51 protein-coding genes and 1 rRNA gene (1 of these 52 only partly in view) are annotated in these 56,778 nt (G+C 57.9%); 24 read left to right on the top strand and 28 right to left on the bottom strand.

Annotation, left to right across the window (positions count from 1 at the left end; genetic code table 11):
* On the top strand, window positions 1–949 hold the final stretch of the coding sequence (gene ppc, locus OKC31_RS08665; protein ID WP_005341594.1) for a phosphoenolpyruvate carboxylase. It extends 1,685 nt beyond the left edge of the window; only the last 949 of its 2,634 coding nucleotides appear in the window; its start codon lies beyond the left edge, outside the window; the stop codon is at window positions 947–949.
* Window positions 950–1,320: 371 nt separating this feature from the next.
* Here ppc and OKC31_RS08660 read toward each other — a convergent pair whose 3' ends face one another.
* Together OKC31_RS08660 and OKC31_RS08655 are read right to left on the bottom strand one after the other, a co-directional pair.
* Window positions 1,321–1,896: a hypothetical protein gene (locus OKC31_RS08660; RefSeq protein WP_113740576.1), complete on the bottom strand. Its 576-nt coding sequence runs from the start codon at window positions 1,894–1,896 to the stop codon at window positions 1,321–1,323.
* 223 nt (window positions 1,897–2,119) lie between these two features.
* Complete coding sequence (locus OKC31_RS08655) at window positions 2,120–2,437, bottom strand: DUF6968 family protein (RefSeq protein WP_201958524.1); 318 nt, start codon at window positions 2,435–2,437, stop codon at window positions 2,120–2,122.
* Between the two features lie 349 nt (window positions 2,438–2,786).
* Here OKC31_RS08655 and OKC31_RS08650 point away from each other — a divergent pair, with 349 nt between their 5' ends.
* On the top strand, window positions 2,787–3,677 hold the full coding sequence (locus OKC31_RS08650; protein WP_247823567.1) for a sensor domain-containing diguanylate cyclase: 891 nt from the start codon (window positions 2,787–2,789) through the stop codon (window positions 3,675–3,677).
* 471 nt (window positions 3,678–4,148) lie between these two features.
* Window positions 4,149–5,423, top strand: a complete 1,275-nt coding sequence (locus tag OKC31_RS08645; RefSeq protein WP_005340121.1) for an amino acid permease — start codon at window positions 4,149–4,151, stop codon at window positions 5,421–5,423.
* A gap of 66 nt (window positions 5,424–5,489) precedes the next feature.
* Here the strand turns inward: OKC31_RS08645 and OKC31_RS08640 are convergent, their stop codons facing one another.
* The gene (locus tag OKC31_RS08640; protein ID WP_247823566.1) at window positions 5,490–6,128 is read right to left on the bottom strand and encodes an exopolysaccharide biosynthesis protein; all 639 of its coding nucleotides are present in this window, start codon (window positions 6,126–6,128) and stop codon (window positions 5,490–5,492) included.
* A 250-nt stretch (window positions 6,129–6,378) separates the two neighbouring features.
* Here OKC31_RS08640 and OKC31_RS08635 point away from each other — a divergent pair, with 250 nt between their 5' ends.
* Entirely contained in the window at window positions 6,379–7,002 is a 624-nt protein-coding gene (locus tag OKC31_RS08635; RefSeq protein WP_247824147.1) for a porin family protein, read from the top strand.
* Between the two features lie 90 nt (window positions 7,003–7,092).
* Here OKC31_RS08635 and OKC31_RS08630 read toward each other — a convergent pair whose 3' ends face one another.
* Window positions 7,093–8,016 carry a GGDEF domain-containing protein gene (locus OKC31_RS08630; protein ID WP_151285743.1) on the bottom strand — a complete coding sequence of 308 codons (924 nt, stop codon included), beginning with the start codon at window positions 8,014–8,016 and terminating at the stop codon, window positions 7,093–7,095.
* A 505-nt stretch (window positions 8,017–8,521) separates the two neighbouring features.
* Between OKC31_RS08630 and amt the strand changes: the two genes are divergently transcribed.
* Window positions 8,522–9,949 (top strand): ammonium transporter, encoded by a 1,428-nt coding sequence (gene amt, locus OKC31_RS08625; protein ID WP_113740581.1) that lies wholly within the window; start codon window positions 8,522–8,524, stop codon window positions 9,947–9,949.
* 82 nt (window positions 9,950–10,031) lie between these two features.
* Here amt and OKC31_RS08620 read toward each other — a convergent pair whose 3' ends face one another.
* The 9 genes from OKC31_RS08620 to OKC31_RS08580 all read right to left on the bottom strand — a co-directional run bounded on the left by OKC31_RS08620 (window position 10,032) and on the right by OKC31_RS08580 (window position 18,165).
* Window positions 10,032–10,499 (bottom strand): glycine zipper 2TM domain-containing protein, encoded by a 468-nt coding sequence (locus OKC31_RS08620; protein WP_005340126.1) that lies wholly within the window; start codon window positions 10,497–10,499, stop codon window positions 10,032–10,034.
* Between the two features lie 97 nt (window positions 10,500–10,596).
* Complete coding sequence (locus OKC31_RS08615) at window positions 10,597–11,094, bottom strand: GNAT family N-acetyltransferase (protein WP_005340127.1); 498 nt, start codon at window positions 11,092–11,094, stop codon at window positions 10,597–10,599.
* A 112-nt stretch (window positions 11,095–11,206) separates the two neighbouring features.
* Complete coding sequence (locus OKC31_RS08610; protein WP_005356534.1) at window positions 11,207–11,611, bottom strand: nitrous oxide-stimulated promoter family protein; 405 nt, start codon at window positions 11,609–11,611, stop codon at window positions 11,207–11,209.
* 87 nt (window positions 11,612–11,698) lie between these two features.
* Window positions 11,699–13,501, bottom strand: coding sequence for an aminopeptidase P family protein (locus OKC31_RS08605; protein WP_247823565.1), 1,803 nt, complete (start codon window positions 13,499–13,501; stop codon window positions 11,699–11,701).
* A 33-nt stretch (window positions 13,502–13,534) separates the two neighbouring features.
* The gene (locus OKC31_RS08600; RefSeq protein ID WP_005340138.1) at window positions 13,535–14,200 is read right to left on the bottom strand and encodes a GntR family transcriptional regulator; all 666 of its coding nucleotides are present in this window, start codon (window positions 14,198–14,200) and stop codon (window positions 13,535–13,537) included.
* Window positions 14,201–14,393: 193 nt separating this feature from the next.
* Window positions 14,394–16,019, bottom strand: a complete 1,626-nt coding sequence (gene pckA, locus OKC31_RS08595) for a phosphoenolpyruvate carboxykinase (ATP) (protein WP_005340139.1) — start codon at window positions 16,017–16,019, stop codon at window positions 14,394–14,396.
* 149 nt (window positions 16,020–16,168) lie between these two features.
* A complete protein-coding gene (hslO, locus tag OKC31_RS08590; RefSeq protein WP_019445177.1) occupies window positions 16,169–17,053 on the bottom strand; it encodes an Hsp33 family molecular chaperone HslO in 885 nt (294 codons plus the stop codon).
* Window positions 17,054–17,130: 77 nt separating this feature from the next.
* A complete protein-coding gene (gene hslR / locus OKC31_RS08585; RefSeq protein ID WP_005340141.1) occupies window positions 17,131–17,529 on the bottom strand; it encodes a ribosome-associated heat shock protein Hsp15 in 399 nt (132 codons plus the stop codon).
* A 255-nt stretch (window positions 17,530–17,784) separates the two neighbouring features.
* Window positions 17,785–18,165, bottom strand: a complete 381-nt coding sequence (locus OKC31_RS08580; protein WP_247823564.1) for a hypothetical protein — start codon at window positions 18,163–18,165, stop codon at window positions 17,785–17,787.
* Window positions 18,166–18,350: 185 nt separating this feature from the next.
* Between OKC31_RS08580 and OKC31_RS08575 the strand changes: the two genes are divergently transcribed.
* Both OKC31_RS08575 and ydiK read left to right on the top strand, forming a co-directional pair.
* The gene (locus tag OKC31_RS08575; RefSeq protein WP_270656767.1) at window positions 18,351–19,739 is read left to right on the top strand and encodes a bifunctional NUDIX hydrolase/phosphatase PAP2 family protein; all 1,389 of its coding nucleotides are present in this window, start codon (window positions 18,351–18,353) and stop codon (window positions 19,737–19,739) included.
* Complete coding sequence (ydiK, locus tag OKC31_RS08570; RefSeq protein ID WP_247823562.1) at window positions 19,736–20,821, top strand: AI-2E family transporter YdiK; 1,086 nt, start codon at window positions 19,736–19,738, stop codon at window positions 20,819–20,821. The genes OKC31_RS08575 and ydiK overlap by 4 nt, the downstream gene beginning before the upstream one ends.
* A 305-nt stretch (window positions 20,822–21,126) precedes the next feature.
* Here the strand turns inward: ydiK and OKC31_RS08565 are convergent, their stop codons facing one another.
* Window positions 21,127–22,515 (bottom strand): hypothetical protein, encoded by a 1,389-nt coding sequence (locus tag OKC31_RS08565; protein WP_247823561.1) that lies wholly within the window; start codon window positions 22,513–22,515, stop codon window positions 21,127–21,129.
* A 584-nt stretch (window positions 22,516–23,099) separates the two neighbouring features.
* Between OKC31_RS08565 and dhaR the strand changes: the two genes are divergently transcribed.
* Complete coding sequence (dhaR, locus tag OKC31_RS08560) at window positions 23,100–25,001, top strand: dihydroxyacetone kinase operon transcriptional regulator DhaR (RefSeq protein ID WP_247823560.1); 1,902 nt, start codon at window positions 23,100–23,102, stop codon at window positions 24,999–25,001.
* Between the two features lie 94 nt (window positions 25,002–25,095).
* Here dhaR and OKC31_RS08555 read toward each other — a convergent pair whose 3' ends face one another.
* From OKC31_RS08555 to OKC31_RS08520, 8 genes are all read right to left on the bottom strand, one after another.
* The gene (locus OKC31_RS08555) at window positions 25,096–26,178 is read right to left on the bottom strand and encodes a glycerol dehydrogenase (RefSeq protein WP_247823559.1); all 1,083 of its coding nucleotides are present in this window, start codon (window positions 26,176–26,178) and stop codon (window positions 25,096–25,098) included.
* A gap of 131 nt (window positions 26,179–26,309) precedes the next feature.
* Complete coding sequence (dhaM, locus tag OKC31_RS08550) at window positions 26,310–27,026, bottom strand: dihydroxyacetone kinase phosphoryl donor subunit DhaM (protein ID WP_100652608.1); 717 nt, start codon at window positions 27,024–27,026, stop codon at window positions 26,310–26,312.
* 1 nt (window position 27,027) lies between these two features.
* Window positions 27,028–27,657: a dihydroxyacetone kinase subunit DhaL gene (gene dhaL / locus OKC31_RS08545; RefSeq protein ID WP_075116115.1), complete on the bottom strand. Its 630-nt coding sequence runs from the start codon at window positions 27,655–27,657 to the stop codon at window positions 27,028–27,030.
* Window positions 27,658–27,666: 9 nt separating this feature from the next.
* Window positions 27,667–28,737 carry a dihydroxyacetone kinase subunit DhaK gene (dhaK, locus tag OKC31_RS08540; protein WP_005340163.1) on the bottom strand — a complete coding sequence of 357 codons (1,071 nt, stop codon included), beginning with the start codon at window positions 28,735–28,737 and terminating at the stop codon, window positions 27,667–27,669.
* A 238-nt stretch (window positions 28,738–28,975) separates the two neighbouring features.
* On the bottom strand, window positions 28,976–30,334 hold the full coding sequence (locus tag OKC31_RS08535; RefSeq protein WP_069529272.1) for an NCS2 family permease: 1,359 nt from the start codon (window positions 30,332–30,334) through the stop codon (window positions 28,976–28,978).
* A 304-nt stretch (window positions 30,335–30,638) separates the two neighbouring features.
* On the bottom strand, window positions 30,639–30,851 hold the full coding sequence (gene cspE / locus OKC31_RS08530; protein WP_005316548.1) for a transcription antiterminator/RNA stability regulator CspE: 213 nt from the start codon (window positions 30,849–30,851) through the stop codon (window positions 30,639–30,641).
* A 594-nt stretch (window positions 30,852–31,445) separates the two neighbouring features.
* A complete protein-coding gene (yjbD, locus tag OKC31_RS08525) occupies window positions 31,446–31,730 on the bottom strand; it encodes a DUF3811 domain-containing protein (protein WP_005340165.1) in 285 nt (94 codons plus the stop codon).
* A 146-nt stretch (window positions 31,731–31,876) separates the two neighbouring features.
* Window positions 31,877–32,779: a cation diffusion facilitator family transporter gene (locus tag OKC31_RS08520; protein ID WP_247823558.1), complete on the bottom strand. Its 903-nt coding sequence runs from the start codon at window positions 32,777–32,779 to the stop codon at window positions 31,877–31,879.
* A 461-nt stretch (window positions 32,780–33,240) separates the two neighbouring features.
* Here OKC31_RS08520 and OKC31_RS08515 point away from each other — a divergent pair, with 461 nt between their 5' ends.
* Window positions 33,241–33,366, top strand: a complete 126-nt coding sequence (locus OKC31_RS08515) for a hypothetical protein (RefSeq protein WP_019445191.1) — start codon at window positions 33,241–33,243, stop codon at window positions 33,364–33,366.
* A 72-nt stretch (window positions 33,367–33,438) separates the two neighbouring features.
* On the opposite strand, the gene OKC31_RS08510 is transcribed toward OKC31_RS08515, so the two are convergent.
* On the bottom strand, window positions 33,439–34,182 hold the full coding sequence (locus OKC31_RS08510) for a substrate-binding periplasmic protein (protein ID WP_247824146.1): 744 nt from the start codon (window positions 34,180–34,182) through the stop codon (window positions 33,439–33,441).
* Window positions 34,183–34,331: 149 nt separating this feature from the next.
* A complete protein-coding gene (locus OKC31_RS08505) occupies window positions 34,332–34,919 on the bottom strand; it encodes a single-stranded DNA-binding protein (protein ID WP_005340181.1) in 588 nt (195 codons plus the stop codon).
* 426 nt (window positions 34,920–35,345) lie between these two features.
* Here OKC31_RS08505 and OKC31_RS08500 point away from each other — a divergent pair, with 426 nt between their 5' ends.
* From OKC31_RS08500 to OKC31_RS08445, 12 genes are all read left to right on the top strand, one after another.
* A complete protein-coding gene (locus OKC31_RS08500; RefSeq protein ID WP_042080923.1) occupies window positions 35,346–35,993 on the top strand; it encodes a LuxR C-terminal-related transcriptional regulator in 648 nt (215 codons plus the stop codon).
* On the top strand, window positions 35,993–36,436 hold the full coding sequence (locus tag OKC31_RS08495) for a curli production assembly/transport protein CsgE (RefSeq protein ID WP_247823557.1): 444 nt from the start codon (window positions 35,993–35,995) through the stop codon (window positions 36,434–36,436). Before OKC31_RS08500 ends, OKC31_RS08495 begins: the two co-directional genes overlap by 1 nt.
* 11 nt (window positions 36,437–36,447) lie before the next feature.
* Window positions 36,448–36,849 carry a curli assembly protein CsgF gene (locus OKC31_RS08490; protein ID WP_019445195.1) on the top strand — a complete coding sequence of 134 codons (402 nt, stop codon included), beginning with the start codon at window positions 36,448–36,450 and terminating at the stop codon, window positions 36,847–36,849.
* A gap of 7 nt (window positions 36,850–36,856) precedes the next feature.
* Complete coding sequence (locus tag OKC31_RS08485) at window positions 36,857–37,696, top strand: CsgG/HfaB family protein (protein WP_005355003.1); 840 nt, start codon at window positions 36,857–36,859, stop codon at window positions 37,694–37,696.
* Between the two features lie 187 nt (window positions 37,697–37,883).
* On the top strand, window positions 37,884–38,405 hold the full coding sequence (locus OKC31_RS08480) for a curlin (protein WP_111901629.1): 522 nt from the start codon (window positions 37,884–37,886) through the stop codon (window positions 38,403–38,405).
* 34 nt (window positions 38,406–38,439) lie between these two features.
* A complete protein-coding gene (locus OKC31_RS08475) occupies window positions 38,440–39,891 on the top strand; it encodes a curlin (RefSeq protein ID WP_043822571.1) in 1,452 nt (483 codons plus the stop codon).
* A 62-nt stretch (window positions 39,892–39,953) separates the two neighbouring features.
* Entirely contained in the window at window positions 39,954–40,316 is a 363-nt protein-coding gene (gene csgH, locus OKC31_RS08470) for a curli-like amyloid fiber formation chaperone CsgH (protein WP_231721466.1), read from the top strand.
* Window positions 40,317–40,405: 89 nt separating this feature from the next.
* On the top strand, window positions 40,406–43,234 hold the full coding sequence (gene uvrA, locus OKC31_RS08465; RefSeq protein ID WP_236367701.1) for an excinuclease ABC subunit UvrA: 2,829 nt from the start codon (window positions 40,406–40,408) through the stop codon (window positions 43,232–43,234).
* 121 nt (window positions 43,235–43,355) lie between these two features.
* A complete protein-coding gene (locus OKC31_RS08460) occupies window positions 43,356–45,029 on the top strand; it encodes a diguanylate cyclase (RefSeq protein WP_247823556.1) in 1,674 nt (557 codons plus the stop codon).
* Window positions 45,030–45,487: 458 nt separating this feature from the next.
* Window positions 45,488–46,102 (top strand): outer membrane protein OmpW, encoded by a 615-nt coding sequence (gene ompW, locus OKC31_RS08455; RefSeq protein ID WP_005354990.1) that lies wholly within the window; start codon window positions 45,488–45,490, stop codon window positions 46,100–46,102.
* A gap of 222 nt (window positions 46,103–46,324) precedes the next feature.
* On the top strand, window positions 46,325–48,304 hold the full coding sequence (locus tag OKC31_RS08450; protein ID WP_247823555.1) for a HAMP domain-containing methyl-accepting chemotaxis protein: 1,980 nt from the start codon (window positions 46,325–46,327) through the stop codon (window positions 48,302–48,304).
* 8 nt (window positions 48,305–48,312) lie between these two features.
* Complete coding sequence (locus tag OKC31_RS08445) at window positions 48,313–49,782, top strand: ABC transporter substrate-binding protein (protein ID WP_247823554.1); 1,470 nt, start codon at window positions 48,313–48,315, stop codon at window positions 49,780–49,782.
* 72 nt (window positions 49,783–49,854) lie between these two features.
* Here the strand turns inward: OKC31_RS08445 and OKC31_RS08440 are convergent, their stop codons facing one another.
* Entirely contained in the window at window positions 49,855–50,655 is an 801-nt protein-coding gene (locus OKC31_RS08440; RefSeq protein WP_247823553.1) for a GNAT family N-acetyltransferase, read from the bottom strand.
* 329 nt (window positions 50,656–50,984) lie between these two features.
* On the opposite strand from OKC31_RS08440, the gene metF reads away from it, so the two are divergent.
* Entirely contained in the window at window positions 50,985–51,875 is an 891-nt protein-coding gene (gene metF / locus OKC31_RS08435) for a methylenetetrahydrofolate reductase (RefSeq protein ID WP_005340191.1), read from the top strand.
* Between the two features lie 69 nt (window positions 51,876–51,944).
* On the opposite strand, the gene OKC31_RS08430 is transcribed toward metF, so the two are convergent.
* A complete protein-coding gene (locus tag OKC31_RS08430; RefSeq protein WP_247823552.1) occupies window positions 51,945–53,009 on the bottom strand; it encodes a DUF3103 family protein in 1,065 nt (354 codons plus the stop codon).
* Window positions 53,010–53,131: 122 nt separating this feature from the next.
* Entirely contained in the window at window positions 53,132–54,307 is a 1,176-nt protein-coding gene (locus OKC31_RS08425; protein WP_247823551.1) for a benzoate/H(+) symporter BenE family transporter, read from the bottom strand.
* A 119-nt stretch (window positions 54,308–54,426) separates the two neighbouring features.
* Between OKC31_RS08425 and OKC31_RS08420 the strand changes: the two genes are divergently transcribed.
* Window positions 54,427–54,996 carry a helix-turn-helix domain-containing protein gene (locus tag OKC31_RS08420; RefSeq protein WP_167570773.1) on the top strand — a complete coding sequence of 190 codons (570 nt, stop codon included), beginning with the start codon at window positions 54,427–54,429 and terminating at the stop codon, window positions 54,994–54,996.
* Between the two features lie 16 nt (window positions 54,997–55,012).
* Here the strand turns inward: OKC31_RS08420 and OKC31_RS08415 are convergent, their stop codons facing one another.
* The gene (locus OKC31_RS08415; RefSeq protein ID WP_247824145.1) at window positions 55,013–56,209 is read right to left on the bottom strand and encodes an NnrS family protein; all 1,197 of its coding nucleotides are present in this window, start codon (window positions 56,207–56,209) and stop codon (window positions 55,013–55,015) included.
* Window positions 56,210–56,713: 504 nt separating this feature from the next.
* On the opposite strand from OKC31_RS08415, the gene OKC31_RS08410 reads away from it, so the two are divergent.
* Window positions 56,714–56,778, top strand: a 16S ribosomal RNA gene (locus OKC31_RS08410); the annotation flags it as partial.

The following is a 56,778-nucleotide window of genomic DNA, read 5'->3' as shown; positions in this document are numbered from 1 at the left end:
GGGACTTGCCGAAGCCAACAACATCCGCCTCACCCTGTTCCATGGCCGTGGCGGTACCGTCGGTCGTGGTGGTGCGCCTGCCCATCAGGCGATCCTCTCCCAGCCGCCGGGATCCCTGCGCGGCGGTCTGCGTACCACCGAACAGGGGGAAATGATCCGCTTCAAGTTCGGTCTGCCGAAAGTGGCGATCAAGAGTCTGGAGCTCTACACCAGCGCCGTGCTGGAAGGGAACCTGCTGCCACCGCCCAAGCCGAAAGAGTGCTGGCGCGAGGTGATGGAACAGCTGGCCGCCGACTCCTGCGATCACTACCGCAGTATCGTGCGCGGTCATCCGGACTTCGTCCCTTACTTCCGTGCCGCCACCCCGGAGATGGAGCTCGGCAAGCTGCCGCTCGGCTCCCGTCCTTCCAAGCGCAAGCCCAACGGCGGCGTCGAGAGCCTGCGCGCAATTCCGTGGATCTTCGCCTGGACCCAGAACCGCCTGATGCTGCCGGCCTGGCTCGGTGCCCACAAGGCGCTGCAACAGGCTATCGACGGCGGCAAGCTGGCGGTGCTGGAAGAGATGAGCGCCCAGTGGCCCTTCTTCCGCACTCGCCTCGAAATGCTGGAGATGGTATTCCTCAAGGCGGACGTCTGGCTCGCCGAGTACTACGACACCCGTCTGGTGCCGCAGGAGCTGTGGGGCCTTGGCAAACAGCTGCGTCAGGAGCTCGCCGAATCCATCGAGGTGGTGCTGAAACTGAGCCCGCGCGGGGATCTGCTGGAGGACCAGCCCTGGATCAAGGAGTCCATCAAGCTGCGCAACCCCTACACAGACCCGCTCAACGTGCTGCAGGCCGAGCTGCTCAACCGCTCCCGCAACCACCCGGAGACCCTGCACCCCGAGCTGGACAAGGCGCTGATGGTCACCATCGCCGGTATTGCCGCAGGTATGCGTAATACGGGTTGATAAATATTACCAAACAGGTCTGAAATAAAAAGAGCGCATAATATGCGCTCTTTTTATGGCTAGTTTATTTTGTCAACTTCATTTAAATAGATAGTTTTAAATCATCATGAAAACTAATGGCTGGATGTAGAAAATTATATAGCAACCTAGTATTGCATCATCACAACGCACCAGAGTAGAACGATAGTTAGCCTTTAAAATAACTGTAAATACAATAAAGGTTAAACATATCCAGGCTGAGAAAGTGCCCGAGAGATAATTAAATAGTATTGAACCGCTTGAAATTAGTAGCAGTGCAATTCGATGGGCAAGGTTGTTGCTTAAAAGAAAGGGTGCTACAACGGCCGCTATCAATGTGACGATCATCATCACTAGTGACATGAGGCACAGCCACCGCTTGCTGCCAGGCCAGCACTGCCTGAAGCCATCATGCCTGCGACACCACTTCCCATGATGGGGCTTAACCTACCGGTAACGGCACCACCAAATGCACCTGCAGCAATCTCTCTCATGCTGGCATCAGGATTGTTGGCAATGACGCCCATCGCCCCCATAACGGCCCCGCCGCCTGCCCATACCAATGCGGGTGCCGCTCTCTTGTTACGCTTGCTTTCATTTATATCTCTTATAACGATAAAGCTATCGTGCTCTATGCTGATAACTACCTTGGTTGAATTTGCGATTGTTGATATGGTATCGACATCAACAAATTCACCAGGGTATATAACAGTTGGATTTGAATTTTTGTCTTCTATTTCAATGTATCGACTCGAAAGGTTTACCACTGTGATGTTTTCTTTGTTGAAATTGATGCAATACTTTCCATCGGCATTAATAGAGTAATGTTCACCAGCGTGTAGTGTGTTGCAGTTACTCAATGGGCAAGTATTGGCATTGGCACTTGAAATACTGCACAGCAACAATGCTGTGGCCAAACAGAGCTTCATCCATTATTTCTCGAATGCTTCATTTGGAAACCAAGCATTGATTAAATGAGAATTATTGTCAATTTTTTTTGGTTTATGCTATTGATTTTATTGCTAAATTATCTAAAGGCGCCCTTGGTATTGCGGGTTGTGGGGCTGCACTTGCCTATGATGAGCTCGTCGCCGATGAAAGGGAGATTGTGGGAGCTGGGCTGCACCCCATGCTCCCTAAGTTGACCTCGGGCTAGAGCGCCGGGAAGTAGCAGGCGCTCATGTCGATGGGGTGATCGGGGCTGCCGGGCAGATAGAACTGCCAGCCCGCATCGGAGAAAGCGCGCAGTTCGGTTTCGACAAACTTGATGGCGAGGCTCAGGGCCTGCAGGCTGTCGATGCCGTAGATGAAGGTCTTTTCGCTCAGCCCCGCCAGCTTCACCTTGCAGCGCCAGTCACCGCTGGCGGACTTGGGATCCGGCTCGGGGGCCTTGATGACGATCTTGAGGGTGAGCTGTTCCCCTTCGGTGCTGATGGCGTCGAAGCGGGCGGTAACGATAGCGTTTTTCATCTGGCGATTCCTTTTCCGTGGTACAGCCCCTGCGGTTGCGGGTGGCTGGCGTTCCTGATGGCTGATGAGGTGAAAACTGGACTCAGGACGGCCAGCGTAAATGAACTTGTGAGTTGAAACAATGGGATATGCGTGACCGGGTGAGGGGGCTTTCGCCGCCGTGAGCGAGCGCAGTGGCGGGAGTAGCAACGCGCAGGCCACAGGTGGTGGCCGAGAGGCTGGCAGGCTGCTAGATGTAAAGGATTGTTGGCTGTGGCCGCAGATTTTTCTGCGCTGACGATGAGGGTGAGTGAGTCCTCTTGAGGCAGAATATCTCCCCCCTGTTTGACGCTGAAGTACAGGAGTCTCCGTGGCGCTTTCGGTAACCCAGCTTTATGAAGTGATGGCCCAGCTGCCAGATCCCGTCTTTATCCTCAGTGAAGATGGCTATTACGTGGAATATATCGGCGGCATGGAGCAGCAATCCTATCACGATGGCAATCCGCTGGCGGGCAAGCAGCTGGCCGATGTGCTGCCACCCGAGATGGCCATGTGGGTCAAGGCGCAGGTAGCCGAGTCGCTGGCGAGCGGTCAGGTGCGGGTGGTGGAGTATGAGCTCTCCGCAGCCGAGGTGGGGGGGATCAATGCCGCCGCCGGGCCGCAAGGGATACAGCGTTTTGAGGGCAAGATTGCGCCGCTGCCCTCCCTCTATGACGGCAAGCGGGCGGTGGCCTGGGTGACCCGCAATATCACCCGCCAGTACGAGTTGCAGCAGCGACTGCTGCGCCAGAGTGAAACCGACCAGCTGACTGGCCTCTACAACCGCCGTTTCTTCTTCGAGCACTGCCAGCCGTTGCGGGCAGGGGAGGCGCCCTGTGGTCTTATCATGCTCGACATCGATCACTTCAAGCAGCTCAACGATCACTACGGCCATCAGCAGGGAGATCGGGCCTTGCAGCGCTTCAGTAGTTGTATCGATGCCCTGTTGCGGGCGGACGACCTCTTTGTGCGCAGCGGTGGCGAGGAGTTTCTGATCCTGCTGCCGCGGATCGATGAAGCCGGTTTGCAGCAGATGGCGGAGCAGATCCGCGCCGCCGTCGAAGCGCTGCCTGCCGATCCGGTCGCCATCACGGTCAGTCTGGGCACAACCCTGGTGCAGCCGGAGGAGGAGATCAATCAGGCGCTGGCTCGGGCCGACGAGTGGCTCTATCGGGCCAAGCGGGCAGGCCGCAACCGGGTGGCGCACTGCCCGGCAGGTTGAGAGTGCCACCCCGGTCGCTGTGGGAAATAGCCTGCGCTTTTACCCTGAATAAATTGGCTGACATCACTGTCAATTAGTAGAAAAGTTGGCCGTATTATTTAACTCATATTCCACAGCTTAAGGTGTTAATATTATCGGCCTGATCGCTGGTCTTATTTGTGTTGTTGGGCAACAGCATGAGGTTTTATCGGTATGTTATCAAACAGGCGTGAATCGGGTTTTGGGTGACGAATGTGATACATCCCGTTGTCTTTTGAAACATTCCGATTCAAACAGTCATGAATTATTAACCTTGACCCGGATTGCGATTTCAACGATGGTAGCGTGGCAGCTCCGTTTCTCTCCGGTGGCCCTGTTGGCCGCTGGCGGCGTTGTTTTTTCATGTGCATGGCGATATGCAACGACATATCTCCAGCCTGTTATTCGGGCCAATAAAAATAATGATGACAGATTAATAAGGTATATATTGCAATGAGTGTTTCTATTGCTGAAAAGAGTAACCCTGTTTCAAAATTGAAATGGGAGAAAAGCGATTCGGTATGGACCATGGGCCTATATGCCACTGCTGTCGGTGCCGGTACGTTATTTCTCCCTATTACTGTTGGCAGTAATTCTCCGGTTATTTTGCTATTTATTTTATTGCTGGCTTTTCCGCTTTCTTATTATTCCCACCGGGCATTGAGCCGCTTTGTGCTCTCCAGCTCCCACAAGGAGGGGGATATCACCCATGTGGTGGAGGAGCACTTCGGGGCCAAGGCGGGCAAGCTGCTGATGCTGGTCTATCTGATGGCCTTCTACCCCATCATTCTGGTCTACAGCATCTCCATCACCAACGCGATCCAGAGCTTCGTGGTTCACCAGCTGGGGGACGCCGAGCTGCCGCGCGGCTTGCTGGTGCTGGGGGTGATGCTGGGTCTGCATCTGGTGCTGCTGGCTGGCAAACAGATCGTGGTATCGGCCATCAGCGTGCTGGCGCTACCGATGGTCGCCTTTCTGATTGGCCTCTCCATCTATCTGCTGCCCCAGTGGAGCCTCTCCTATTTCAGCGAGAGCCAGGCGGTGGATTGGCGGGATCCGGCGTTCTGGAAATCCCTCTGGCTGATCGTGCCGGTGATGGTCTTCTCCTTCAGCCATGCGCCCATTATTTCCTCCTTCAGCGCGGCGCAGAAGAAGCGTTGTCAGGAGAGTGCCGATCTGCGCGCCAAGCGGATCATCAAGTGCAGCAGCATGCTGATTTGCGGCAGTGTGCTCTTTTTCGTGGTGAGCTGCGTGATGAGCCTGAGTCAGGCCGAGATGGCGCTGGCCCGCACCGACAATATCTCCGTGCTGTCGGCGCTGGCGAACAAGTTCTCCAACCCGCTGATCGCCTATGTGGGGCCACTCATCGCTATTCTGGCCATGTCCAAATCTTTCCTAGGCACCTCCATGGGGGTGAGCGAGGGGACGGTGAGCATGGTGAGCGGTGCCTGTCAGGGGCTGGGGCTCTCCCTCAAGGAGTCAACCATCGCCCGGGTGTCATCGGTGATCCTGTTTATGGTGACCGCCGTCATCACCTATCTGAACCCCAATGTGCTCGACATCATCGAGCGCGTCAGTGGCCCGCTGATTGCGGTGATCCTGTTTCTGCTGCCGGCCTGCTCTATCTATCGCTTGCCCGCACTCAAGCGTTATCGCGGGCCGAGTACCCTTTTTGTGTTGGTGATGGGGCTGCTTGCCATCTCGGCCCTTATCTACGATCTGCTTTGACCGGGCGGTATCCCGCACAAATCAAAAAGGGCGACCATCTGGTCGCCCTTTTTCTGTGCATCGGGGTTAGCCGAGCAGGCCGCTGGCGCTCTGGCCCGCCATCAGCAAGCCGATGGCCAGCACGCTGAACCAGACCAGGGTTGCGCTTACCAGCAGATAGCCGCTGGCGATGAACAGACCGTCCCGCTGCAACATGCCGGTGGCCAGCAGCAGGATGGCCCAGGCAGGCATGGCGTTGGTGAACGGGATGGCGCCCAGGGGCAGCATCAGCAGCAGGGCAGCCAGCATGATCAGCAGGCCGTTGCAGCGGTTGACCGTGTTGCTGCCGGTCAGCACCAGCAGGCGCGGGCGGATAACGCGATCGACCCGGGCCAGCAGATCCGCCCCCTTGTGAAGGGTCGGCTTGAGCTGGTCGGCAGCGAAGCGGCGCTCCATCAGCATGGCGGGCAGCCAGGGCACCCGATTGAGGGTGATGCCGATACCGATAAAGAGGATCAGCAGGCCAAACGGGGTGCTGACCCCGGGAATGGAGACCGGCAGCAGGAAGGGGACGGTGAGCAGCACGCAAAACAGCAGCATGCCCTGCTCGCCCACCAGCTCCAGCATCTGGCGCAGGCTGATGTGGCTCTCGTCGATGGCGTGGGCGGTAGCCCGCAGGGTATCCGCGAGGGTGGTTTGGGGGTCGTGAAGTTGCGCGGCAACCATTCCCTGATGTCCTTCTGAGTGGTGATAACGGGCCCCGATGACCCGATTTGGCGCCAGCATACGTGGCAGAGGTTAACCGTCGATGAATGGTGGCAGGGGGGCATAGCGGCGCCAGTGGAGCGGTGCGGCAGGGTTCAGGCGAGAGGGAAATCCCGCGATGAAAGTGATCCGGTACAGCCGCCGTTTAGGATGGGCCTAGGACGCCTCTGGTATGCTTTCTGCACAATCACACAGGGAGCAGGGGATGATGATGAAGAGAGCCGGGATAGTGATGATGGGGTTGTTGCTGCCACTGGGGCAGGCCTGGAGTAGCGAGGGCGCGACCACATCCGGTTGGCAGGTGACGCCGTTTTTTGGCTACAGCTCAGCCATCGACTTCGAGAAGAGCGATGAGGTGGTGCAGCCGGTGCCGGTCTCAGCCTCGCTCGATTCACTGCAGGGACAGGGCTCCGGTAGTTGGGGTCTTTTTATCAGCAAGGAGGTGGATGATCCCGGCATGATTGAGCTGCTCTACAGCCATCAGTCCACCACCCTCTCTCCCGACCTGCCGGATCGCCTGACGGTGGACATCCTGCACTTTGCCGGTGCGCTGACCCTCTCTGACAACCTGATGGCGCCCTACATCGGCGCCGGGATCGGGGTGACCCGATTTGCCGCCTACGACAGCGAGGTGACCCCTTCCATGTCGCTGGCGCTCGGGGTGCAACCGCGCCTCGCCGAGCATCTGGCGCTGCGGGCCGAGGTGCGCGGTTATGGTTCGCTGGTCAACGACAACAATCAGTTTCTCTGCAACCCGGAGCAGTGCGTGTTCAAGGTGCGCGGGGAGCTGGTAACCCAATGGCAGGCCAATATCGGTCTTACCTTCCGCTTTTAGGTGAGGGGATTTTCCCTATGAAACAGGGGCCTTTGGGCCCCTGTTTCAGCAGCAATGTTTCGCCGTTATCGGCAATCAACCTGCAGATCTTCATACCTCCTTGTTAGTCGGCATCGCCCATACCGCGCAGTTTCTGCCCGCCTCCTTGGCGCCATAAAGTGCCTGATCCACCCGTTTGAACAGCGAGACGGCCGGCTCCTTGGGCTCGCGGATCCCCACTCCCAGGCTGACCGTCATGGTATGGGCCGGGTCGGGGGCTATGGTGCGGGTCGCAGTGAGCAGGGTGTTGGCCAGTTGCAGCAGCTCGGCTTCGTGGGCGACGGGCAGCAGCAGGGCAAACTCTTCACCCCCGACACGGGCCGCCAGCGCACCGGGCGGGCAGTGCTGTTGCAACAGCTCGCCAAACTGCTGTAACACCCGATCCCCGATATCGTGGCCGTAGTTGTCATTGATCACCTTGAAGTGATCCAGATCCAGCAGGATGAGGGCGTGGCAAATCCCCTGTTCCAGAAACAGCTGCTGATGAAAGTAGCGCCGGTTTGGCAGCCGGGTGAGATCGTCGAACAGCGCCTGTTGTCTGAGCTGGGTATTGATGTGGAAGAGGTGGTGCATGGTGCTCAGGATGCCGATGCTGCTGAGCAGGATGCCGCTGGAGCGCAACAGATCCTCGGCATAGATGGCGAGCCAGAGTGGCTGCGCCACCAGCTCATCCATGATGTCGGCGGTGGCCCCCATGATCCACAACATCAGACCGCAGGAGAGCATGCGGTAGGTGTGGGTGGGCAGGTGGGCGCACTGCACCACCCAGAACAGGAACAGCATGGTGAGCCAGTTGATCACCTCGAAGCCAAAGCTGACGGCGTAAAAGCGTTCGTAGGGGAAGTGGGGCAGCAGCAACAGATGAAGGGCCATGATGGCCAGCATCACTATCCCCAGCAGCGCGATGTGGGCGCGATGCTCCCGGTCGAGATGACGGTAGTGGGAGAGGCTGATGTCGAGACGATCGAACTGCATGGTGTTCCTCGGATTGGGCCTGCCATCAGGTTGCAAACAAGGGGCTGTGTAATGGCATGCCGTGGTCGGATAACAGGAAACGGCTGGTCTGTCAGTGTAAACGAGCGGACCCGTAGCGCGCGATATCGATGACGTCAGCTTGTGGGCTGGCTCAGGGTTTGCGCACTTCTGGTGCACGACGTATCGCCTGCCCTGTGACAGGGCGACCCTGGGCAGGTTAGCGCAGCTCATGCGCCAAATTGGTGCGTTGATGATGCGCGTTCTTACTAATGCCATGATTTAAAAGGATTTATATTTGTGGCCCGCTTTATGCTTTTTACATGTCAGACGGTCTCTTGCGGTCATCGGCGGCAGACGCAGTGATGAGGAAGTGGCAAGAGACATCCCCGTGCCGGGCGCGGGTGTGATTCTGGCGGGTTGCAGCAACACCTTGCGGTTCGCCACAGATTCAATCAGGGAAACGGAGCCGGTCTTGTACCGGTACGACAGGGAAGGAGAGTGCTCTATGGTCAAAAAATGGATGATGGCGGGTCTGACGATGTTGCCTGCCTTGCTGGTTACCCCAAGTTGGGCCGAAGAGGTCGCTCAGGTACAGGCGGCGGTGGCTCCGGTTGCCGCCATGACAATCAACAAGGGTGACAACACCTGGATGCTGCTCTCGGCGGCGCTGGTGATCCTGATGTCGATCCCCGGTCTGGCCCTCTTCTACGGTGGTCTGGTACGGGCCAAAAACATGCTGAGCGTGCTGATGCAGGTCTTTACCCTGTTCTGCCTCATCTGCGTGCTCTGGGTGATCTACGGCTATTCGCTGGCCTTTACCGAGGGGGGCAATTTCTATGGCTCCTTCAGCAAGGTGCTGCTCAAGGGGGTGACCCCTGACTCCATCGCTGCCACCTTCAGCAAGGGGGTCGGGATCAGCGAGCTAATCTATGTGGTGTTCCAGGGAGCCTTTGCCGCCATTACCTGTGGCCTTATCGTGGGGGCGTTTGCCGAGCGCATCAAGTTCGCCGCCGTGCTGCTCTTCTCGGTGATCTGGTTCACCTTCGCCTATATCCCGCTGGCTCATATGGTGTGGTACTGGGCGGGTCCGGATGCCTATATCAGCGCCGAGGCTGCGGCCACGGCGACTGCAACTGCCGGTTATCTGTTCCAGCACGGTGCGCTGGACTTTGCTGGCGGCACAGTGGTGCACATCAACGCCGCCGTGGCGGGTCTGGTGGGGGCCTATCTGGTGGGCAAGCGTCTGGGCTACGGTCGTGATCCCATGACCCCCCACAGTCTGACCATGACCATGATCGGCGCCTCCCTGCTCTGGTTCGGCTGGTTCGGTTTCAACGCGGGCTCCGCGCTGGAAGCCAACGGTATCGCCGCACTCGCCTTTATCAACACCTGGGTGGCGCCGGCTGCGGCAGCTCTCTCATGGACGCTGGCCGAGTGGGTGATGAAGGGACGTCCCTCCCTGCTGGGGGCCGCCTCTGGTGCTGTGTCCGGTCTGGTGGTGATCACCCCGGCAGCCGGTTTCGTCGGTGTGGGCGGTGGTCTGGTGATGGGCCTTATCAGTGGCGTGGCGGGTCTGTGGGGTGTCCACGGTCTCAAGCGCCTGCTGGGTGCCGATGACAGTCTGGACGTGTTTGGCGTACACGGGGTGTGCGGTATTCTCGGCGCCCTGCTGACCGGCGTTTTTGCCAGCCCGGATCTGGGCGGTACCGGGGTATGGGACTATGTCACCAATCAGGTTGCCGAGGGCTACTCCATCCTGACTCAGGTGAAGATCCAGGCTATCGGGGTCGGTGTCACTCTGCTCTGGTCCGGTGCCGTGGCGGCGATTGCCTTCAAGGCGGTCGACATGCTGGTGGGTCTGCGGGTGAACGGCGATGCCGAGCGGGAAGGACTGGATGTGACCACGCACGGCGAGAAGGCCTACAGCATGTAATCCCGAATGCCAGACAACAAAAAACCGCCGGTTCCGGCGGTTTTTTTATGACTCTAAAGCTGCAAAGCCTGAGTTCACACGCTTAGTTCACGACGGCCACGTTGATGCTGCCATTGCCCTGGGTCATGCGCACACGGGCGCCCGGGGTGAAGGTGGGGCTGGCTTTCTGCACGACCACGATGGCTTCGCCGTTCTCTTTTTTGATCTCCAGCTCGACGCCGTCGACCTGATTCATCTTGTTGCCGATGGCGTTACCTGCCGCTGCACCGGCGATGGCGCCGCCTGCGGCTGCGATGTCGCGTCCGGTACCGCCACCGACTGTGCTGCCCAGCAGGCCACCGACTACTGCGCCGCCAATGGTGCCAATCAGGGAGTTCTCATCGGCCTGGATCTTCACCGGGCGGGTGGAGATGATGGTGCCGTAGCTGACGGTCTGCACCTGTTTGGCGCGGTCCTTGGTGTAGACATCGCCAGAGTAAACGTCACTGTTGGCGCATCCGGTGATGGTGGTTGCTGCCAGCAGGGCAATAAGGGTCATACGCTTCAACATGGTGGGCCTCCTGGGCTGCACGTAATTTGAACAATCCGGTTGATGAGTGAACTTTACTCCAACCCCGTCACACATGAAATCGGCAAAATGTAACCAATTATGCGTTCTGTAACCGGTTTTGTCCTTGAATCGCAGCTGTACCGGAGAGGGTTTTAACCAGCAGCAGACGGTCTTCTCCGGGGCCGAAATAGTCGGCTACTTCCGCCTGCAATGTGTAACCGAGCCGGTAGTAGAGGCGCTGGGCCGGATTGGCCGGATCGACCGTGAGCCGCAGTTCGCTGATCTGCAGCGCCTGCTGGTTGGCCTCCATCTGGCGCATCATTCGCTCGGCCAGACCAAAACCGCGTGCCTCGGGCAGTACCGCCAGCGAGAGCACCCAGCCTTGCGACCGCTCCTGACCAAATCCCCCCAGCACATAACCCACCAGCTGCCCCTCGTATTCGGCCACCAGCAACAACTCGGGCCACAAATCCATCGCCTGACGGAAGAAGAAGGCGGGATAGACATCTTCGCCAAACACCTTGGCATCGATCTGCCAGATGGCGTGCATGTCATTGTGGGTAGCGGTGCGTAGCAGGGGCGGGTTGTGGTGCATCAGGACTCCATTGGCAGCAAACGGATCGGCAACGCCGCTGACCTTGGGGTCAACGGCAGAAAAGGAGTCATAGGGTAGTGGTCATCCCCTGCCGGATGCAAGGGATTGGCGGTTATGGCGGCAGGGGGCGGCTCTGGGGCAGTTTGGGGGCCTTGCGCAAGCCGTCGAGCAGGTGGCGGAGGGTGAGCCAGGGGTGGCGCAGCAACATGCGCGGGCCGCTCCACTTCATCACCTGCTGGATCTGTTTGCGCATCGCCGGTGCGTAGCAGTGGATATTGCAGTTGGCACAGGTGGGTTTGTGGCCGTGGCCATAACGGCAGCGACGAAGGCGCTGATGGGCGAAATCCCGCAACTGGCGACAGTGGCGGCAATGGGGATCCTGATGATGGTGCTGGCAGTAGAGGCGGATCATGGCGCTGACCGTCTGCTGCTCGCGCATGAGTCTGGGATGGTCACTCGCCTTTTTGCTGGCTGCGGCGTGTGAGCCCCGGGCTGGGCTGGCATGATGACTTTTCATGGCCGCCATTCTCCTGACCTGCTCGCTTGGGGTGTTGATACAGGTCAAAAGGGGGGATAAAAAACAGGGCCCGCAGGCCCTGTGTCATCAGATGAGGCTGGTTGCCTGCTCCAGCCAGGCGAGATCCTCGCCTTCTAGCAGCGGGCTCAGGCGGCGGAACACCTCGACATGGTATTCGTTGATCCAGCGGAATTCGGCCGGGCTCAGCAGGCTGCGGTCGATCAGGCGGGTATCGAACGGCACGTAGGTCAGGCGCTCGAAGCCCAGCATCGGCAGCTCGCCAACCTGTTCCAGCTCGGTCACGACCACCAGGTTCTCGCAGCGGATACCGAAGCCATCTTCGCGGTAGTAGCCCGGCTCGTTGGAGAGCACCATGCCCGGTTGCAGGGCGACCATGCTCCCTTTCGGCGCGATGCGCTGGGGGCCTTCGTGGACACTCAGGAAGTGGCCGACGCCGTGGCCGGTGCCGTGGTCGTAGTTGTAACCGGCTTGCCACAGCGGCATGCGGGCCAGCACATCGAGCTGGATACCGGCGGTGCCACGGGGGAAGCGGGCCTGATCCAGCGCGATATGGCCCTGCAGTACCCGGGTAAACATCGCTTTCTGCTCGTCGCTCACCTCACCCACCTTGATGGTGCGGGTGATGTCGGTGGTGCCATCCATATACTGGGCGCCGGAGTCCAGCAGATAGAGGCTGTCCTGACCAAACGCACGGGGGGTGCCATTGGTGTGGTGGTAGTGGCACATGGCGGCGTTGGGGCCGAGCGCGGAGATGGTATCGAAGCTCGGCTCGACGTAGTGCTCCTGCTCGCGGCGGAACGCTTCCACCTGATCGGCCAGGGTGCCTTCATCCACCCCCTCGAACTCGCCGGAGGCGACCAGCCGATCCAGCCAGGCGAGGAAGCGGGTCATGGCCACGCCATCGCGCAGGTGAGCGGCACGCATACCGGTCAGCTCGATCTCGTTCTTGCACGCTTTCGGCAGCATGGTGGGGTCTTGCCCTGCCACCAGAATGGCGCCCGCCTCTTCCATGACGAGCTGGGTCCAGGCGTTGGCGCTGTCCGGATCGGCCAGCACCTTCTGCTGATCTTCACCGATGCGTTGCAGCACGTCGCCCAGCTTGTCGATGGGGTAGACGGAGACATCTTGGCCAACGTGTTGGGTGAAGGCGAAGCAGTCAATTTTGTCGGTATCGACGAAGAAATCCATGCTGGTGTTGGCGTAGAGCACAGCAAAGCCCAGCACCACCGGCAGCCGGTCGATATCGCGGCCGCGCAGGTTGAGCAGCCAGTTGATGGGCTCGGCCTGGGTCAGCAGCACGGCATCCAGCCCGCGCTTGCGCAGGTCGGCTGCCAGCTGTTCACGTTTGGACTGGCTGGACTGGCCTGCCAGCTCCTCGTTGTAGAGGATGACCGGGCTCTTGGTCGGCTCCGGGCGATCGCTCCAGTTCAGGTCGATGGGGTTCTGCTCGACACGGATCAGCTCGATACCGCGATCGGCCAGCACGGCCTTGGCATTCTTGTACCAGGTCAGGCTGTGCAGGCGGGCATCGAAGCCAACCCGGGAGCCTGACGGCAGCTGTTCGGCCAGCCACTGCACATGAGGATTTTCAATGAGGTGGAGGAATTCGAACAGTTCGGCGGGTGTTTGCATCCGCGCCTGCACCGTATAGCGACCATCGACAAAGAGGGCTGCCCGCTGGGCCATGATGATGGCGACCCCGGCAGAGCCGTTGAAACCGGTGAGCCAGTCAAGCCGCTCGGCATAGGCGGGGATGTACTCGCCGAGGTGCTCATCATCGTGGGGGACGATAAATGCGTCCAACTCCTGCATGGCCAGCTCGGCCCTGACTTGGGCGACGCGGGTTTCAATTATCTCGAAATTATTCATGTCGTTAGTGCCAGATGGTTGCTATATGAGTGTTCAGTTTTTATGGCCGCTGGCCAGGATCCGCTTGATCGACTGACCTGCCGCTTCGATATGCTGCCTGAGCAGCACCACCGCCTCGTGCTTGCGCCGGGCGCGGCACAGCTCCAGCAATTGGGCGTGTTCACGCTCCGCCTTGTCCACGCCGTCGCTGGCAAACAGCAGCTCGAAGCGGACATAGCGGTCACAGCTCAGATTGATCTGGGCGATCAGTTCAAGTGCCTGGGGGCGACCGGCTGCCTGATAGAGGGTGGCGTGAAAGCTGTGGTTCAACTCGGCCCAATGTTCGATCTGGGTGCCTGACTCCAGGGCGTGATCAAACTGGGCGAGGATCGCCTCCGCTTGTGCGAAGGTGGCTTCCGTCATCTTGTCGACGGCGTGAAACAGGGTATCGGCTTCCAGCAGCGCTCGCAAATAAAAGAGTTCTTCAATGGCCGAGGCGTCCAGCATGGTGACCACGGCGCCGCGATGGGCTTCGAACTTCACCAGCCCCTGCGCTTCCAGCTGCATCAGGGCTTCGCGCACCGGGATGCGGCTCACGGCCAGCTCTTTGGCAATGGCATCCTGACGCAAGGGGGCGCCAGCGGGGAACTCCCCACGGAGGATCCGGCCACGGAGGTTTTCCATTACCATCTGGGTTCGGGTCTTGTAGGGTGGGGTCATGGTCGGGTCACGATTGGGCGTTACAGAATTGTATATTGTATAAAGTTTGGCTGAATCTAACCTGTCACAACAGGCAAAGGCAAGGTTTTGGCCCCTTTAACGGGAGCGATGGCGGCGTTCGGGGCTCCACACAAACAAAAATGCCGGTCAGCGTGGCTGACCGGCATGATGTCACTGATACGAAGCGAGCCTGTTACAGCTGCGGGCCTGCCGCAACCAGACGTTTGCCTTCATCGTTATCGGTGAAGCGCTCGAAGTTCTTGATGAAACGCCCTGCCAGATCGACGGCTTTGGCATCCCACTCGGCCTTGTCGGCGTAAGTGTCGCGAGGGTCGAGGATCGCCGGGTTCACATCGTGCAGCGCGGTCGGGATCTCCAGATTGAAGATCGGCAGCACCTTGGTCTCGGCCTTCTCGATGGAGCCATCCAGGATGGCGTCGATGATGGCGCGGGTATCCTTGATGGAGATGCGCTTGCCGGTGCCGTTCCAGCCGGTGTTGACCAGATAGGCTTCTGCACCTGCCGCTTCCATCCGTTTCACCAGCTCCTGGCCGTACTTGGTCGGGTGCAGGGAGAGGAAGGCTGCGCCGAAGCAGGAAGAGAAGGTCGGAGTCGGCTCTGTGATGCCGCGCTCGGTACCGGCCAGTTTGGCGGTGAAGCCAGACAGGAAGTGGTACTTGGTCTGCTCCTTGGTCAGTTTGGAGACCGGAGGCAGCACGCCGAAAGCGTCGGCAGTCAGGAAGATCACCTTGGTGGCGTGACCTGCCTTGGAGACCGGCTTGACGATGTTGTCGATATGATAGATGGGGTAGGAGACGCGGGTGTTCTCGGTCTTGGAGCCATCATCGAAGTCGATGGTGCCATCGGCAGCAACGGTCACGTTCTCCAGCAGCGCATCGCGACGGATGGCGTGGTAGATGTCCGGCTCGGCCTCTTCGGAGAGCTTGATGGTCTTGGCGTAGCAGCCCCCTTCGAAGTTGAACACGCCGTGGTCATCCCAGCCGTGCTCGTCATCGCCGATCAGCTGACGCTTGGGATCGGTGGAGAGGGTGGTCTTGCCGGTGCCGGAGAGGCCGAAGAAGATGGCAACGTCGCCGTCCTGACCCACGTTGGCGGAGCAGTGCATGGAGGCAATGCCGCGCAGGGGCAGGAAGTAGTTCATCATGGAGAACATGCCCTTCTTCATCTCGCCACCGTACCAGGTGCCACCGATGAGCTGCATCTTCTCGGTCATGTTGAAGGCAACAAAGTTCTCGGAGTTGAGACCCTGCTCCTTCCAGTTCGGGTTGGTGCACTTGGCACCGTTCATCACCACGAAGTCAGGCTTGAAGGTTTTCAGCTCTTCATCGCTCGGGCGGATGAACATGTTTTTCACGAAGTGTGCCTGCCAGGCCACCTCGGTGATGATGCGCACGGCCAGGCGGGTATCCGGGTTGGCACCGCAGAAACCGTCGACCACAAACAGGCGCTTGCCGGAGAGCTGTTTGGTGACCAGCCCTTTCAGATGTGACCACACTTCCGGGGTAATGGCTTTGTTATCGTTTTTACCCTGGTCAGACCACCACACAGTATCCTGGGTAGTGGCATCTTTGACGATATATTTATCTTTCGGGGAGCGACCGGTGAAGATACCGGTGTTTACGTTGACGGCGCCCAGCTCGGTCACCACACCGCGCTCGAACCCTTCCAGGTCAGGGCGTGTCTCTTCCGCGAAAAGCTGCTCGTAAGAGGGGTTGCGAACGATTTCTTGGCTGTTTTTGATGCCGTACTGGTCCAGTCCTAATTGTTGGGCCAGGGTGGGTTCTGCCACGATTGTCATTGTATTCTCCTGGGTTCAGAGGTTGGTAGGGTTCTATCTGACGGTCATCCTATCACTTAGGTGGTAGAGTTTAGCGATCGCCATCAAACTTTATAAAATAGGGTATTTTTTTGTTATTAAAGTTAAAGGCGGGTTTTGCCCGCCTTTAATTAGTGTAACTGGTTTGCATCATTGCCGGGAGCCCTGCTGAACAGGGTTTCGACATCGATCCCATTAAATTGGTACTGGGCGCCGCAATAATCACAGTGCATGTCGATCTTGCCGAGCTCCTGCACCATCTCCATGACCTCTTCCTTTTCTATCTGCAGCAGAGCCCCTTCACAGCGCTCGCGGGAGCAAGTGCAGCGGAACTCGACCGCCTGCGGATCGAACACCCGCACCTTGTCCTGATGGTAGAGACGGTAGAGGATCTCTTCTGCCTGCAGGCCGAACAGCTCTTCATCCTTGATGGTGCTGGTGAGCTGGGTCAGGTGATCGAAGTCGTTGCTGTGATCCTCGCTCTGGGCGGGCAACTCTTGCAGCATGATGCCGGCAGCGCGCGGTTCGCCTTCATGGTAGCCGGTGCGGATCCACAGCTTGGTGGCCAGCTGTTCGGAGCGGGCGAAGTAGTGCTCCAGGCAGCCTGCCAGAGTATCGGCGTCCAGCGCGATGATGCCCTGATAGCGCTCGCCCTGCTCCGGGGTGATGGTGATGATCAGCTGGCCGTTGCCAATCAGGCTCTGCAGCTTGCCATCGCTCGGCAGCTCGCCTTCATAGCGGGCCACGCCGCGCAGCTGCTGGTTGTTGTCACCGTTGATCACGGCCAGACGCACCGGGCCATCGCCCTGCAGTTGCACTGTGATGGAGCCTTCAAACTTGAGGGTGGCGGTCAGCAGGCTGGTGGCGACCAGCAGCTCGCCCAGCAGTTTTTGCACCTGCACCGGGTAGTTCTGGGCTTCCACTACGTGGCGGTAGGTGTGATCCAGCTGGACCAGCTCGCCACGCACTTCGTACTCTTCAAACAGATAGCGATACAGCAGATCTTGGTTGCTCATCATGTATTCCTGGCTTTTCGGTGAGGTAAATCGGGCGGGCTGGGGTTGATGCCAGCCCGGTATCAAATCGGGGTCGGTCAGTACTGTTTGACCTTGAGCAACTGGCGTCGCTCCTGCTTGTCGGGGCGGCGCTCGGGGCTGGGGGCAAACTGGCTGTTGAAGCGGCGTGCCTCGCTGTTCTCGGCCCGTTTTTTCAGGCTCTCGGCGGTCTCTTCATAGAGCTGCTGGGCCAGCGGAGCCGATTTGCGCTGCTCGCTCAAGGCTAGCACCCGCACTTCGCGTTCGTCCTGCCCCTGCCAGAAGCGGATCAATGCACCCACTTCCACCTGTTTACCCGGTTTGCTGCGCTGACCATTGTAGTGCACCTTGCCCCCGTCTATCTGATCCCGCGCAATGGAGCGGGTCTTGTAGAAACGGGCCGCCCACAGCCACTTGTCGAGACGAACCTCGAGGGCACTTTCTGCATGATTGGGCATGAACAGGCTCCATAACGGGGAAAAGAGGTGGTCGATTATACCAGAGCACGGGGTCGGGATAGAAACCGGGCAGCCGCCGCGCGGGGCGCAAACCATGTCAAGGTGATGCAACATATGGGCAGTTTGCTGATTCACAAGGGAAAGCCACTGCTTTATCGGGTATTCATGGGGCAGGGAGGGGCCTTCATACCGCGCATATAACACTGCCGCCCCGGTTGGGGGCGGCAGCGTTCACATCCGTTGACCACTGCTTAGTCAGAAGTGATCGTGCTGATCCGGCTTCTTCTGGTCGTGGGGGCCTTCGCTGTGGGCGATGGCGGTGCGGATGAGATCAACCCCGGCGCGGATAATCAGCACCCCCATGTTGACCAGCTTGACGCAGACCCACATGAAGGTGGTGAGCAGGATCAGCTTGAGCACGGTCTGGAACGCTTCCAGGAAATTCTGCTCCAGCTGGGCGGTCAGGCCGTTGGCGCTGGTCATCAGCCAGGTGTAGACCTCGCGCACGAACGGGATGCGGCTTGGCATCTCCAGTACATCCAGTGCGGCAGGAAGCGCCTGGAAGATGACGATGCTGCCGAACAGGATCAAAATGACACCGATGGCGATGCCGAGGAAAAAGCCGAACTGTCTCATGGAGGGCTCCAGCGTTTGCTGCATGAAATTGAAGATAGCCGCCAATAGTAGGGAGTGCCCTGCTTCATCGCAATCTTCCGTGCACCGCCAGCGCGGCGGGAATGGCGGCGATCCGGCCGCTACCGTTGCCCAACTATCTGATTTCTGGGAGGCTTGTCGCCATTGTGCATAGGGAAAGCAAATTGATGTCGAGAACCCTCTTTTTACTCTTGCTGGCGCTGTTTGCCGCTCTGCCAGCCCTGAGTGCCGAACCGGCTGGCCCAACGGCAGCCGCCTGCGCCATCCGCCATCAGGATCAACTGTTGCTGGTGCAGGATCGCATCTCCTCCCGCTACAGCCTGAGCGGTGGCTATATAGATGGCGGCGAGAGCCCGCAGCAGGCGGCGCTGCGCGAACTCTATGAAGAGACCGGCTTGCGGGGGGAGGTGGTGCAGGAGTTGGGCCGCTGGCAGCGGGCGCTTATCTTCGCCTGCCGCACGCTGGAACCGATTGTCGCGCAGCAAAATTCCGATTTTGTCTCGCTGCTGAAGGCCCCCAATCTGGGGGGAGAGATCCTTAACGCCCGGCTGATCGCCATTGACCAGCTCCCCCGCGAGCAGCGCCGCTTCCCGGATCAGCTCGACTGGCTGCAATCCCGGCTTGATCAGGTGCCCGAGAGCGAGGTGCACTGGCAGGCCGATTTTGTGGCGCAGGGCAATGCGCTGCATCAGGCCGAGATCCCGCTGATGCTGCACCTGCAACAGTGGTTGGGGCCCGATGTCTGGTGGCTGTCGGTCAGCAATCTGTTTGGTTCAGGCGGCTTTCAGCTTGCCCTGATACCTTTGCTGCTTCCGCTGCTGGGGTGGTCGCGGCTGCGCCAGTTGCTGTTCGCCATGCTCTGGCTTGGCTTGCTGGTGCAGGCGAGCAAGGAGGGGATCGGCTGGCCGCGCCCCTTCCATCTGCAACCTGAACTGGCGGCCCAGAGCGCGCAAGGCTTTGGCATGCCGAGCGGCCATACCGCTTCGGCCCTGCTGTTCTGGGGGGCACTGCTTGGCTGGCTCTGGCCTGCCCGGCGCGGGCTGGCTTATTCGCTGGCCTTGCTGCTGGCGCTGACCACAGGTCTGGCGCGGGTCTGGCTCGGGGTGCACTTTATCTCCGATGTGGCGGTTGGCCTGCTGATAGGCACCTTGCTGCTGGCCGCCCGCCCCTGCTGGCGTGCCGACAGGCAGTCGGCAGCTTGGCTGCTGCTGATTGCATCTGCGCTGGCGCTCGGGGGGCTGACCCAATCGGCCCATCAGGCCGGGATCAGCATGGCAGCGCTCGGGCTCTGGGTTGGCGGTTTGCGCTCCCTGATCCGCGGCGGTTATCCCTCCATTGTGACCGGCGTGGTCACCCTGGCGGGGGGCGCGGTGATAGGGGCAGGACTCTGGGCGCTACCGCTGCTGACCAGCAGTTCGCTGGCCATCCTGCTCGGTCAGTTTGCGCTCTTTTTCGGGCTGGGGCTCTGGTTGAGCGCTGGTCTCTGGTGGATACTCTCTTTCTTGAAATGCGACACACGACCCAAGGGCAACGGCTCTGACAAGGGAACTCTATGAATGTGAAAAAAGTGGATTTGGCCAAGATAACCCTGGGGGTGCTGTTTCTCAGCATCCTGATTATCTCCTGTTTCTTGGTGTTGCAGCCCTTCCTGCCTGCGCTGGTGTGGGCCACCATGATCACCATCGCCACCTGGCCGCTGATGCTGATGGTGCAGCGCCTGTTGTGGGGCAAGCGCACCCTGGCGGCCCTCTTTATGACGCTGGTGCTGCTGCTGATGTTTGTCATCCCGCTCTTTATGACACTGGCCAATGTGGCGGAGAAGGCGCCCATGCTGATCGAGCTGGGCACCCATATCAGCCAGTCACCGCCGCCGGAGCTGCTCTGGCTGCAACAGATCCCGCTGGTGGGCGACAAGCTCTATGACTTCTGGCAGCAAATTCTGGCGAGCGGTGGTCAGGTGCTGTTTGCCAAGCTGGCCCCCTATTTCGGTCAGACCGCCCGCTGGCTCGCCTCTCAGGCCGGTAATCTTGGCTTGCTGTTCGTTCACTTCCTGCTGACGGTCGGTATCTGCGGTGTGCTCTATCACTCAGGTGAAGTGGTGGCGACCGGTATTCGCCGCTTTGCTCACCGGCTGGCGGGTCAGCGTGGTGACAATGCCACCGTGCTCGCTTCACAGGCGATCCGTGCCGTGGCGATGGGGGTGGTGGTGACCGCGCTGGTGCAATCCTCGGTGGCCGGTGTCGGCCTGCTGATTGCCGGTATCCCCTACGCCATGGTGCTGGTGGTGGTGATGTTCCTGCTGATCGTCGCCCAGATCGGCCCCTTCCCGGTGCTGCTGGCCTGTATCGGCTACCTCTACTGGAGCGGTGACACCACCTGGGGCACCTTCCTGCTGGTGTGGTCACTGATTGCGGGCACCATGGACAACTTCCTGCGCCCCTTCCTGATCAAGCGTGGCGCCGACCTGCCGCTCATCCTCATTCTGGTGGGGGTAATAGGTGGCTTGCTGACCATGGGGATCATTGGCCTCTTTATCGGCCCGGTGGTGCTGGCGGTGGGCTACACCCTGCTGGATGCCTGGATCAAGGAGGATGACCAACCGGCGACCGCTGTGGTTGAACCGCCCAAGGCCGAGTGACAACAAGACGATTCAGCCATTGATCGCTGATGCAAAGAGCCGCCCATAAGGGCGGCTCTTTTATTTGTGGTGATTGTGATTATGGCGATCGTGTTGGATTGGCAGATCCGCGCCAACCTGCACATCCCACATATTACCGTCTCATGTAGGTTCGATTAGCGAAGCGTAATCGGACGATCGAGATGCCGCTGTCCCGGTTGTATCCATGGGGCAGCGGCATCTGGCAGAGGGGAAATATTGATGGCTGTGATAGTGGGGGAATCAATTTACGCGAACGTCCGATTACGCCTTACGGCTAATCGAACCTACGGGCTCGATGTAAATTGTTGAATGCTTCCACAGTCTTTGCAATTTACTTCTAAAACATTATTAACCATTTGAATAGCCATATGTGTAGATTTACAGTGAGAACAGCATAACTCATTATCTTGGTCAATCTCACTTTCACTGAAGTATCTTGGATGAAGTTCTTGTTCCCAATGCTTTCCTGGTGATTTATGGAAACCTGCATCTTCATCTTGAAGAATAAAATCATAAAAAACATGGCTTATATATGATCTAGGTACTCTTTTGTCACGATTATATTTATAGGTATTCCATCCTTCATTTATTGCTCGCTCACCTAGTGACAATATTTTGTTAGGGATGGTGTTTGCTGCTTGCTTTTTATTGGTGGCAAATCCTTTTGAATAGTATATATGGGCATTCTCGACAGATTTTTTCACAAAATAATAAATCTCACTAACTGAAAATTCATGTAGTAGTTGATTGACAACTTCCCTTGTTTTATTTTCTGCGGAAAAGGCTATGTTTAGTTCGTCGGCTCTTACATATACATATTTAAGAACTTCTTCTCTTGCAATTTTGAATAATATTTTTAATGCTTCATTTTCCCATTGAGGTTGCATTCCATTTTTTAACTCTTTATAGATTTTATTGTAAACTTCATTCAGCCCCGCTCTATCAGTACCATCAATAGCTATATTTGGAATCCATCTGGATTTATTTACGTAGACAGATTTGAATCCTTCATCCTCAACAAATGCATCTATCCTTGATTCTGGATCAACAACTACTGCACCACAACTCAAGAGCTCTTTTAAACATTCAATATTCATCTGTACGGTAGGAGATAAAGCCTCAGTCCTAAATGGGTCATCAAGGGACAATATATATTCAAACTCTTCATCGGTTTGCATTCTGAAAAGTGTTAACAAGATTAACTTATGAAAAAAATTCAACTCGGAGTAATCTATTGGCTTTCTATGACTAAGGTCATATATTGCTCTAATTACCGTTCTTTTTTCCTTTTCTGCATCAAGCTTCTGCTGCTCCCTTATGCTTACGCAGTTTTTACAATCACATTTTTGTTGTCGGTGATATCCACGCTCCGCAGATAATACTTGGTGTCCGCAATCAAAACATTCAATAAGAGGGATATTCCAGCTGCTAGTACTTTTGCTCTTACGTTTGGTAAACATAGGTGCATTACAATATGGGCACAACGTATCATCTAGTTTTTTAGGTGGAAGTACCTTTATCAGTTTGTTAGGATTTATATTTATTTTATAGTCCTCAATCAACACAGAGTTTTTTTCACCATCTAAATACCTTTGGTAAAGCTCCTCTATTTCATCTAAGGATAGGTGTTTTATCGCGTTTGCAATATTAATTTTGAGGACTTCTTCACTCATGATTTAAATCTAATTTTTACTAGAACCCAATGGTGATTTGGTGACGGCTGTACTCATACACTAATAGCGCATTACATGTTGAGCTAGTCCATCATCATCACCACCTAGAAAGTTTACTTAAAACTAAACCGCTAGCCTACATCTGATATTTAACGCATTCACTTAACATCCTATTTAATATATCTCTTGCTATTGATAAAAATACACTTAAGGGGCTGCAATAGAAAGTGCCACTAAGCCTCAGCCTTGTAAACGGGCCAAGAGTGTGAACGAGGCCACGTCTTGAATGTTATTTATGGTCAATAAACCGGCAGTATATGATGTGGATTGAGGGGAATTGAGCTTAGAGAAATAACCCGGGGCGTGGCAACGCCCCGGGTTATCAGTGGGTAGATGAGGGTCAGGCTGGCTGGTGCAGGGTGATGCAGTGAATGCCACCGCCACAGGCGGCATTCTCGCCAAGCTCAGGGGTGAATCCGACCAAGAGCAGGACGGGCTTGCCACCCTCTGAGGCAGGTCACTGAATCGGGGGCGCTGGCGTGGTTAAATGGTCGGCTTACATCTTGCCGGATATTGCTGTGACCATGCCATCTGACCTTCAGCCGCTGCTCGCCTGGCCCGACTATTTGCAGGCATCTTGGCTGCGCTGCGCTCACCAGACCAGTGCCACCCTCTGGCATCCGCCCCACAGCGCCAAGGGGCAGACCTTGCAGAGCCTGCGCCAGCGCAAGCGCGACCTGCTCACCACCGGCGAGATGGCCCTCGAAGATCTCTACGAATTTATGGAGGGGCGCCCCTGCGCCCTGCTGCTCACCGACGAGAGCGGCTGCCTTCTGGCCCAAACCGGCCACCCCGACACCCAGCGTGAGCTGGCGGCGCTGGGGTTTGGCCCCGGTGCCTTCTTCAGCGAGGGACGCATCGGCACCAATGCCATCAATCTGTCGGCGCTGGAGGGAGTACCGCTCTGCGTCAGCGGTGCCCAGCACTTCAACCAGACCCTCCACCCATGGCACAGCTGCGCCAGCCCGGTCTACAACAGCAATGGCCGTCAGGTCGCCATCATCGCTCTGATCTGCAAGGTGGAGGAGGCGAGCGCGGGCGATCTGGCGCTCACTGTCAGCGCCGGGCGCGAGCTGGCCCATCTGCTGCAGATGGAGACCCTGATGCAGGAGTCCCAGCACCATCTGAGCGAGCTTTACGCCCTGCTCGATGGCATGGATGACGGTGTGCTGGCCTGGGACCCGCAGGGGCGGCTGCGCTACCTCAACGCGCTGGCGGCCAACCGGCTGCGGCTCGATCCGGCGCTCTGTCTCGGCCAGCCGCTGGAGCAGCACCTGTTGTTGCCGCAGCGGTTGCAGCTCGCCATCAGGGGGCAGACGCCGCTGAGTCATGTGGAGGTGACGCTGGAGCGGCTCGGCGCGCAGGAGGGGGAGTTTATCAATGCGCTGGTGAGCCTCAAGCCGCTGCCGGGGCCGGAGGGGGTCAGCTTTATCGCCCTGCTGCACCCGGTCGATCGGCTGCGGGCCATTCACCAGTTGCGCCAGACGGTGCCCGAGTTGTCGGCGCTGGTGGGGGAGTCGAGCGCCATGCGCAAGCTGCTGCGCTACGCCCGGCAGGCGGCCCAGAGTCAGGGGCCGATCCTGCTGCGCGGCGAGGAGGAGGTGGGCAAGGCCCAGCTGGCGGAGGCGATCCACTTTGGCAGTGAGCGGGCCGCCGGGCCGCTTATTACCCTCAACTGCAAGGCGCTGCCGAGCGAGCGGATGGCGCTGGAGCTGATGGGTTCCGACGAGGCGGGGCAGGAGCGGGCGGGCAAGTTCGAGCTGGCCCACGGCGGCACGCTCGTGCTGGAGCAGGTGGAGTGCCTCTCTGCCCCCATGCAGGCGGCGCTGCTGCAATTGCTCAAGACCGGCCGCATCCAGCGCTTCGATTCGGCCCGTATCCTGCCGCTCAAGGTGCGGATCATCGCCACCAGCAGCGCTCCGCTGGAGCAGCTGGTGCAGGAGGGGCTGTTTGGCCGCCAGCTGCTCTATGCCTTGCAGGCGTGCGAGCTCTGGCTGCCGGGGCTGCGGGAGCGCGCGGCGGATTTGCCGGGCCTGATCAGCCAGCAGCTGGCGGCGCAGGGGCGCGAACCGGTGCGCCAGTTCAGTCCGGCGGCCCTCGATTGTCTGCTTGCCTATCCCTGGCCCGGCAATCTGGGGGAGCTGCGCAGCGCGGTGGAGCATGCGCTGCTCCACGCCGGTCAGGGGTTGATTCCGCCCGAGGCGCTGCCCGCTGCCATTCGGCACGGCTATCAGCGGGTGGCCGACGAGGTGGTGGGGCAACCGCTGCTCACGCTGGCGGAGCTGGAGCGCCAAGCCATTTTGCGCTGCGCTCACGCCTGCAAGGGGCAGGTGAGCCAGATGGCTCAGCATCTTGGCATCAGCCGCACCACCCTGTGGCGGCGACTCAAGCTGCTCGAGATCGATCCCGCCGACTATCACGGCTGACGTTTATTGAGGTCGTTGCCAATCGGCCCGCAGAAAATGAAAAGGCCCCGCAGTTGCGGGGCCTTGTTATATGGCAGAGTCAGTCGTGGCGTGGTTACAGCCCCAGCTGGTGGGCGGTGACGATGGCCGCCAGCACATCCTCGGCAGTGACCTTGAACGGCATGTTGTGGATGGTTTCGCCCTCGGCAGTGGAGGCTTTGGCTACCTCCATCAGGCGCGCCATATCCAGCTCCTTGACCCCCATCATATGCAGGTTGGTCGGCAGGCCTACCGAGCGGCAGAAGGCCAGTACGGTTTCGATCTCCGCCATCGGCGCATTCTCCAGCACCAGCTGCACCAGGGTACCGAACGCCACTTTTTCACCGTGATAGAGGTGGTGGCACTCGGCCAGCTGGGTCAGACCGTTGTGGATGGCGTGGGCGGCGGCCAGCCCGCTGCTCTCGAAGCCGATACCGCTCAGGTAGGTGTTGGCCTCGATGATGTTCTCCACCGCCTTGGTGCAGAGCCCCTGTTCCACCGCCAGCTTGGCTTTGTAGCCATCGGCCAGCAGGGTCTTGTAGCAGAGCTCGGCGATGGCCTGCGCCGCCAGCGTAGAGGCGCCACCGGCCATGGTCTGGCAACCGGAAACCTTGTTGGCGCGCGCCTCGAAGTAGGTGGAGAGCGCATCCCCCATGCCGGAGACCAGCAGCCGTACCGGGGCGCGGGAGACCACGCCGGTATCCATGATGACCATGTTGGGGTTGGTCGGGATCATCAGGTATTCGCTGAACTGCCCTTCCGGGGTGTAGATGACCGCCAGCGCACTGGTGGGGGCATCGGTAGAGGCGATGGTGGGCACTATGACCACCGGCACCTTCTGGTAGAAGGCGACCGATTTGGCGGTATCCAGCGTCTTGCCGCCGCCGATACCGATGATGACGTCAAACGCGGTCTGCTTGCAGCGGGCCAGCAGGCGGTCGATCTCGGGGCGGGAGCACTCGCCGTTGAAGCAATCGAACTCGGGCTTGATACCGGCACCGTGGAAGCTGGTGGCCACGGTATCGCCGACCAGCTTGGTGACGAAGGCGTCGGCAAGGATCAGCGGCTTGCTGCCGAGTTCCTTGACGTAGTTGCCGATATTGGCGAGGGCCCCGTTGCCTTGCACGTATTTGCTGGGGCTGATGATAATGCGGTCCATATTTTATCCCTCTCTCTTTACTAATTAAGAATCGGGGCGAAGGGGCGGCTGTGCCGGGACTCCTTCGTCTTGAATGAAGCTGCACAGGCTCAGCGAGCGAGTGCAGCCCCTTGAAACAGTGGTGTGCGGCGTCAGTCGCCGAAGCGCTCGGAGGCCAGCTGCTGGAAGCAGGTCAGTGCGGCGGTGGCATCCTCGCCGCGCGCCAGCAGGGTGAGCTGGTCGCCCTGACGCACGTTGAGCATGGCGAGCCGGGTCAGGCTGCGGGGATTGGCCTCTTTGTCCCCCTTTTGCAACTTGAGTTCGGCGGCAAATGGCTTGAGGGCGGCCACCAGCCGAGCGGCGGGGCGTACATGCAGGCCGTGGGGGTTATCCACCACCACCTCACAGCGCAGCCAGCCGTCGTCGGCAACGGTGGCTGTCTCGGTGGTTGCCTGCGCCACGCTGGCTGGCAGCATCGCCTGTTTCGGGCCCAGCGCGCCGAGCGCCTCGGCGGCTACCTCATCCAGCGTCAGGCCGGAACCGGCCGCCACCACGGCGGCCAGAGTACCTTCGACCAGCGGGGCGGGGCAGAGCCGCACCCGTGCGCTCAGCTCCGGGGGCAGCAGTTCGAGGGCGGTTTCGGCGCTCAAGAGGGCGCTGCCCAAGTCCATCAGCACCAGCACGCCGCTGCCGTTGTCCGCTTCTTCAATCGCACTCATCACCGCGATGGCATCGGTGCCGATGGGGTGGTCGGGGTCATCGACCCCAGCAGCCAGCAGCAATCGGGCCGGGCTGCCGAGCTGGTCGGCCAGCGCTTTCAAGCCGGCCGCCAGCATGGCGCTGTGAGAGACAACTACGATTCCGATCATGTCACAACCTCGCTCTGTCACGCAGGGCAGTCAGCAGCAGCAGGGTCGAGGTGGCCCCGGCATCCTGATGGCCGATGCTGCGCTCGCCAAGATAGCTGGCGCGCCCCTTGCGAGCCTGCATCTGGATGGTGGCCTCGGTACCGGCTGCGGCGGCTGCCACCGCCTTGTCCAGCGCTTCGCTGATCGACAACTCTTGCTGCTGCGCCTGTTGCAGGGCGGCCAGTGCCGGCCACCAGGCGTCGCACATGGTCTTGTCGCCCGGCTCGGCGCGGCCGCGAGAGACGATCCCCTCGACCCCGTCGCTCAGCATTTTGCACAGCTGGCTGAGGCTCAGGCTCTGGCAGGCATCGGTGCTGGCCGCCGCCCGGATAAAGAAGGTGCCGTAGAGCGGGCCGCTGGCACCGCCTACCGAGGAGAGCAAGGTCATACCGGTGGTTTTCAGCACCTGACCGATATCCTTGTCCGCCACCGCAGGCAGTTTCTCGGCCACTTTGGCAAAGCCGCGTTGCATGTTGAGGCCGTGGTCGCCGTCGCCGATATCGGTATCCAGCGCTGTGAGGTAGTCGCGCTGCTCGGTGAAGATATGTTCGCAGTCGAGCAGCCAGTTGACGATGTGATGCTTGCTTAACATGGGTTCTCCTTAGCAGCCGCGACGCAGGGCGGGGGTGTGAACGGGGGCATCCCACAGGGTCATCAGCTCATCATCCACCTTGAGCAATGTGATGGAGATGCCGGTCATGTCGAGGGAGGTGCAGTAGGGGCCAATCAGGTTGCGCACCAGATGGATGCCCGCCTCCTCGCACAGGGTCGCGAGGCGACCATAGACGCCATAGAGCTCGGAGATGGGGGTGCCGCCGAGGCTGTTAACCAGCGCGATAACCCGATCGCCCTTGTTGAGCGGCTCGATAAAGGTGTGCTCTTCCTGCCAGCTGCCGCTGGTGCGATCCCAGTGGCGCAGGGTGCGGCCATAGGGGGTATTGTCCGCCAGCTCGCTGAACATGTCGTCCACCAGGGTATTGAGGTCGGTGAAGGGGCGACGCTCGATGCCCGGTTCGCCGTGAATGCCCACGCCGAACTCCAGCTCGTTGTCCGCCAGAGTGAAGGAGGGCTTGCCAGCGGCCGGCACGGTGCAGGCATGCATGGCCACGCCTATGGTGCGGCTCTGGTTGTTGATGCGGCGGGCCAGCGCCTCGCAGCGCGCCAGATCGTAGCCCGCTTCGGCGGCGGCACCCACCAGCTTCTCGCACAGCACGGTCGTAGCAACGCCACGGCGACCGGCGGTGTAGAGGCTGTCTTTGACCGCGACATCGTCATCGATGAGGGCGAAACCCACCTTGACGCCGTCGCCGTGCAGCAGCTCGACCGCGGTCTCGAAGTTGAGTACGTCGCCGGTGTAGTTCTTCACCAGAAACAGCACGCCCGCGCCGCCATCAACGGCCTGACCGCACTCGTACATCTGATCCGGGGTCGGGGAGGTAAAGATCTCGCCGGGGCAGGCGCCATCCAGCATCCCCTTGCCCACCAGACCGCCGTGCATCGGCTCGTGGCCGCTGCCACCGCCGGAGACCAGCGCCACCTTGCCCATCACGGGGGAGTCGGCGCGAGTGATGTAGTGGGGTTCGATACGTACCTTGAGCTCGGGGTGGGCGGCTGCCATCCCCATCAGTTGTTCACGGACCACGGCATCGACGGCATTGATCAGTTTCTTCATGGCTCACTCCTTGGCTTGCCACCGCTCGGGTGGGCAAATGGTTGATGGAGCCAGTCTAACGACAGAAAGAGGGATAAAAATGACGGGCGATTTGGTTCGGATTTGAAACAGCAGAAGGGGGATGGATGTTTCAATCTGAAACGGCGTAGGGCTAGCGGGCGGGAAACTGTTAGCGGCCTCACAGCTATGAAAAAGGGCCCCGCAGGGCCCTTCGCTATAACCGGAATATACGGGCAGGTTAGATGGCCCAGCCACCGGCATAGAAGATCACCAGTGCCAGGGCGATGATGACGGTACCGACGTTCAGCTTCTTCCACTCGGCAGCGAAGATGCGGCCAACGACCAGCGCCACGAAGCCCAGCATGATGCCGGTCACGATGTTGCAGGTGAGCACGATGAAGACGGCGCACAGCATGCCGGAGAGGGCATCGACCGAGTCGCTGAAGTCCAGCTTGGTGACGTTGCCCAGCATCAGCAGACCGACGTACATCAGGGCTGGTGCGGTGGCGTAAGCCGGTACCAGATAGCTCAGCGGGGAGAGGAATATCATCAGCAGGAACAGCACGCCGACCAGCGCAGCGGTCAGACCGGTCTTGCCACCTGCTGCGGTGCCTGCTGCAGATTCGATGTAGACGGCCGCCGGAGCACCACCTACGGCGCCTGCCACCATGCTGCTGACGGAGTCGGCAGTCAGGGCCTTGCCGCCGCTGATGATGTGGCCACGTTCGTTGATGAGGCCAGCCTGACCGGCCACGGCACGGATGGTACCGGTGGCGTCAAACACGGCGGTCATCACCAGCGCCAGTACGGTCGGAATGACTACCGGATTGAGGGCGCCCAGCAGATCCATGCTGCCTACCAGAGAGCCCTTCTCGCCAGTCAGGCTCGGCATGGCGAAGAAGCCCTGCCAGGTCACTTTCGGGTCGAAGATAAGGCCGAGGATGGAGATGGCGATAATCACCATCAGGATGCCGCCCGGCACCTTGCGACGCTCCAGACCGAAGATGGCGGCCAGACCCAGCACCGTCATGATGACCGGGAAGGAGGTCACTTCACCCAGCTGAACCGGCAGACCGGCCCCTTCGTTCTTGATCACCATGCCAACGCCGTTGGTGGCGATCAGCAGCAGGAACAGACCGATACCGATGCCGGTGCCGTGAGCGATGCCGGAGGGGAGGTTATCCAGGATCCACTGGCGCACGCCGGTGACGCTGATCAGGGTAAACAGCACACCCATCAGGAAGATGGCGCCCAGAGCGACCGGAATACTCAGCCCCTGACCCAGTACCAGACTGAAGGCGGTAAAGGCGGTGAGGGAAATCGCGCAACCGATAGCCATCGGCAGCTTGGCCCACAGACCCATCAGCAGGGAGCCGAAGGCGGCGATCAAACAGGTGGCCACAAACACCGGGCCCTGCTCAAAGCCAGCTGCGCCCAGCATGTTCGGCACCACTATGATGCTGTAGACCATCGCCAGGAAGGTGGTCAGCCCCGCGACCAGCTCCTGACGCACGCTGCTGCCGCGCGCAGAAATGGAAAAATAAGAGTCCAGAAAGCCGCCTGTCCCTGTTTGGGCGGCCATATCTTGCTTTGCCATAACTAATCCTGAAAGTGTGAAGGAAATCGTTTGCGTTGGTGGCGCGCAAAATAGCAAGAATTCGCGGCAAATACAGCGGATAACCTGACTTTTTCGTCACTATTTTACATTTTGAGTCCATTCGGAGCTCATTCTAAGACTCAAGCGGTGAGAGCGTGTAAGGGAGGGATCAAGCGGTCGGGCGAGGGGAGATCTGTGAGGAAAAAGCGGGAAAAACAAAAAACCCGCCGAAGCGGGTTTTTTTAAATTCTTGCAGAGCTGTCAGCGGTTGGCATGAGCCATCAGCAGTATGCTCCGGTTTGAATTACAGACCAACTACGTTGGCAGCAGCCGGGCCTTTCTGGCCTTGCTCGATGGTGAACTCAACGCGCTGACCTTCGTCCAGGGTTTTGAAGCTGGTGGACTGGATAGCGGAGAAGTGTACGAACACGTCTTTGCTGCCGTCAGCCGGGGAGATGAAACCAAAACCTTTCTCAGCGTTGAAGAACTTAACGGTACCAGTCATTTTGTTAGACATAATAATTTCCTTAAATAGTGTTGAATGCCACCTAAATGGCAATTTTTGATTTTTCGTCAGCAATACGTATGGGGAGCACTAAAGAAGGAGAATTATTTGATAAGAATTATCCGAGGATAACGCTTATGCTAATCACTGCTTTACTAAAATGACTGCCTAACATAATCAGGTCTGAACTGCCGAACCATCGAGAAAGATTAAAACACGCTCTCATTTTTAAAGCAAACTTTATCTCGATATTAATGTTTTGTAACAGCCAAAAATATCATTTTTTATAGTAAACATGATGCATTTCAACGGCATAGAAAAATCAGTGCAGACTCATACCACCCTGTAGCAAACCAGATTCGGCTTTTTTGTCCTGACTATGTAGCCAGTTCTGGCAAAAAATATGAGAAAAAATGAAAAGCTGGCGATCGTTGGGGATTGTCAGTTGGTGTTCTCTCTAACTCACAATGTAAATCACTTCTTTGCTGCTGCGATTAGCTTCTGGGCTGCAAATCAATGGCGGCGCCAAATTTGGCTCATCGAGCATTGCCCAGACATGCAAAGGCCCGCAGGCACAAGTGCCAGCGGGCGTTTTGCAATAAGGGATCAGCGCTTGCTGCGAAACTTGTTGCTGACCGAATCAATCCAGCTGAAGGTTTCCGGCAGTACCTGGTTCTTGGCGCGCTCTTTGGCTTTCTCGCGAGCCAGCTTGGAGGCTGCCTTGGCCGCTTCGGCGCGGTCGGCCACAATTTTCAGGCGACCCTCTTCGCGGATCTTGTTCCGCTCTCCGTTGGTCAGCTGGTGGTCTGCATTGGCTTGTGCCTTTTGCAATAACAAGGCTATCTCGGCTTTTTCGGCCTCGGTCAGATCTTTCATTTCCAGCTTTTTCACGGCGCGCTCCTGCGGCAGGGTGGTTAGACACCCTAACACAGTTGTGCCGATCACTTCTTATGCAATCGGCTTTCCGGCAGTAAAAATGCGGGTTTGTGCCAACTTTCTGTTATTTCGCTGCCACTTTCCCGCCTGTTTGCCACATTTCAGTTTATGGCGAGCGGTGAGGACATCTCTTGCTCCTCCGGCTCGACGTGGATCAGCACGATGGCGTGGGGCAACTGCGCCATGATGGCGTGTTCGATGCGATCACAGATATCGTGGGCTTCGCCGATGCTCATCTCAGGGGGCAGGGTGAGATGAAAGTCGATATGGCGGCGACGACCGGCACGACGGCTGCGCAGATCGTGGAAACCGCTGGCGGCAGGGCAGCATTCGGTGATGATGCGGCTGGTCATCGCCAGCTCTTCCGGGCTCATGCTCTGGTCGATCAGCGGCTGGAAGGCCTCGTTGAGCATGCTGATGGCCTCTCTGACAATAAAGATGGCGACCGCAATGGCGACCAGCGGGTCGAGGATGGCGAGTGAATGGTCGAACAGACCGGCCAGCCAGATCCCGCCAAGACCGACGGCGACCCCGGCTGAAGTGAGCACATCCGCCTTGAGATGAAGCGCATCGGCAGCCAGCGCGACCGACTCCTCCTCTCGGGCCACCTTATAGAGGTAGGCTGAGACGCCGCTGTTGACCAGCGCCGAGATCACCATCACCAGCACGCCCCAGCCAATGCTTTCAATCGGGCTGGGGGTGATCAGCTTGTCGACGGCTTCGAAGATGATCCAGCCCGCGGCCAGCAAGATAAGCAGTGCTTCGATGACGCCGGAGACATTTTCAATCTTGTCGTGACCATAGGGGTGGCGTTCATCGGGCGGGAGATCGGACTTTTTCACCGCGAACAGGGCGATCAGGGCCGCCACCAGATCCATGGCGGAGTGGATCGCCTCCGAGATGATACTGACCGAGCCGCTGGCGAAACCGGCCACCATTTTCATGATGATCAGACTGATATTGGAGCAGACCGACACCATGGCGGCTCTGGTTTTTCTGTTCATGTCACAGCTTCCTGAATAAAAACGGATATTTCGGTGCGGCGCGCATTATATCCGTCTGACCGGAAATAACCTATTCGGTGTTGTAACCTGATGTTTCCGGTGATATTGCGAATGCTTATTAAAATGGTGGCCTCTTGCGCGGCAATAAATAATGAGAGGGATTTATATTTATCCGTGAAAATATCTAGCCTACGATGGCTTAATATAAGCGTGACAACATTTAATAATGCGAATTACTCTTTTTTGGTCTTTCCTGTCGAGGTCGTTTGGCCTCCCCGCTCAGGGGGCGGAGCACAGCATTTTTTGGACGAGAATGAGGCTGGATCCGGATGCCGCTGGAGGGTATGCTGGGTCTGGTGATGGTCTTGCACCATCCTACCAAGCGTACTGAAGTTGATGATTCGGATGGCATGCTGGCTCCCATGAGGAACCAACTGTCTGGGTAACATTTTTGGAGTTTGATGATGAGTAACAAAGAACATCACAACGGCAAAGATGCCAAGAAAAAACCGCAGATGTCACTGAAAGAGAAACGCGAAGCCAAACGTCAGAAAGCAGAACTGAAAAACGGCAGCGCAATGAAGTAACGCTCCCCTACTGCTGTTCCTTCGGAGCCAGTACAAAGCCAGCCCTTACCGGCTGGCTTTTATGTTTGTGGCTCACGGCGTGGCGCCGTAAGCCGCGAAAATCTGGTGATAACGACCATCCTGACGCATCGCCTCAAGGCGCTTATCAAACAGATTGCGGGCATCGGCCGTTCGGAAGGCAAAGTGATAGACGGTGGGCGGGAAGAGGTCTGCTTGCCTGACCTGATTGCGCTCGTAGTGCTCACCTGCCTGGGCGGTGGCAATCAGCTGGTCGAGGTAGTAGTAGAACACCCGCTCCTCCAGTACGACTGCATCGACCCTGCCGCGCATCAGCTGATGTACCTGCACCTGCTGCTTGGCTACCTCCTCATAGTGGGGATTCTGGTTGGCCATGGTGGCGAACGCGCCCCCCAGAATGATCCTTGCCCGTTGAAAGGCGGTGACCCGTTTTGAATGCAGGTCGTCCAGAGTGCTGATGTGGGTGCTGCGCAGGGTGAAGATCCGGTTATGGAAGGTGATAACGGGCTGGGTCAGAACGTGAGGATCAACCATACCGGGTCTGACGTTGATGATGGCATCCAGCTTTCCTGACTCGAACAGGCGGAAGGTGCGCTCCAGCGGCAGAAATTCAAAGCTGGGCTCATAGCCGCTGCCAGCAAACGCCTCTTTCAGCAGATCCAGCTCGATGCCACGCTGATTACTTTCGATGACATAAGGGGGGATGGCAAAGCTGACCCCGACCTTGAGTGGCGTTGCCAGCAACTGGCCGGAGATCAAGCTGGTCAGCATTAGCAATAAAGGGGTGAGCAGTTTCATTGCACTTTTCACAAAGCGCTCCTGTGGAGGATATCCATCACTGTAGGGGAGGCAACCATAAAGCGTTATATCCCTTTCGGGCTGAGAGGTTCAGCCTGAGTGCATAAAAAAAGACCCTGAGTTATCAGGGCCTTTTCAATATTCTGTTCTTAGAACGGGATATCGTCGTCGAAATCCATCGGCGGCTCGTTATATACCGGCGGCGCAGATTGCGGCTGCTGGGCAGGACGGCCATAACCGCCTTGCGGCTGCATGTTCTGCTGCGGAGCCGGTGCCGGGCGCTGCTGATTCATCGGCTGCTGGGCAGGCATGCTCTGCTGCGGCTGACCCCAGTTACCCTGGGATTGGCCACCCATGTTCTGGCCCATGCCCTGACCGCCTTGCGGACGGCCACCCAGCATCTGCATCACACCAGTGAAGCTGTCGACCAGCACTTCAGTGGTGTAGCGCTCCTGGCCGCTCTGATCCTGCCATTTGCGGGTCTGCAGTTTGCCTTCCACATAGACCTGGGAGCCCTTCTTCAGGTACTCGCCAGCCACTTCGGCCAGCTTGCCCATGAAGACAACGCGGTGCCATTCGGTACGCTCTTTCTGCTCACCGGTCTGCTTGTCGCGCCAGGTTTCAGAGGTAGCCAGAGTAATGTTGGTCACAGCACCGCCACTCGGCATGTAGCGTACTTCCGGGTCTTGCCCGAGGTTACCGATCAGAATGACTTTATTGATGCCTCGACTGGCCATAATCTCTCTTCCACCTTATTTACCGGCCAGGTCGAAACCTGGTCCAACACGACTAGATACCTGATTAGTTGCTGTGTGCGGGGCGCAATGTCCCGCAGACGCATGTGACGGTCATAGTAACAGTTGCGAAGCGGATTGGCAGCATCCTTAACCGGCTTGATGCGCCAAAGGCAACTGTTGGCTCCTGCTGTAGTGATGGTCGGGTTACAGCTGTTTCCGGCGCGTCCGGCATCACATTTCTGCCATATATTCCTGTTATGCTGGCCGATTGGCGAATTGGAATAGGTTTTTAAATCGACTAAAAACATATGGTTACGATATTTATGAGATCCATTCTCATACTTTTTTAATATTGTGCTCCCATACCTCCTTGGTAGACTCAGTCGGCCAGATTAGGTGGTTTACAGGTTCAAGGAAGAGCACACAATGAAAGCCGCATGCCCGATCGCACTGGTCACTGAAAATAATGTGCAGGCCAGCACATTTGCTGCATACCTCATCTCTCATTTGAGCCGCCCCGTCCAGCTAATCCACGAGATTAATCAGCTAGATAACCAGTGTGACGGCACGCTGTTTCTCATCGATCTCGACTATATCCGCTCTGGCCAGTCACTGGGCTGGAACCGGGCGATCTCCGAACGCTTTGGCATGGCGACCACTGTGCTGCTCAATGCTCCCACTGCGACGGATCGCGACCTGCTGCTGATGTGGCCGCAGATCTGCGGTCTGTTTTTCCGTCAGGATCCGCTCGACAGACTGGTTGCCGGGTTGCAGAAAATCCTGTTGGGCGAGTACTGGATGCCGCGTCACCTGCTGTGCGAGCTGGTCGAATACTATCGCCAGGGCAATAGCTACCTGCTGCGTAACGACACTCTGCTGACAGCCAGAGAGCAGGAGATCATCCGTTATCTGATGACGGGCGCCTCCAATGTCGAGATCGCCGACAGCCTGTTTGTCAGCGAGCATACCGTCAAATCCCACCTCTATAACGTCTTTAAAAAGCTGAATGTGAAGAACCGGATCCAGGCGGTGAGCTGGGCCAAAGAGTATCTCGATGCTCCGGACTCTCACTGATGAAAGCGCTCTCTGTGGCGTGTTGCCTCGCGCTGCTCTGGGGCTGCACGACTGTTGTGGCTGCCGAGGCTGATACACCGCTGGAGTCGGTGCAGCCGGAGCAGGAGAGTGATCGGCTGGATTTGGATGGTCTGGTGCTGGATCGCACTTTTACCCGTTTCGGTCAGGGCTTTTATAACGAATTTACCCGGTTGCGCAGCGATGAAGACCCGGATGCCAGAGAAAATCTGACGATTCATGAGCGCCCGACAGCCCGCTGGGGCAGCCTGATCTGGATCACTCATAACCGGAAGGTGATTTTTAAAACCGCGCTCTCTCCCGGCCGCAATCAGCAGGAGCAGAGCGCCAAACTGGCTTGGTCACAGGTCAGGCAGACCCTCGAACAGCAGAAGATCGCGACCCTGTTCATGGATACCTTCGATTTGGAACATGATGAACTATAAGGATATTTCTCATGCGTGCCCGGTTATGGCTAGTTGCTGCACTGATAGCGCCAACGCTCCATGCGTCGGAGCTTGTCTATCGCCCCGTCAACCCCAGCTTTGGGGGTAACCCTCTCAACAGCAGTCATCTGCTTGGCACCGCCAATGCGCAGAATGATTACAAGGATCCCGCCAGTGGCAGCGGTAGCAGCGGCACCTCGGCGCTGGATCGCTTGACCTCCAACCTGCAATCCCGCCTGATCAGCCAGCTGCTGGCCGATATCGGCAAGGATGGCAGCCAGAGCGGCAGTCTGGTGACCGATGATTTTGCCATCAATGTGGTGGATGAAGATGGCACTCTGGTGGTTTCAATCACCGACCGGGTGACCAACCAGACCACCATGATCGAAGTGAATGGTCTGATTGCTGACTGAGGGCGCGATGAAACGACAACTGTTATTGATAGTGCCCCTGCTTGCGCTGGCTGGCTGTGCGACCCATATCGGCTCACCCGTTGCCGATGAGAAGGCAACCCTGATGCCGCGATCCGTCTCTTACAAGGAGCTGATCAGTCTGCCCAAGCCAAAAGGGAAAATTGTCGCGGCCGTCTACGATTTTCGCGATCAGACCGGTCAGTACCTGCCTGCACCGGCGTCCAACTTCTCCACGGCGGTCACCCAGGGTGGGGTGGCCATGCTGAGCACGGCCTTGTGGGATTCCCAATGGTTTGTGCCACTGGAGCGAGAGGGGCTGCAGAACCTGCTGACCGAACGCAAGATTGTACGGGCGGCCCAGAACAAGCCCAATGTTCCCGGCAACAATGCCAATCAATTGCCCTCGCTGGTCGCCGCCAACATCCTGATCGAGGGGGGGATAGTCGCCTATGACAGCAATGTGCGAACCGGCGGGGCGGGGGCCAAGTATTTTGGCATCGGCGCCAGCGGGGAGTATCGGGTCGATCAGGTGACGGTCAATCTGCGAGCCGTCGATATCCGTTCAGGCCGGATCCTGAACAGTGTCACCACTTCCAAGACCGTATTGTCGCAACAGGTGCAGGCAGGGGTATTCCGTTTCGTCGAGTACAAGCGCCTGCTGGAGGCCGAGGCCGGTTTCAGCACCAATGAACCGGTACAGATGTGTGTCATGTCGGCTATCGAGTCCGGGGTGATCCGGTTGATTGCCAATGGTGTGCGGGACAATCTGTGGCAACTGGCCGACCAGCGGGATATCGACAATCCGATCCTGCAGGAGTACCTGCAAGACAATGCCCCGCTGCTTTGAGTTTTCCCGCTCGTGCAATGCCCTCCCTGGTGGAGGGCATTTTTTTTGGCCTCCATCGAATACGAATTAAGACTTTCTGCTCAGCGACAGGGCGGCGCTTTTCATCCTCGAATCAGCGGAGTGCCTGATAGGCCGCCTCTGGTCTGACAGGGATACTGTGGGCGTTTTCCAACAAGGCGATGGCGCGATGAAACACCTGTTGAGTGCTCTCTTTTTTCTGCTGATATCGGGCGCCCCGCAACTCGCCGCAGAGCCTGCCGTCTTCGACGAGCTGGCGATGGCAAGCGAGCTGGATTCCGGTCTGCAGAACGATGGGAATCAGGCGCTGTTGTGGCAACTCGGTAGCGAGCAGCAACTGCATCTCACCCAGCAAGGGGAGCTGAATCAGGCGCGTCTGCTGCAACAGGGTTGGGCCAATGAGTTGGCGCTCTCCCAGGTGGGAGATGAGAACTGGGTCAATGGTGCGCAACTGGGCGAGGGCAATAGCGCCGAGCTCTATCAGGCGGGCATCAATAACCGGATTTGGCTGCTGCAACAAGGCAGCGGCAATGAAGCCTGGATCAGTCAGCAAGGGGCAGATAATCAGGCCCGGGCGATCCAGCTGGGTGATGGCAATCAGGCCAGCATCGAGCAAAACGGGTATGGATTGGCGGCAACCGTTATTCAGACGGGAGCCAATCAGCAAGTAAATGTCGTTCAAACCAACTGAGCCTAGGCTCAACCATTAGCACGAGAGGGAAATCATGTTTAAACGTACCATCATTGCCTCGGCAGTTCTTCTGGCGACCAGCACCGCTTGGGCGGCATCTACTGGCAACCAGGCTACGGTGAACCAGGCCCAGAGCGGCAATACCGCCACCATTAACCAGGTGGTGGGAAGCGTCGATAACAAGGCTAACATCGATCAAGCTGGTAACGACAACACAGCTGTTACCACTCAAAAGAATACCGGCCAGTCAGATGCCGATACTCGGCAGGTAGGTGACCGCAACCGTGGTTACATCTTGCAACAAGGTGACACTAACCTCTCCAAAGCCTCCATCGATACAAAGGGGAACGACAACTTTGCTGATGTGATTCAGCAATTTGAGAATGGCGGTGCGGTTGCCGGGGTTGTGCAGGATGGGGAGAGCAACGACGCCAAGATCAAGCAAGATAATGGTGACGGAGCTGACTCCATGATCACTCAAATCTCGGATGGTAATCAGGCTGTCATTAATAACCAGATATCCGATTTCGCTCGGGCGAGTGTACAGCAGCTAGAAGGGGGGGCTCACAAGGCTGACGTGACCCAGACAGCGGCTGATGGAGCCAACGCCGAAGTGGTACAACGTGGAGAGAGCAATATCACCAAGGTGCTGCAGGCAACCGGTAACTATGACTATGCACCGGCGGAAGGAACATCTGCAGTGGTGACTCAGAGTGGTTCTTTGAACAATGCAGACGTCACTCAATACGATAGTGCCAACGTAGCGACTGTTGAGCAAAGTGGAACCGGCGGTAAGGTGGTGACCCTGCAACAAGGATCTGATGCTGGGGAGGGCAACCACCTGCTGGCAAAACAGAGTGGTAGCAGCGAGTTTGCTGAGTTGAAACAAGATGGTAATCGCAACCGTATTGAGACCGACCAGCAAGGTACTGGCAATGATGCCTTGATCAACCAGACAGGTGATGACAACAAGGCCGTGGTCAATCAGTTAGCCAGCAGTACCGATGGTGCGGTCACCATTGATCAGGTAGGCAATGACAACTATGCCAATGCAGTGCAACAAGCAGGCAGCGGCAATACCATCGATATCGACCAGAACGGAACTGGCAACCAGGTTGCATCTGCTCGTGATGGTGAAGGCAAAGGCGCATGGACCTGGGGCTCGGACAACGAGCTGGTCGTTGCTCAGAAAGGTACTGACAACTGGGCTTATGCCGATGCGTCTCACTCTGAGTCTGTGGTCAAAGTGAGCCAGGATGGTGAGCTGAACAATGCCAAGGTTGAGTCCTACTTGGGTAGCGAGAACAAACTCACCGTGACCCAGAACGGCGCTGAGCACGAGGCTAATGTCTACGTCAATGCTGGGGTTGGTGGGGGGCGCAACACCGTTGATGTGGTGCAAAACGAAAGCTTCAATACTGCCAATGTGACCGTATTGGGCAGCGATAACCGTGCCTATGTCTATCAGGGTTCTGGTAGCAACTGATGGTTATCTCCGGATTAAGGGGCCTGCGGGCCCCTCTTTTATTGGTGCTGCTCTGTGGGTTGATGCTGGTTTATCGCGTTCCTTCACCAGTAACTGCAAGGGAAACCGAGATAGAACCCGATCCGTCGATCCGCTTGTCCCTCAATATGGTGCAGAGCGAGCAGGGGCTGTCACTTGCACCGACGCTGTTCAGCAAGCGCGACGTGACGGTGAGTGTCAGGTTGCTGGTGCGCAGCGAAGGGGCAGCCGGGAGCACGACTCAGCGCCAGAGCCGTAATCTGTCGCTGCAGGCTGGAGTGGTCATGGCGGTTGGCAAAATAGGGCTGGGTTTGCGTTGCCCCTATCGGGTCGAGGTCACCGCCCGGATATGGCAAAACGAGCGGCTGCTGGTGGAGAAAAAAGAGCAGATGGCGTGCGCCGGATGATGCGCATTTCCTCTCATGACTGTCTATTCATCCAGTAGTCTCTATGCCATACTGACTCGCTCAGGTTTCTGTATCGAGCGTGCAACAAGATGGAAAAGATCGTGGTCCGGGGTGCTCGCACCCACAACCTCAAGAACATCAATCTGACCCTGCCCCGCGACAAGCTGATCGTGGTCACCGGCCTCTCCGGTTCGGGCAAATCTTCTCTGGCGTTCGATACCCTCTATGCCGAGGGGCAGCGCCGCTATGTGGAGTCCCTCTCCGCCTATGCTCGCCAATTCCTCTCCCTGATGGAGAAGCCGGACGTCGACCATATCGAGGGGCTCTCGCCCGCCATCTCCATCGAGCAGAAGTCCACTTCCCACAACCCGCGCTCGACCGTCGGTACCATCACCGAGATCTACGACTACCTGCGTCTGCTGTTTGCCCGGGTCGGTGAGCCCCGCTGTCCGACCCACGCCATTCCGCTCGCCGCCCAGACCATCAGCCAGATGGTGGATCAGGTGCTGGCTCAACCGGAGGGGAGCAAGCTGATGCTGCTGGCCCCGGTGGTGCGCGATCGCAAGGGGGAGCACACCAAGCTGCTGGAGAATCTGGCGGCCCAGGGCTACATCCGTGCCCGTATCGACGGCGAGGTGTGCGATCTCTCCGATCCTCCTACGCTGGAGCTGCACAAGAAGCACACCATCGAGGTGGTGGTGGATCGCTTCAAGGTGCGCGAGGACCTTGCCTTGCGTTTGGCCGAGTCGTTCGAGACGGCGCTGACCCTCTCCGGCGGCATAGTGCTGGTAGTGCCGATGGACGGGGAGGAGGGGGTTGCCCCCATGACCTTCTCCGCCAACTTCGCCTGTCCGGAGTGTGGCTACTCCATGTCGGAGCTGGAGCCGCGCATCTTCTCTTTCAACAACCCGGCCGGAGCCTGCCCGACTTGTGACGGTCTCGGGGTGCAGCAGTACTTCGACCCGGGCAAGGTGATCGGCGATCCGGCCATCAGTCTGGCCAACGGCGCCATCCGTGGCTGGGACAAGCGCAGCTTCTACTACTTCCAGATGCTCAAATCCCTCTCCGAGCACTACAAGTTCGATCTGGAGACGCCGTGGGAAGATCTGCCGGTCAAGACCCAGGAGGTGATCCTGCGCGGCTCCGGTCGTACCGATATCGAGTTCCGCTACATGAACGACCGCGGCGACGTGGTAGTGCGCAAGCACCCGTTCGAGGGGATCCTGCACAACATGGAGCGGCGCTACCGGGAGACCGAGTCCAACTCGGTGCGTGAAGAGCTCTCCAAATATATCGCCAACAAGTCTTGTACCAGCTGCGGTGGCAGCCGGCTGCGGGAGGAGGCGCGTCACGTCTTCGTCGACAACCGCAACCTGCCGGCCATCGCCGAGCAGTCCATCGGCGATGCGCTCGCCTTCTTTGAGGGACTGAACCTCACCGGCCAGCGTGCCCAGATTGCCGAGAAGATCTTGAAAGAGATCGTCGAGCGACTCGGCTTCCTGGTGAATGTGGGTCTCAACTATCTGAGCCTGTCCCGCAGCGCAGAGACCCTCTCCGGTGGTGAAGCGCAGCGGATCCGGCTGGCCAGCCAGATTGGTGCCGGTCTGGTGGGGGTGATGTACGTACTGGACGAGCCCTCCATCGGTCTGCATCAGCGCGACAACGAGCGGTTGCTCAAGACCCTTACTCACCTGCGCGATCTCGGCAACACGGTGATCGTGGTGGAGCACGATGAGGATGCCATCCGCCTCGCCGACCATGTGCTGGATATCGGCCCGGGCGCTGGCGTGCACGGTGGCGAGATTGTTGCGCAGGGCACCCCCCAGCAGATCATCGACAATCCGGAATCGCTGACCGGTGACTACCTCTCCGGCCGCAAGCAGATCGCCATTCCGGCCGAGCGCACGCCGCTCACCGGCAAGTGGCTGAAACTCAAGGGGGCAAGCGGCAACAACCTGCGCAACGTCAACCTGGATCTGCCCATCGGGGTGATGACCTGCGTCACCGGCGTCTCCGGCTCCGGCAAGTCGACCCTGATCAACGACACCCTGTTCCGCATCGCTCATCGCGAGCTCAACAAGGCGACCGAGTCCACCCCGGCACCCTATCGCAGCGTCGAGGGGCTGGAGCATCTGGACAAGGTGGTGGATATCGACCAGAGCCCCATCGGTCGTACCCCGCGCTCCAACCCGGCCACCTATACCGGTTTGTTCACTCCGATCCGCGAGCTGCTCTCCGGCACTCAGGAGGCGCGTTCCCGCGGCTACCAGCCGGGCCGTTTCTCTTTCAACGTGAAAGGGGGGCGCTGCGAGGCATGTCAGGGGGATGGCGTCATCAAGGTAGAGATGCACTTCCTGCCGGACGTCTACGTGCCGTGCGATGTCTGCAAGGGCAAGCGCTACAACCGCGAGACCCTGGAGGTGAAGTACAAGGGCAAGAACATCCACGAAATCCTCGAGATGACAGTGGAAGATGCCCGCGAGTTCTTCGATCCGGTGCCGGCGGTGGCGCGCAAGCTGCAGACCCTGATGGACGTGGGCCTCTCCTATATCCGTCTCGGCCAGTCTGCTACTACCTTGTCGGGCGGCGAGGCGCAGCGGGTCAAGCTGGCGCGTGAGCTCTCCAAGCGGGATACCGGTCAGACTCTCTACATTCTGGATGAGCCGACCACCGGGCTGCATTTCCACGATATCCAGCAACTGCTCAAGGTGCTGCACCAGCTGCGGGATCGCGGCAATACCATCGTCATCATCGAGCACAATCTGGATGTGGTAAAAACTGCCGACTGGATTGTCGATTTGGGACCGGAGGGCGGTGCCGGTGGTGGCCGCATTCTGGTGACGGGGACGCCGGAAGAGATTTGCACCAATAAAGAGTCTCATACAGCTCGTTTTTTACGACCGCTATTGGCGCGATAAGCCGTTATAATCGAGGGGCCTTTGGCCCCTTTTTGTTATAAAAATCGGGAGCATAGGGGGAAGCTCGTCAAGTGTGGGCAGGCTTGGCATCTCAGCATCATGGTAATGGATATATCGGGTTATGGCTCAAGCTCCGCGCACGATTGATCATCAGTTGGCTTACTCCATGTTCCCCATCTGGCTGGGGGCGATCCTGCTATTGCTGGTTCTGTTGGCATGGGCCCAGATCCCGGCCGCCAGCCGGATTGAGGAGCAACGAATGAAGGAGCATCTACTGCGCGTGACCAAGGCGGTGCAGGCGGATGTGGCTGCTCTGGATGCATTCAGTCGGGATTGGGGCATCTGGGATGACAGCCATCGTTTTATGGACAACAAAAGCAGGGCGTACATCGAATCCAACTTGTTCAGTGATATGCCGATGCGGGATTTTAGTCTCAACCTGATGAGCTTCATGGATCTCACCGGCTACGAAATCTGGACGCGCACCCTGCTACCCGATGCGCCGGGGATCAATCCGGATCAGTTTCCCTACTTCCTTGATGAACTGAAAAAGCAGTTAAGGGCGCGCTCGGTGGCGCAAGGGGGCATCAATCTGCATGGGATCCGTGCTTCCCAGTGGGGGCCGCTGATGTACTCGTGGCAGCCGATCAGAAACAGTGACGAGTCGGCTCCGTTCAACGGTTTCTTGCTGGTTGTACGTTGGCTCGACAAGGCCTATCTCGAGCAGGTATCTGAGCGTACCGCGCTGCCTCTGGCGATTTCCCACGCCAATCTGGATGTCACCGCTACCTTCAAACCACTGAAACCGCAAATAACGTATCGCCTGATCGACCTTGGGCTCACCCGGCTTAGGGGAGAGGTACGACTGCTCAACAGCGATAGCCAGCCGGTGCTGACTCTGGTGATTGAGGAGGAGAGAAAGATCTTGAGTGGCGTCATGGAGGGGGCGCTCTGGACCTTTATCGGCATGCTGTTTATCAGTTTTATCTGCGTCATGATCGCCATGTATCGGCTCAACAGCATTGTGCTTACCCCGTTGCAGCAGCTGGTGTCGGCGCTGCAACGCTTTGGCGATCGGCCAGATGCCACCTTGATCCCCTATATCGACAGCAGCGCCGAGATGGCGACCCTGAGCGGCAAATTCAAGGAGATGGCCAGCAAGGTCAGTCAGCAACACGATGATTTGTTGGAAAAATCCAGCCAGATGGAGATGGCTGCATTCACCGACCCCTTGACCCGTTGTTTCAATCGTCGCTATCTCGATGGCTGGTTGCAGGCCAACCGGGCCAAACCTTGTCTGTTATTGCTGCTGGATCTGGATCATTTCAAGCGGATCAATGACCGCCTTGGCCATGACATCGGGGATCTGGTGCTGAAACAGTTGGCGGATCTGCTGCGCAAGGTGGTGACAGGAGAGCGCGAGCCTATCATCCGGCTGGGCGGGGAGGAGTTCTTGTTGTTGCTACAAGTGGATGACGAGCAAGAGTTGGCGCTGCGGGTCGAATATCTGCGCCAGCGTGTCGCTCAGCACCGCTTTGGCAGAGAGGATGCGCCACTCTGGTTGACGGTGTCGCTGGGGTTCTGCCGCTATCCGTTGCACCCGGAGTACCCGGATTCATTCTGGAGTCATAGCTTCAAACTGGCGGACATGGCGCTGTATCAGGCCAAAGTCGGCGGGCGAAATCGGTGGTGTGGCTACGCTGGTAGCCTCTCTGCTGAGGGAATGGGTCAGACTCCGGAACAGCTTGCCGAAGGGGGGCATATCACCCTGCTGCACTCTGTCAATCCGGATTAACCCTGCCGTATCAATACCAGATAGGCCAGGGCGACAATAAAACCGAGCAGGATAAAGAGAAAGGATCCGATTCCCCACACGGCCGCGAGAAAGGCCCCCACCTTTTGCCATTTCGACTCATTTTTCATAAATAAACCATTACTTCCCAGTAACTTGCATGGCGCAAAAAATACGCTGATTTGCCCATATTAACAACAATTAATAGCCGCGCTGCCGCGCAATAAGATGTGGTTTGTTTGCCCCTTTTGGCGCTGGATGCGGGTAGTTACAACCTGTCGAAACAGGCATTTCAGCTTGTTGTCTGGGGGCTCAACGAGATTGGGATGGCGCGCAAAGATGTCACACCAATCGATTTATTTCTGTGCAACCTTTGCTCCAAGTCAATAACTTTGCATTTACAAGAGCATATAGTCAGCGGGCTTACAGCATCAAATGAAAACAAAAAAAGGGATTACGTGATGAAAAAATTACTTCCTCTGATGATTGCCGCTGCAGTGACCTCTCCTTTCGCCATGGCCCATCAGGCTGGTGATATTCTGGTTCGTGGTGGTTTGGCCATCGTTTCTCCTCAGGAGAGCAGTGACAACGTATTGGGTACCGGTGAATTTGAGATTAACAGTAATCAACAGCTTGGCCTGACCCTCGGTTATATGATCACCGACAACTGGGGTGTTGAGTTGCTGGCTGCAACCCCATTCTCCCATAGAGTGAGTACTCGCGATCTTGGTGAGATTGCCAAGGTTAAACATCTGCCTCCAACATTGATGGCCCAGTACTATTTTGGCGATGCCCAGAGCAAGGTTCGCCCGTATGTTGGTGTGGGTGTGAACTACACCACCTTCTTTGATGAGAAGGGGGTGGGAGCACTTGATGGTGCCAATATCAGCCTTGACGACTCTTGGGGTCTGGCAGGTCAGGTCGGTATCGATATGGCGGTTACAGATCGCTGGTTTGTAAACGGTTCAGCCTGGATCATGGATATCGATACAGATGTTAAAGTTGATGGTGTTGGCACCTTCAAAACGCATATCGACCCGATGGCCTTTATGGTGGGTGTTGGCTACCGCTTCTAATGATTCTGACTGCGGTTCTGAACGGATCGCGGAAGATAGCAAAGTACGTCTCTTTCAGCCCGGCTTGTGCCGGGCTTTTTTCGTATGGCTGATTTTGTCTGTACTGTGATCCAACCCGATACAAATCAATTAAATACCTGCCGCTTTATTTCAGTTATTCGCCACCCCTGCCGATAGTGACTATGTTCACTTTACCTTCCCCCAATGAGTGAGGATGTCTCCATGGGTTTATCTATCGTGCAGCGGATCATCGCCGGATTCGTGTTGATGCTGCTGTTGCTGATCCTGCTTGGTGTGATCAGTACCTTTAAAATCAAGGGTATAAATGACGGCCTCTCTGCCGTATCTGACCGGGCAACCCCGCTGGTAGTTGCTGTCGCAGGTCTCAAGGGGGCACTGCAGGATAGTAACCGCTGGGTGCTGGTCTACCGCACCAGTGAAGATGCCGCCCAGTTGCCGCAGCTGGCCAATCAGTTCAAGGAGCAGCAGAACCGCTTCGCCCAGCTGAGTCAGGAGATGGGTAAATTTACCGACGTAGCGGATGCTCGTGCCCGCTTCCAGCAGGTCGAGAGTGCTACCACCCAATTTTATGGCTTGGCGGATCAGGTGTTGGCACAGCATCGACAGTGGGTCAGTGCGCTGGATCAGCGCCACAAGCTGGAGATGGAATTTATCCGCCTTGAGGATACCTACCAGTGGGCGGCGGATTTGCTGCTGCAACAGACCGCCAGTAAGCGCTCCATGCGCAACAAGGCGGAGCTTATTACCTCGGGTATCGCCCGCGATCTGAAGAATATCCGCCGTGCCGATGCCAGAACCGACCTGAACGAGCTGGAAAAGGTGTTGAGCAAGGACATCGAGATGGCCCGCAAGCGGTTGGAGCGGGTGCTGGTGCCCGATGATGTGAAAGCGCGCTTTGTCTCCAATCTGGATCGGATGCAGGAGCTGGCACTTGGCGCTCAGGGCTTGCTGGCAACCATGCGTCAGGCTCAGCAGCTGGCGCTGTCGCTGGCCACGCAAAATCAGCAGCTGGATGCCAGTCTGGTCAACAGCCTCAATTTGCTCGATGAGATGGGCAAGTCTGCCGGAGCCATCGCCAGCGATAGCCGGATCAACGCCGATGCGGCGGTCAGCAGTGCCAGCTTCTGGATCCTGGTGGTTGCTGCGATGTCGGCCGCTGCCGCGCTGGTGATCGGCTATACCACGGCGCGCAGCATTCAGCGCCCGTTGCAGATGATCAACAAGGAGCTCGATTACATGGCGGCCGGCGACATGACCCGCCGCATCAACTACCGCAGCAGTTGCGAATTTGGCAGCCTCTCTCGCTCCATCGATACGCTGGCGGGCAAGACCGGCGAGCTGCTCTCTCAAATCAATGCGGGCTCCCGCCATCTGGTGGATGAGGCGAGCCGCGCCGCCGAGATCAGCGAACGGGCCATGTCCCGGGTACAGGAGCAGAAGAGCCAGACCGATCAGGTGGCCGCCGCCATTACCGAGCTGGAAGTGAGCGCCACCGAGGTGGCCCGCTCTACCGATGGCACCAAGCGGGAAGTGGATCTGGCCGATGAAGAGGCGCGCAATGGTCGCCAGAAAGTGGCCACCACTCGCCGAATCACCGAGCAGCTGGCTGGCGCCATGGAGGAGGCTGTCGGGATCACCTATAAGCTTGGGGAATTCAGCAACAACATCGGCAGCATTCTCGATGTGATCCGCAGCATTGCCGAGCAGACCAACCTGCTGGCGTTGAACGCCGCCATCGAAGCGGCTCGTGCTGGCGATGCCGGTCGCGGTTTTGCGGTGGTGGCCGATGAGGTGCGGGCACTGGCCAATCGCACCCAGACTTCGACCGAAGAGATCCAGGGGATGATTGAGAATCTGCAAAGCTCCAGCAAGCATGTGGTTGAAGTGATGGGGCGTAGCCAGGAGCAGACCCAGAGCTGTGTCGAGCAGACTCGCGAGATGGATGTGGCGCTGCAATCCATTGCCGATCGGATGGGTGCCATCAAGTCGATGGCGGATCAGGTGGCCCATGCCGCTCAGGAGCAGATCTCCGTCAGTCAGGGGGTCGCTCGTCATATCGCCGGTATTGCCGATGTGGCATACGAGACCGAGCGGGAGGCGCGGGAATCCGCCAGCAGCAGCGAAGTGCTGGCCGACCTGGTCGCCAAACAGCAGCAATTGATCGCACATTTCAAGGTCTAGGAGGGCTTATGTCTAAAAAGTGGATTGGAGCCCTGAGTCTCCTGTTGTGTGGCCAGCTGATGGCCAGCGAGCTGGTGATTGAAAGCTGGCGAACCGATGACAAGGCGTTGTGGGAGCAGAAGATTATCCCTGCGTTTGAAGCGGCGCATCCCGGCATCAAGGTGAGTTTTCATCCGGTGCAGAACGTCAACTACATGCCCACTTTGTGGGAGAGCCTGAAAGGGGGCAAGGCGGGGGATCTTATTACCTGTCGTCCGTTTGATGACTCGCTCGCCCTGTTCAAGGCTGGCCATCTGGCCGAGCTGACCGAAATGGCGGGGATGGAGAACTTCCCGAGTTTTGCCCAGTCACCGTGGCAGACCGATTCCGGTGCCCAGACTTTCTGCGTGCCGATGGCCTCGGTGATCCATGGCTTCTTCTATAACAAGAAGATCTTCAGTGAGTTGGGGCTCACCTTGCCGCAAACCCGCGACCAGTTCTTCGCCGTGCTGGACAAGATCAAGGCCGACGGGCGTTATGTGCCGCTGGCCATGAGCGGTTCCGAGAGCTGGGTTGCCTCCGAACTGGGGTTCCAGAACATTGGTCCGAATTACTGGAAGGGAGAGGACGGCCGTCTGGCACTGATCGGCGGGCAGGAGCGGTTGGACAACCCGCAATATGTGAAGGTATTCGACGAGCTGGCCCGCTGGCGTTCCTACCTCGGTGAAGGTGGCGAGAGCCGCGATTATGCGACCAGTAACGAGCTGTTCACTTCGGGCAAGGCCGCCTTCTACGTGGCGGGGTCCTGGGAAATTGCCCCCTTCACCGGCAAGGTCGATTTTGGCGTCATGCGTCCGCCGGTGGCCAAACAGGGTGATGGCTGTTTCTTTACCGACCACACCGATATCGGTATGGGGATGAATCCGGCCAGTAAGAATAAAGAGGGAGCAATGGCTTTCCTGCAGTGGCTGACGACGCCGCAATTTGCCGAGCTCTATACCAACTCGCTGCCGGGATTCTTCTCCCTCTCCAACCACTTCTTCGATGTCATCAATCCGGCGGCCAAAGAGATGATGGAGTGGCGCGATCAGTGTGACTCGACCATTCGGGTGGCGACCCAGATCCTCTCCCGTGGTATGCCCAAGTTGGGGGATGAGCTGGCCGAGGTGAGTCAGGCTGTGCTGCTTGGCAAGATGGAGCCCAAGGCTGCCGCGGATCGACTGGAAGGTGGCTTGAAGGGTTGGTATGCCCCTCATCAGGGCAATAAGGCCAAGAGCGCGGATTGTCAGTGTGATGCGGTTGCCCCTGCTCCTGTTTCGGCGCCGACGACTGAGGTGTCCGCAGCTCCCGCGACCAGTGAAACATCGGCCGTGGTGTCACCTGCTGTGACTCCCGCAGAACCCGCATCAGCGGCCGCTGCCCCATTACCGGCGCCGTCGGATGAGGTGGAGCAGGCGCTCTCCAACGAGCTGGAGGCGCCACAGCAGCCACAGCAATAGGTCATCGGCATCAATAAAAACGGGAGGCATCAGCCTCCCGTTTTTTATGGCTCGCGGCCAGCATGTATCGCTTTATTGTACTTCGTGGGGCCAGCGGCAGAGGCTGCCGATGCGGGCAACCGGGGCAAACCCCAGAGAGCGGTAAATGCGCTGGGCATGGTAGTGTTCGTCGGCCACTATGATTAGCTGTTTGGCACGGGATAATCCTGCGCGAGCCACTTGACTCAGCAACTGGCGGCATAACCCCTGGTTGCGCCACGCATGGTGCGTGCGTACCAATTGGAAGCGCCCAAGTGTGCCGCAGAAGAAGAGGCCGCAGCTGGCGACCAGTTGTCCCTCTCGCCAGATCCCCCACCAGTCCCCGAGACCATCGGCAATCATGGCCTGATAGAGCGCCTGGCGGGATCGCAGATAGGGAAGATAGCTCTGTTCCGAGTGCCCCTCATCCCGTTCATTGAGTTCGAAGTCGAGCCACTCAGGCCAATCAGCAGTGGTGAAGGTACGTGCCTCAACCTTGTTCATGTCGTCGTGAGGGGGTGGGCAGCTCTGCTCATCCAGCGCCAGCACCACGCACTCCATATATTGGTATCCCGTTGCGACAAAACCGGCGATCCGGCTGTTTTGCCCGGCTGCCAGTGGCCATTGGAAGGTGCGGTGGCGCACTCGAGGATCCTGGCCGATCAGCTGATCAAATGTGGCTTCCAGCCAGCCTTTGTCACGGTCGCTGGGTGGGTTGGGGAGTAGCAGGTAGTTGCCGAAGTAGTAATCGGGAGCATCCGGCGTGCGAACCGCCCAGAACTGATCGTGCTGAACAACCTCGCCCTGATAGCGATCGAACAGCAAGTCGGTGGCAAAGCCGGGGTGGGTATCCATGATGGTGCTCCTGCAAAGACTCATTCTGTTATCGGCAGGAGTGGGAAATAGATGAAAAGGGGCCGGAGAAACCTCCGGCCAAACAATCACACGCAGATTCAGAACGTCCAGGACGATCTGCCCCCATCATAACTCGACTGGGGCAATTTTGGGATGGGCACTTTTCGGTTACGTACCGTTAATTTTGTAAATATGAAGTTCGTCAGATCGGATGTGAGGTAAAACCCTGTTGACTTTGTGTCGTTTTGCTCATAAATATAAAGACGTTTAGACGTCCAAACATCCGTTTTGACGTAGGCAGATGGATTGCAGGACAGGGAGAAGAGCAGATGGGTTTTCACAGTGCACGTCAGGTTGAAGCGCTCAACCAGAGCTTGGCAGATTTGAATGGCGATATTTCGGTCAGTTTCGAGTTTTTTCCGCCCAATAGTGAAGGGATGGAGAATACCCTCTGGCAGTCCATCGAACGGCTGAAAGTGCTGGAACCCAAGTTCGTCTCTGTCACCTATGGCGCCAACTCCGGTACCCGTGATCGCACCCACAAGGTGATCAAGGACATCAAGGAGCGGACCGGCCTGATTGCGGCGCCTCACCTGACCTGTATCGATGCCAGCCGCGACGAATTGCGCACCATCGCCCGCGATTACTGGAACAGCGGTATTCGCCATATCGTAGCTCTGCGCGGTGATTTGCCGCAGGGGTTGGAGAAGCCGGATATGTATGCCACCGATCTGGTTGCCCTGCTCAAGTCAGAGGCGGACTTCGATATCTCGGTTGCCGCCTATCCTGAAGGGCACCCGGAGGCCAAGAGTGCACAATCCGACCTGCTCAACCTCAAGCGCAAGATCGATGCCGGTGCCAACCGTGCTATCACCCAGTTTTTCTTCGATGTGGAAACTTACTTGCGCTTTCGGGATCGCTGCGCCGCCATCGGCATCGATGCCGAAATCGTGCCGGGGATCCTGCCGGTCTCCAACTACCAGACACTGGCCAAGTTTGCCGGTTTTACCAACGTGAAGATCCCGCGCTGGATGCATCAGCGTTTCGAGGGGTTGGATAACGATCAGATGACCCGCAATCTGGTGGGGGCTAGCATCGCCATCGATCAGGTGCGCGTGCTGAGTCAGGAAGGGGTGAAGGATTTCCACTTCTATACCCTGAACCGCTCCGAGCTGACTTATGCCATCTGCCATACTCTGGGGGTTCGTCCCAAGGGTTGACCTGTGGTCACCGCGATAAAAGCAAAAAGCCAATGAGTTGCTCATTGGCTTTTTCGTTATGGCTGATTATCAAGGTCTGGTCGGGGCGATCTCTTTTGGCTCAAGATCGATAACCGCATTACCGGCAGCCCCCGGATACTGGCGATAGACCTGATCCTGCTCCAGTGTGTAGAAGGTATCCAGATAGTCGTCGTTGTTGGTCATCCAGGAGTCGGGCAGCGCCTTGACGATGCGACCGCCGAGATCGAGGAAGGGCAGGGCTTCCGGCACGCCACCCGCAGTAAAGCCGAGTTTGAGAGCTTCAATCAGCAGGGCGCTCAGCTCCTTGTAGTTGACGTTGTCATCCTGCTCCATCATCACCACATCGACGGCACCCCAGCGATAGCGATCCCAGTAAACCAGGATCTGGTTGGGGGTGTAGCCTGTGTTGTCATAGTCGAGGTAGGGCATGTCGACAATATCGACCACAGGCTCATCCCGGCTGGGATTGACCCCTGCGACCACCGCATACACTTCGGCCGCGCCGAGCAGCCAGGGCTCCTGATCATCCTTCAGTCTGATCTTTTTCAGGATACTGGTCTTGAGTGGCGCCGTGCTGGCCGCCACTCGCGGAGCGCTTTGCAGATCCGCATCGGCCAGCGCCTTACGCATCACCTTCAAGCCTGCGTTCTTGGCTTTGACGGGATCGGCTTCGACTACCAGAACCGGCCGGGCCGGTGCCTTGTCCACATCCAGATAGACGGGATTGCCAGCGCTGTCGAACGCTTCAATGGCGCTCCAGCTCTTCTCATCTCCACTTGGAACATAGGCGACCAGCGGTTCGACGCCCTGTTGCAGTGCAGCGGCCTGATCGGTGTTGGCCAACCGCAACTGCATCAGTTGCTTGACCTCGCCATCCAGTCCTTGCCGGCTGATGGCCGCCTGGTTGGCATCGGTCGCCTGCCGCTTAAGGCGCGGGCTGGCCTTCTGCAGCAGATTGGGAAGCGGGCTCTGGTATTGCTGATTGCTCAGCAGGGGCAGCAGGTTTTTCTGCTGAAGTGCGAGCTGGCGAGCCAGCTCTCGATCCGTATCGGCAGCCTGGACGCTCGTAGCACCCAGTATGGCCAGTAGTAACAAGACAGCCTGATTCTTCATTTTTATTCTCCGTTGCATGGAACCTGACAGGGCACCATGTCCGGGAAGATTGGTGCCCTGGCACCACTAGAAGGAAATTAGTTTCACTTGTGAATCATTTTATCTGGATAGTGTGCAGAGGTTCACGGTTTGAGGTTCAATTGATTCCTTTGTCGATATGATTGGAACTGATAGATAGCCAGACCAATCAGCAGACCCCAGCAGGCTGCCGCGATGCCGAGCAGGCTGATCCCGGACGCGGTAATAATAAAGGTGAACAGCGCAGCTTCTCGCGCTTCATCCTGTTGCAAGGCCGAGTGCAGGCTGCTGCCGATGGTACCTAGCAGTGCCAATCCGGCGATGCAGGTGACAAGGGCTGCCGGAAAGGCGCTAAACAGGGCTGCGACGGTTGCACCGAAGCAGCCGGTCAGGAGATAAAAGCAACCCGCCCAAACCGCAGCAGGCCAGCGGCGCTTGGTATCCGGGTCGACCTCTTTGCCCATGCAGATGGCGGCAGTGATGGCGGCCAGATTGAAGGCATAGCCGCCAAAAGGGGCGAGCAGCAGGCCAGTCAGGCCGGTCCAGCTGATCAGTGAGGAGGTGGAAGGCTGATAGCCGTGGGTCCGCAAGATGGCAATTCCCGGCATGTTTTGCGATGTCATGGTGACAATGAACAGCGGCAGCGCGATACCAAACAGAGCATCAAGGGAGAAGGCTGGCCATGTCCAGACCGGGCTGGCGAGTTGCCAGTGAAGGGTGCCCATTTGCAAATCCCCCCGCACGCTGCAGATCAGCATCCCCACTCCCAGTACCAGCACCATGGTATAGCGGGGCCAGAGATGACGACCCAGCAGGAAGGCCAGCAGCAGGGTGCCAAGCAGCAAGGGATCTTGCGGGGCGACCTTGAACAGATCCAATCCGAATCTGAGCAGCACGCCAGCGAGCATGGCGGCGGCCAGTGGAGCCGGGATATGTTTCATCAAACGGTCGAACCAGCCGCTGATGCCACACAGCGTGATCAGCAGGGAGGAGATCACAAAGGCGCCGATCGATTCCGCCAGAGTGAAGTTGCCCAGCGTGGCGATCAGCAGTGCCGCGCCCGGTGTGGACCAGGCGGTCAGTACGGGCATGCGGTAATAGAGAGAGAGGCCGATGCAGCTCACCCCCATGCCGATCCCCAGCGTCCAGAGCCAGGAGGCAACTTGGGCAGTATCAGCACCCGCTGCCGTGGCGGCCTGGATGATCAGGATGACGGAGCTGGTGTAGCCGACCATCACGGCGATAAAGCCTGCGACCAGATGGGGGAGGGCGAAGGGCATGACTCTTCCTCTTGGCGTTGTGACGCGCTGTGCGTTATTACGTACAATAAAACTTTGACTATATCGCTGTGCGCTATAGCGCACAAGGCGCATCGTGCAAGAGTAATAAAGAGGCAGTTATGCAAGAGATGAGTCAGCATCTGGCTGCTCGACTGAAGGGGCTGCGCAGCGAGCGCGGCTGGAGCCTGGATGCCGCCGCGCGCGAAACGGGTGTCAGCAAGGCGATGCTGGGGCAGATTGAGCGGGGAGAGTCCAGCCCGACAGTGGCGACGCTGTGGAAGATAGCCACCGGTTTTCGAGTCTCATTTTCCAGTTTCATTGAGCCCACACCCGCCGCGCAGGCAGAGGTGCTCTATCGCACTGCCGATGCCATTCGCCAGCAGCCAGCGGGAGAGGGCATGCAAGTGGCCCCCCTCTTCCCTTATGAAAACCGGTTTGGCTTCGAATTGCTTGAGCTGACCCTGTTGCCGGGTTACCAGCGTGAATCCGAGCCCCATGAGCCGGGAGTGACCGAACATGTCATCGTCATCAGCGGCATGATGGAGGTGCTGGTGGAAGGGGAGTGGCGCTCACTGGTGCAAGGGGAGGCGGTGCGTTTTGCTGCCGACCGTCCCCACGGTTATCGCAATCTGGGCATAGCACCGGCGATCTTCCACAACCTGATCCACTATCCGTTGGCAACACCCTGAACATGTTCCGCAGTCATCAACCCGGTCGACCATCTGCTCTGGGGCGGATCAGTATCGGGGTATAGACCCAGACAAACAGACCATAGGCAGCGATCCAGGCAAGCGCGCTGAGGTTCCAGCCATGCAGGGTATAAGCAGGCCAGAACAGCGGAATCGCCACCCGCATTGTAGCGGCAGCGATGACCAGGGCGAATGCGCCAGTGATCCTGCGTCCTATCAGCAAGGCCCGACCGCTATGGCCGAGGGAGACTCGCGCAATCATGCCCAGGATCATGGTGCCCATACAGCCTGCGCTGAGCAGGTGACTGGCCATCGACAACGTGATGGGCAGACCCGCGCTATGTGCCGCAAGGGCGAGCAGGCCAAGAGGGATAAACAGATAGGCGAGATGGAGTGACCACAGCAGGGGATGCGCAACGGTCGATGGCAGATGCCAACGCAGTTGTCGCCACAGATGCAAACTCGCCGCCACTATATAGAGAGGCACTATATATATGCTGGTGACCCATTGGGTGGGGAGCAGCAGCCAGCACAGCAAGATAAGCCACAGTGTCGCGAGCGCCGCCCGCTCCAGCCAGAGCTGAGGTGCGGGTTTCTCCTGACCGGTTGCTCGGGCGGTGAAGAACGGAATCACCCTTCCACCCATCACGGCGATCAGGGTGGTAAACAACAGCACAGTGGTGATCAATAGGTGCTCAACGGTGGTCCAATCGGTCTGCCATAACCAGCTGGCACCATTGAGCAAGGTCAGTATCAGCAACAGGGGCACGAAGAAGAGGTTGCGCCATTGCCGGGTTATCAAGATAGGCTTGGCAAGGAACCAGGCGCACAGCGGCAGCCAGAGCAGGTCTGCCACCATCAGGAGCGTATTCTCTTCACCCAGCCAGGGTAACAAGGTCCTTGGCAACATCCACAACCCCGCCACCATTGCCAATGGCCAGCTTCGAACACCGGGATGGGCCGTCCAATTCTGCACCGCGGTGAGCAGAAAACCCGCGACGATGGCAGCCCCGAAACCAAACAGCATCTCATGACCATGCCACCAGATCGGGTTGGCAATCCCTGGCAAGGTTAGCCAACCGTTGAGCTGCCCCAGCCAAAACAACATGGCGACGGCCGCAAACAGAGCCCCGAACAAGAAGAAGGGTCGGAACCCCAAGCGGAACAGCGGGACGATTTGCTTTTCCTTATGGCTATCGAGGATTTGATGCATGAGGGCCTTCCAATTAAATATTTGAGATGACCAATTATAAAATTGGCTTTTCAAATGTTCAATTTAAATCCGGCAATAGTCAGAATTGATGCTATTTTGAGCAAAAAAGAGGTGATTGCTTGATATCTGAGCGAACGAACTTTTTTGCTGAAAAATCCCTTGTCATCCCGGCGCGGCTCCCTATAATGCGCCCCTACCAGCACGGCGGAACACGCCGGACTGATGAGCCAGCTTCCTGGTGAAGTGGGCGCCGAAAGAAAAGCGAAAACAATCTCTTGACTTTCGAAGTGAGGGGCGTAATATGCGCCTCCTCAGCGCGACAAGCGTGACGCTCTTTAACAATTTGAATCAAGCAATCTGTGTGGGCACTCACAGCATCGAACATCAAAAACAATTTTTGATTTTCAATGTCTGGTGAAGTGACCAAGACGATTTCTTAGCAATAAGAAGTCGAACAGTTTATTTCAGCAATTCATTGAGCCGCTTTTCGAAGCAACCAAACTTAAATTGAAGAGTTTGATCATGGCTCAGATTGAACGCTGGCGGCAGGCCTAACACATGCAAGTCGA

Source organism: Aeromonas sp. Y293-4 (assembly GCF_027705905.1).
Lineage (GTDB): Bacteria > Pseudomonadota > Gammaproteobacteria > Enterobacterales > Aeromonadaceae > Aeromonas > Aeromonas veronii.
Note: the sequence above shows the minus strand (reverse complement) of the source record. Positions and strands in the feature narration are given on the sequence as shown.

Excerpts from the sequence above, each read along its gene's own strand:
- OKC31_RS08630 (WP_151285743.1), bottom strand. The coding sequence starts at position 8,016 with ATGCAGTTCGATCGTCTCGACATCAGCCTCTCCCACTACCGTCATCTC.
- OKC31_RS08515 (WP_019445191.1), top strand. The coding sequence starts at position 33,241 with ATGATGAGTAACAAAGAACATCACAACGGCAAAGATGCCAAGAAAAAA.
- dhaL (WP_075116115.1), bottom strand. The coding sequence starts at position 27,657 with ATGTTAAGCAAGCATCACATCGTCAACTGGCTGCTCGACTGCGAACAT.
- OKC31_RS08445 (WP_247823554.1), top strand. The coding sequence starts at position 48,313 with ATGTCTAAAAAGTGGATTGGAGCCCTGAGTCTCCTGTTGTGTGGCCAG.
- OKC31_RS08495 (WP_247823557.1), top strand. The coding sequence starts at position 35,993 with ATGAAAGCGCTCTCTGTGGCGTGTTGCCTCGCGCTGCTCTGGGGCTGC.
- OKC31_RS08500 (WP_042080923.1), top strand. The coding sequence starts at position 35,346 with ATGAAAGCCGCATGCCCGATCGCACTGGTCACTGAAAATAATGTGCAG.
- dhaM (WP_100652608.1), bottom strand. The coding sequence starts at position 27,026 with ATGATCGGAATCGTAGTTGTCTCTCACAGCGCCATGCTGGCGGCCGGC.
- dhaK (WP_005340163.1), bottom strand. The coding sequence starts at position 28,737 with ATGAAGAAACTGATCAATGCCGTCGATGCCGTGGTCCGTGAACAACTG.
- OKC31_RS08610 (WP_005356534.1), bottom strand. The coding sequence starts at position 11,611 with ATGAAAAGTCATCATGCCAGCCCAGCCCGGGGCTCACACGCCGCAGCC.
- metF (WP_005340191.1), top strand. The coding sequence starts at position 50,985 with ATGGGTTTTCACAGTGCACGTCAGGTTGAAGCGCTCAACCAGAGCTTG.
- OKC31_RS08640 (WP_247823566.1), bottom strand. The coding sequence starts at position 6,128 with ATGGTTGCCGCGCAACTTCACGACCCCCAAACCACCCTCGCGGATACC.
- OKC31_RS08600 (WP_005340138.1), bottom strand. The coding sequence starts at position 14,200 with ATGACCCCACCCTACAAGACCCGAACCCAGATGGTAATGGAAAACCTC.
- hslR (WP_005340141.1), bottom strand. The coding sequence starts at position 17,529 with ATGCCCAATCATGCAGAAAGTGCCCTCGAGGTTCGTCTCGACAAGTGG.
- ydiK (WP_247823562.1), top strand. The coding sequence starts at position 19,736 with ATGAATGTGAAAAAAGTGGATTTGGCCAAGATAACCCTGGGGGTGCTG.
- OKC31_RS08420 (WP_167570773.1), top strand. The coding sequence starts at position 54,427 with ATGCAAGAGATGAGTCAGCATCTGGCTGCTCGACTGAAGGGGCTGCGC.
- uvrA (WP_236367701.1), top strand. The coding sequence starts at position 40,406 with ATGGAAAAGATCGTGGTCCGGGGTGCTCGCACCCACAACCTCAAGAAC.
- cspE (WP_005316548.1), bottom strand. The coding sequence starts at position 30,851 with ATGTCTAACAAAATGACTGGTACCGTTAAGTTCTTCAACGCTGAGAAA.
- ompW (WP_005354990.1), top strand. The coding sequence starts at position 45,488 with ATGAAAAAATTACTTCCTCTGATGATTGCCGCTGCAGTGACCTCTCCT.
- OKC31_RS08605 (WP_247823565.1), bottom strand. The coding sequence starts at position 13,501 with ATGAATAATTTCGAGATAATTGAAACCCGCGTCGCCCAAGTCAGGGCC.
- OKC31_RS08655 (WP_201958524.1), bottom strand. The coding sequence starts at position 2,437 with ATGAAAAACGCTATCGTTACCGCCCGCTTCGACGCCATCAGCACCGAA.
- OKC31_RS08510 (WP_247824146.1), bottom strand. The coding sequence starts at position 34,182 with ATGAAACTGCTCACCCCTTTATTGCTAATGCTGACCAGCTTGATCTCC.
- OKC31_RS08485 (WP_005355003.1), top strand. The coding sequence starts at position 36,857 with ATGAAACGACAACTGTTATTGATAGTGCCCCTGCTTGCGCTGGCTGGC.
- OKC31_RS08565 (WP_247823561.1), bottom strand. The coding sequence starts at position 22,515 with ATGAGTGAAGAAGTCCTCAAAATTAATATTGCAAACGCGATAAAACAC.
- OKC31_RS08615 (WP_005340127.1), bottom strand. The coding sequence starts at position 11,094 with ATGCACCACAACCCGCCCCTGCTACGCACCGCTACCCACAATGACATG.
- OKC31_RS08575 (WP_270656767.1), top strand. The coding sequence starts at position 18,351 with ATGTCGAGAACCCTCTTTTTACTCTTGCTGGCGCTGTTTGCCGCTCTG.
- OKC31_RS08440 (WP_247823553.1), bottom strand. The coding sequence starts at position 50,655 with ATGGATACCCACCCCGGCTTTGCCACCGACTTGCTGTTCGATCGCTAT.
- OKC31_RS08535 (WP_069529272.1), bottom strand. The coding sequence starts at position 30,334 with ATGGCAAAGCAAGATATGGCCGCCCAAACAGGGACAGGCGGCTTTCTG.
- hslO (WP_019445177.1), bottom strand. The coding sequence starts at position 17,053 with ATGAGCAACCAAGATCTGCTGTATCGCTATCTGTTTGAAGAGTACGAA.
- OKC31_RS08520 (WP_247823558.1), bottom strand. The coding sequence starts at position 32,779 with ATGAACAGAAAAACCAGAGCCGCCATGGTGTCGGTCTGCTCCAATATC.
- OKC31_RS08555 (WP_247823559.1), bottom strand. The coding sequence starts at position 26,178 with ATGGACCGCATTATCATCAGCCCCAGCAAATACGTGCAAGGCAACGGG.
- OKC31_RS08635 (WP_247824147.1), top strand. The coding sequence starts at position 6,379 with ATGAAGAGAGCCGGGATAGTGATGATGGGGTTGTTGCTGCCACTGGGG.
- amt (WP_113740581.1), top strand. The coding sequence starts at position 8,522 with ATGGTCAAAAAATGGATGATGGCGGGTCTGACGATGTTGCCTGCCTTG.
- OKC31_RS08505 (WP_005340181.1), bottom strand. The coding sequence starts at position 34,919 with ATGGCCAGTCGAGGCATCAATAAAGTCATTCTGATCGGTAACCTCGGG.
- OKC31_RS08580 (WP_247823564.1), bottom strand. The coding sequence starts at position 18,165 with ATGAGACAGTTCGGCTTTTTCCTCGGCATCGCCATCGGTGTCATTTTG.
- OKC31_RS08475 (WP_043822571.1), top strand. The coding sequence starts at position 38,440 with ATGTTTAAACGTACCATCATTGCCTCGGCAGTTCTTCTGGCGACCAGC.
- OKC31_RS08450 (WP_247823555.1), top strand. The coding sequence starts at position 46,325 with ATGGGTTTATCTATCGTGCAGCGGATCATCGCCGGATTCGTGTTGATG.
- dhaR (WP_247823560.1), top strand. The coding sequence starts at position 23,100 with ATGCCATCTGACCTTCAGCCGCTGCTCGCCTGGCCCGACTATTTGCAG.
- OKC31_RS08460 (WP_247823556.1), top strand. The coding sequence starts at position 43,356 with ATGGCTCAAGCTCCGCGCACGATTGATCATCAGTTGGCTTACTCCATG.
- OKC31_RS08620 (WP_005340126.1), bottom strand. The coding sequence starts at position 10,499 with ATGTTGAAGCGTATGACCCTTATTGCCCTGCTGGCAGCAACCACCATC.
- csgH (WP_231721466.1), top strand. The coding sequence starts at position 39,954 with ATGCTGGTTTATCGCGTTCCTTCACCAGTAACTGCAAGGGAAACCGAG.
- pckA (WP_005340139.1), bottom strand. The coding sequence starts at position 16,019 with ATGACAATCGTGGCAGAACCCACCCTGGCCCAACAATTAGGACTGGAC.
- OKC31_RS08480 (WP_111901629.1), top strand. The coding sequence starts at position 37,884 with ATGAAACACCTGTTGAGTGCTCTCTTTTTTCTGCTGATATCGGGCGCC.
- OKC31_RS08490 (WP_019445195.1), top strand. The coding sequence starts at position 36,448 with ATGCGTGCCCGGTTATGGCTAGTTGCTGCACTGATAGCGCCAACGCTC.
- OKC31_RS08425 (WP_247823551.1), bottom strand. The coding sequence starts at position 54,307 with ATGCCCTTCGCCCTCCCCCATCTGGTCGCAGGCTTTATCGCCGTGATG.
- OKC31_RS08645 (WP_005340121.1), top strand. The coding sequence starts at position 4,149 with ATGAGTGTTTCTATTGCTGAAAAGAGTAACCCTGTTTCAAAATTGAAA.
- OKC31_RS08430 (WP_247823552.1), bottom strand. The coding sequence starts at position 53,009 with ATGAAGAATCAGGCTGTCTTGTTACTACTGGCCATACTGGGTGCTACG.
- OKC31_RS08660 (WP_113740576.1), bottom strand. The coding sequence starts at position 1,896 with ATGAAGCTCTGTTTGGCCACAGCATTGTTGCTGTGCAGTATTTCAAGT.
- OKC31_RS08415 (WP_247824145.1), bottom strand. The coding sequence starts at position 56,209 with ATGCATCAAATCCTCGATAGCCATAAGGAAAAGCAAATCGTCCCGCTG.